At 70.7% G+C, this 53,113-nt stretch carries 59 protein-coding genes, 3 tRNA genes and 3 pseudogenes (1 of these 65 cut by a window edge); 32 read left to right on the top strand and 33 right to left on the bottom strand.

Annotated features, from left to right (window positions below):
* Both ACP95_RS13815 and ACP95_RS13820 read left to right on the top strand, forming a co-directional pair.
* A partial coding sequence (locus ACP95_RS13815; RefSeq protein WP_049981761.1) for a trimeric intracellular cation channel family protein occupies positions 1 to 547 on the top strand: 547 nt, incomplete at its 5' end.
* A gap of 45 nt (positions 548 to 592) precedes the next feature.
* Positions 593 to 1,048 (top strand): nucleoside deaminase, encoded by a 456-nt coding sequence (locus ACP95_RS13820; protein ID WP_049981762.1) that lies wholly within the window; start codon positions 593 to 595, stop codon positions 1,046 to 1,048.
* A gap of 10 nt (positions 1,049 to 1,058) precedes the next feature.
* Here ACP95_RS13820 and ACP95_RS13825 read toward each other — a convergent pair whose 3' ends face one another.
* The 3 genes from ACP95_RS13825 to hemL form a co-directional block, all read right to left on the bottom strand.
* Positions 1,059 to 1,793 carry a uroporphyrinogen-III synthase gene (locus tag ACP95_RS13825; RefSeq protein WP_049981763.1) on the bottom strand — a complete coding sequence of 245 codons (735 nt, stop codon included), beginning with the start codon at positions 1,791 to 1,793 and terminating at the stop codon, positions 1,059 to 1,061.
* Complete coding sequence (hemC, locus tag ACP95_RS13830; RefSeq protein WP_049981764.1) at positions 1,793 to 2,941, bottom strand: hydroxymethylbilane synthase; 1,149 nt, start codon at positions 2,939 to 2,941, stop codon at positions 1,793 to 1,795. Before hemC ends, ACP95_RS13825 begins: the two co-directional genes overlap by 1 nt.
* A 110-nt stretch (positions 2,942 to 3,051) precedes the next feature.
* Complete coding sequence (hemL, locus tag ACP95_RS13835) at positions 3,052 to 4,392, bottom strand: glutamate-1-semialdehyde 2,1-aminomutase (protein WP_049981765.1); 1,341 nt, start codon at positions 4,390 to 4,392, stop codon at positions 3,052 to 3,054.
* A gap of 208 nt (positions 4,393 to 4,600) precedes the next feature.
* Here hemL and arcS point away from each other — a divergent pair, with 208 nt between their 5' ends.
* From arcS to ACP95_RS13865, 6 genes are all read left to right on the top strand, one after another.
* The gene (gene arcS, locus ACP95_RS13840; RefSeq protein ID WP_049981766.1) at positions 4,601 to 6,358 is read left to right on the top strand and encodes an archaeosine synthase subunit alpha; all 1,758 of its coding nucleotides are present in this window, start codon (positions 4,601 to 4,603) and stop codon (positions 6,356 to 6,358) included.
* Between the two features lie 314 nt (positions 6,359 to 6,672).
* Positions 6,673 to 7,374 carry a DICT sensory domain-containing protein gene (locus tag ACP95_RS13845; RefSeq protein WP_049981767.1) on the top strand — a complete coding sequence of 234 codons (702 nt, stop codon included), beginning with the start codon at positions 6,673 to 6,675 and terminating at the stop codon, positions 7,372 to 7,374.
* 148 nt (positions 7,375 to 7,522) lie between these two features.
* Positions 7,523 to 8,488: a beta-ribofuranosylaminobenzene 5'-phosphate synthase family protein gene (locus ACP95_RS13850; RefSeq protein WP_049981768.1), complete on the top strand. Its 966-nt coding sequence runs from the start codon at positions 7,523 to 7,525 to the stop codon at positions 8,486 to 8,488.
* 51 nt (positions 8,489 to 8,539) lie between these two features.
* Positions 8,540 to 9,376: an RAD55 family ATPase gene (locus tag ACP95_RS13855; RefSeq protein ID WP_049981769.1), complete on the top strand. Its 837-nt coding sequence runs from the start codon at positions 8,540 to 8,542 to the stop codon at positions 9,374 to 9,376.
* 48 nt (positions 9,377 to 9,424) lie between these two features.
* A complete protein-coding gene (locus ACP95_RS13860; RefSeq protein WP_237560452.1) occupies positions 9,425 to 9,841 on the top strand; it encodes a DUF6069 family protein in 417 nt (138 codons plus the stop codon).
* Positions 9,838 to 10,701, top strand: a complete 864-nt coding sequence (locus ACP95_RS13865) for an SDR family oxidoreductase (RefSeq protein ID WP_049981770.1) — start codon at positions 9,838 to 9,840, stop codon at positions 10,699 to 10,701. The genes ACP95_RS13860 and ACP95_RS13865 overlap by 4 nt, the downstream gene beginning before the upstream one ends.
* Here ACP95_RS13865 and trmY read toward each other — a convergent pair.
* Together trmY and ggt are read right to left on the bottom strand one after the other, a co-directional pair.
* Positions 10,695 to 11,291, bottom strand: a complete 597-nt coding sequence (trmY, locus tag ACP95_RS13870; RefSeq protein WP_049981771.1) for a tRNA (pseudouridine(54)-N(1))-methyltransferase TrmY — start codon at positions 11,289 to 11,291, stop codon at positions 10,695 to 10,697. The two genes, ACP95_RS13865 and trmY, sit on opposite strands and share 7 nt — an antisense overlap.
* Positions 11,292 to 11,333: 42 nt before the next feature.
* On the bottom strand, positions 11,334 to 12,983 hold the full coding sequence (ggt, locus tag ACP95_RS13875) for a gamma-glutamyltransferase (protein ID WP_049981772.1): 1,650 nt from the start codon (positions 12,981 to 12,983) through the stop codon (positions 11,334 to 11,336).
* A 101-nt stretch (positions 12,984 to 13,084) separates the two neighbouring features.
* On the opposite strand from ggt, the gene ACP95_RS16490 reads away from it, so the two are divergent.
* Positions 13,085 to 13,210 (top strand): hypothetical protein, encoded by a 126-nt coding sequence (locus ACP95_RS16490; RefSeq protein WP_272913174.1) that lies wholly within the window; start codon positions 13,085 to 13,087, stop codon positions 13,208 to 13,210.
* A gap of 5 nt (positions 13,211 to 13,215) precedes the next feature.
* On the opposite strand, the gene ACP95_RS13880 is transcribed toward ACP95_RS16490, so the two are convergent.
* The 4 genes from ACP95_RS13880 to ACP95_RS13895 form a co-directional block, all read right to left on the bottom strand.
* The gene (locus ACP95_RS13880; RefSeq protein ID WP_049981773.1) at positions 13,216 to 13,650 is read right to left on the bottom strand and encodes a universal stress protein; all 435 of its coding nucleotides are present in this window, start codon (positions 13,648 to 13,650) and stop codon (positions 13,216 to 13,218) included.
* Positions 13,651 to 13,969: 319 nt separating this feature from the next.
* Complete coding sequence (locus ACP95_RS13885) at positions 13,970 to 15,343, bottom strand: M28 family peptidase (protein WP_049981774.1); 1,374 nt, start codon at positions 15,341 to 15,343, stop codon at positions 13,970 to 13,972.
* Positions 15,344 to 15,494: 151 nt separating this feature from the next.
* On the bottom strand, positions 15,495 to 16,088 hold the full coding sequence (locus ACP95_RS13890; protein WP_049981775.1) for a DJ-1/PfpI family protein: 594 nt from the start codon (positions 16,086 to 16,088) through the stop codon (positions 15,495 to 15,497).
* Positions 16,089 to 16,192: 104 nt separating this feature from the next.
* Entirely contained in the window at positions 16,193 to 16,810 is a 618-nt protein-coding gene (locus ACP95_RS13895; protein WP_049981776.1) for a pyroglutamyl-peptidase I family protein, read from the bottom strand.
* Between the two features lie 99 nt (positions 16,811 to 16,909).
* On the opposite strand from ACP95_RS13895, the gene ACP95_RS13900 reads away from it, so the two are divergent.
* From ACP95_RS13900 to ACP95_RS13910, 3 genes are all read left to right on the top strand, one after another.
* Complete coding sequence (locus ACP95_RS13900) at positions 16,910 to 17,731, top strand: class I fructose-bisphosphate aldolase (protein ID WP_049981777.1); 822 nt, start codon at positions 16,910 to 16,912, stop codon at positions 17,729 to 17,731.
* Positions 17,731 to 18,591 carry a class 1 fructose-bisphosphatase gene (locus tag ACP95_RS13905; protein ID WP_049981778.1) on the top strand — a complete coding sequence of 287 codons (861 nt, stop codon included), beginning with the start codon at positions 17,731 to 17,733 and terminating at the stop codon, positions 18,589 to 18,591. Before ACP95_RS13900 ends, ACP95_RS13905 begins: the two co-directional genes overlap by 1 nt.
* Positions 18,592 to 18,643: 52 nt before the next feature.
* Positions 18,644 to 18,728: transfer RNA gene (locus tag ACP95_RS13910), tRNA-Leu, on the top strand.
* Positions 18,729 to 18,862: 134 nt separating this feature from the next.
* Here ACP95_RS13910 and ACP95_RS13915 read toward each other — a convergent pair.
* Positions 18,863 to 20,028: pseudogene (locus ACP95_RS13915) on the bottom strand (AI-2E family transporter).
* A 125-nt stretch (positions 20,029 to 20,153) separates the two neighbouring features.
* On the opposite strand from ACP95_RS13915, the gene dacZ reads away from it, so the two are divergent.
* Together dacZ and ACP95_RS13925 are read left to right on the top strand one after the other, a co-directional pair.
* Complete coding sequence (dacZ, locus tag ACP95_RS13920) at positions 20,154 to 20,963, top strand: diadenylate cyclase DacZ (RefSeq protein WP_049981779.1); 810 nt, start codon at positions 20,154 to 20,156, stop codon at positions 20,961 to 20,963.
* Positions 20,963 to 21,769 (top strand): mechanosensitive ion channel domain-containing protein, encoded by an 807-nt coding sequence (locus tag ACP95_RS13925; protein ID WP_049981780.1) that lies wholly within the window; start codon positions 20,963 to 20,965, stop codon positions 21,767 to 21,769. Before dacZ ends, ACP95_RS13925 begins: the two co-directional genes overlap by 1 nt.
* 19 nt (positions 21,770 to 21,788) lie before the next feature.
* Here the strand turns inward: ACP95_RS13925 and ACP95_RS13930 are convergent, their stop codons facing one another.
* Entirely contained in the window at positions 21,789 to 22,292 is a 504-nt protein-coding gene (locus tag ACP95_RS13930) for an acyltransferase (protein WP_049981781.1), read from the bottom strand.
* Positions 22,293 to 22,401: 109 nt separating this feature from the next.
* The gene (locus ACP95_RS13935; RefSeq protein ID WP_049981782.1) at positions 22,402 to 22,596 is read right to left on the bottom strand and encodes a cold-shock protein; all 195 of its coding nucleotides are present in this window, start codon (positions 22,594 to 22,596) and stop codon (positions 22,402 to 22,404) included.
* Between the two features lie 127 nt (positions 22,597 to 22,723).
* Between ACP95_RS13935 and ACP95_RS13940 the strand changes: the two genes are divergently transcribed.
* Complete coding sequence (locus ACP95_RS13940) at positions 22,724 to 23,110, top strand: ribbon-helix-helix protein, CopG family (RefSeq protein WP_049981783.1); 387 nt, start codon at positions 22,724 to 22,726, stop codon at positions 23,108 to 23,110.
* Here the strand turns inward: ACP95_RS13940 and ACP95_RS13945 are convergent, their stop codons facing one another.
* Positions 23,111 to 23,566, bottom strand: coding sequence for a DUF5814 domain-containing protein (locus ACP95_RS13945; RefSeq protein WP_049981784.1), 456 nt, complete (start codon positions 23,564 to 23,566; stop codon positions 23,111 to 23,113). It abuts the gene before it with no gap.
* A gap of 114 nt (positions 23,567 to 23,680) precedes the next feature.
* Between ACP95_RS13945 and ACP95_RS13950 the strand changes: the two genes are divergently transcribed.
* Positions 23,681 to 23,751 (top strand) — tRNA-His (locus ACP95_RS13950).
* Between the two features lie 441 nt (positions 23,752 to 24,192).
* Here the strand turns inward: ACP95_RS13950 and ACP95_RS13955 are convergent.
* Positions 24,193 to 25,377 carry a CBS domain-containing protein gene (locus ACP95_RS13955; RefSeq protein ID WP_049981785.1) on the bottom strand — a complete coding sequence of 395 codons (1,185 nt, stop codon included), beginning with the start codon at positions 25,375 to 25,377 and terminating at the stop codon, positions 24,193 to 24,195.
* An 80-nt stretch (positions 25,378 to 25,457) separates the two neighbouring features.
* Between ACP95_RS13955 and ACP95_RS13960 the strand changes: the two genes are divergently transcribed.
* Positions 25,458 to 25,832, top strand: a complete 375-nt coding sequence (locus ACP95_RS13960; RefSeq protein ID WP_049981786.1) for a cupin domain-containing protein — start codon at positions 25,458 to 25,460, stop codon at positions 25,830 to 25,832.
* 108 nt (positions 25,833 to 25,940) lie between these two features.
* On the opposite strand, the gene ACP95_RS13965 is transcribed toward ACP95_RS13960, so the two are convergent.
* Positions 25,941 to 26,144 carry a hypothetical protein gene (locus ACP95_RS13965; protein WP_049981787.1) on the bottom strand — a complete coding sequence of 68 codons (204 nt, stop codon included), beginning with the start codon at positions 26,142 to 26,144 and terminating at the stop codon, positions 25,941 to 25,943.
* Between the two features lie 132 nt (positions 26,145 to 26,276).
* Between ACP95_RS13965 and ACP95_RS13970 the strand changes: the two are divergent.
* The 3 genes and pseudogenes from ACP95_RS13970 (at position 26,277) to ACP95_RS13980 (ending at position 30,383) form a co-directional block, all read left to right on the top strand.
* A pseudogene (locus tag ACP95_RS13970) lies at positions 26,277 to 28,330 on the top strand (DEAD/DEAH box helicase).
* Positions 28,331 to 28,390: 60 nt separating this feature from the next.
* Positions 28,391 to 30,268: an SLC13 family permease gene (locus tag ACP95_RS13975; protein WP_049981788.1), complete on the top strand. Its 1,878-nt coding sequence runs from the start codon at positions 28,391 to 28,393 to the stop codon at positions 30,266 to 30,268.
* Positions 30,269 to 30,310: 42 nt separating this feature from the next.
* Positions 30,311 to 30,383 (top strand) — tRNA-Pro (locus tag ACP95_RS13980).
* Between the two features lie 83 nt (positions 30,384 to 30,466).
* Here the strand turns inward: ACP95_RS13980 and ACP95_RS13985 are convergent.
* From ACP95_RS13985 to ACP95_RS13995, 3 genes are all read right to left on the bottom strand, one after another.
* Positions 30,467 to 30,682 (bottom strand): hypothetical protein, encoded by a 216-nt coding sequence (locus ACP95_RS13985; protein ID WP_049981789.1) that lies wholly within the window; start codon positions 30,680 to 30,682, stop codon positions 30,467 to 30,469.
* Positions 30,683 to 30,927: 245 nt separating this feature from the next.
* Positions 30,928 to 31,122 (bottom strand): cold-shock protein, encoded by a 195-nt coding sequence (locus ACP95_RS13990; RefSeq protein ID WP_049981790.1) that lies wholly within the window; start codon positions 31,120 to 31,122, stop codon positions 30,928 to 30,930.
* Between the two features lie 59 nt (positions 31,123 to 31,181).
* On the bottom strand, positions 31,182 to 31,865 hold the full coding sequence (locus tag ACP95_RS13995) for a hypothetical protein (RefSeq protein ID WP_049981791.1): 684 nt from the start codon (positions 31,863 to 31,865) through the stop codon (positions 31,182 to 31,184).
* A gap of 230 nt (positions 31,866 to 32,095) precedes the next feature.
* Between ACP95_RS13995 and ACP95_RS14000 the strand changes: the two are divergent.
* The 3 genes and pseudogenes from ACP95_RS14000 (at position 32,096) to ACP95_RS14010 (ending at position 36,122) form a co-directional block, all read left to right on the top strand.
* Positions 32,096 to 33,519, top strand: a pseudogene (locus ACP95_RS14000) (single-stranded DNA binding protein).
* Between the two features lie 60 nt (positions 33,520 to 33,579).
* On the top strand, positions 33,580 to 35,490 hold the full coding sequence (locus ACP95_RS14005; protein ID WP_049981792.1) for a flippase activity-associated protein Agl23: 1,911 nt from the start codon (positions 33,580 to 33,582) through the stop codon (positions 35,488 to 35,490).
* Positions 35,487 to 36,122: a hypothetical protein gene (locus tag ACP95_RS14010; RefSeq protein ID WP_049981793.1), complete on the top strand. Its 636-nt coding sequence runs from the start codon at positions 35,487 to 35,489 to the stop codon at positions 36,120 to 36,122. The genes ACP95_RS14005 and ACP95_RS14010 overlap by 4 nt, the downstream gene beginning before the upstream one ends.
* Before the next feature lie 25 nt (positions 36,123 to 36,147).
* On the opposite strand, the gene ACP95_RS14015 is transcribed toward ACP95_RS14010, so the two are convergent.
* Positions 36,148 to 36,948 carry an MOSC domain-containing protein gene (locus tag ACP95_RS14015; RefSeq protein WP_049981794.1) on the bottom strand — a complete coding sequence of 267 codons (801 nt, stop codon included), beginning with the start codon at positions 36,946 to 36,948 and terminating at the stop codon, positions 36,148 to 36,150.
* A gap of 89 nt (positions 36,949 to 37,037) precedes the next feature.
* Between ACP95_RS14015 and ACP95_RS14020 the strand changes: the two genes are divergently transcribed.
* Positions 37,038 to 37,511, top strand: a complete 474-nt coding sequence (locus ACP95_RS14020) for a redoxin domain-containing protein (RefSeq protein ID WP_049981795.1) — start codon at positions 37,038 to 37,040, stop codon at positions 37,509 to 37,511.
* On the opposite strand, the gene azf is transcribed toward ACP95_RS14020, so the two are convergent.
* Positions 37,512 to 38,306 (bottom strand): NAD-dependent glucose-6-phosphate dehydrogenase Azf, encoded by a 795-nt coding sequence (gene azf / locus ACP95_RS14025; protein WP_049981796.1) that lies wholly within the window; start codon positions 38,304 to 38,306, stop codon positions 37,512 to 37,514.
* Positions 38,307 to 38,360: 54 nt separating this feature from the next.
* Positions 38,361 to 38,537, bottom strand: coding sequence for a hypothetical protein (locus ACP95_RS15840; RefSeq protein WP_154018552.1), 177 nt, complete (start codon positions 38,535 to 38,537; stop codon positions 38,361 to 38,363).
* A 71-nt stretch (positions 38,538 to 38,608) separates the two neighbouring features.
* Here ACP95_RS15840 and ACP95_RS14030 point away from each other — a divergent pair, with 71 nt between their 5' ends.
* Both ACP95_RS14030 and ACP95_RS14035 read left to right on the top strand, forming a co-directional pair.
* A complete protein-coding gene (locus ACP95_RS14030) occupies positions 38,609 to 38,959 on the top strand; it encodes a dihydroneopterin aldolase family protein (RefSeq protein ID WP_049981797.1) in 351 nt (116 codons plus the stop codon).
* A gap of 122 nt (positions 38,960 to 39,081) precedes the next feature.
* Positions 39,082 to 39,492 carry a DUF5790 family protein gene (locus ACP95_RS14035; RefSeq protein ID WP_049981798.1) on the top strand — a complete coding sequence of 137 codons (411 nt, stop codon included), beginning with the start codon at positions 39,082 to 39,084 and terminating at the stop codon, positions 39,490 to 39,492.
* On the opposite strand, the gene ACP95_RS14040 is transcribed toward ACP95_RS14035, so the two are convergent.
* The 10 genes from ACP95_RS14040 to pth2 form a co-directional block, all read right to left on the bottom strand.
* Positions 39,493 to 40,227: a creatininase family protein gene (locus ACP95_RS14040; RefSeq protein ID WP_049981799.1), complete on the bottom strand. Its 735-nt coding sequence runs from the start codon at positions 40,225 to 40,227 to the stop codon at positions 39,493 to 39,495. It abuts the gene before it with no gap.
* Between the two features lie 209 nt (positions 40,228 to 40,436).
* On the bottom strand, positions 40,437 to 40,964 hold the full coding sequence (locus tag ACP95_RS14045) for a YqaA family protein (RefSeq protein ID WP_049981820.1): 528 nt from the start codon (positions 40,962 to 40,964) through the stop codon (positions 40,437 to 40,439).
* An 81-nt stretch (positions 40,965 to 41,045) separates the two neighbouring features.
* Complete coding sequence (locus ACP95_RS14050; protein WP_049981800.1) at positions 41,046 to 41,723, bottom strand: DUF502 domain-containing protein; 678 nt, start codon at positions 41,721 to 41,723, stop codon at positions 41,046 to 41,048.
* Between the two features lie 98 nt (positions 41,724 to 41,821).
* On the bottom strand, positions 41,822 to 42,661 hold the full coding sequence (locus ACP95_RS14055) for a proline dehydrogenase family protein (protein ID WP_049981801.1): 840 nt from the start codon (positions 42,659 to 42,661) through the stop codon (positions 41,822 to 41,824).
* A gap of 25 nt (positions 42,662 to 42,686) precedes the next feature.
* Complete coding sequence (locus tag ACP95_RS14060) at positions 42,687 to 42,944, bottom strand: KEOPS complex subunit Pcc1 (protein ID WP_049981802.1); 258 nt, start codon at positions 42,942 to 42,944, stop codon at positions 42,687 to 42,689.
* Positions 42,941 to 43,075: a DNA-directed RNA polymerase subunit P gene (locus tag ACP95_RS14065; RefSeq protein ID WP_049981803.1), complete on the bottom strand. Its 135-nt coding sequence runs from the start codon at positions 43,073 to 43,075 to the stop codon at positions 42,941 to 42,943. The genes ACP95_RS14060 and ACP95_RS14065 overlap by 4 nt, the downstream gene beginning before the upstream one ends.
* A gap of 3 nt (positions 43,076 to 43,078) precedes the next feature.
* Entirely contained in the window at positions 43,079 to 43,348 is a 270-nt protein-coding gene (locus ACP95_RS14070) for a 50S ribosomal protein L37 (RefSeq protein ID WP_049981804.1), read from the bottom strand.
* A gap of 51 nt (positions 43,349 to 43,399) precedes the next feature.
* Positions 43,400 to 44,152 carry a DUF2103 domain-containing protein gene (locus ACP95_RS14075; RefSeq protein ID WP_049981805.1) on the bottom strand — a complete coding sequence of 251 codons (753 nt, stop codon included), beginning with the start codon at positions 44,150 to 44,152 and terminating at the stop codon, positions 43,400 to 43,402.
* Positions 44,153 to 44,218: 66 nt separating this feature from the next.
* Entirely contained in the window at positions 44,219 to 45,610 is a 1,392-nt protein-coding gene (gene truD, locus ACP95_RS14080; protein ID WP_049981806.1) for a tRNA pseudouridine(13) synthase TruD, read from the bottom strand.
* Between the two features lie 78 nt (positions 45,611 to 45,688).
* Positions 45,689 to 46,027, bottom strand: a complete 339-nt coding sequence (gene pth2 / locus ACP95_RS14085; protein ID WP_049981807.1) for a peptidyl-tRNA hydrolase Pth2 — start codon at positions 46,025 to 46,027, stop codon at positions 45,689 to 45,691.
* Here pth2 and ACP95_RS14090 point away from each other — a divergent pair.
* The 3 genes from ACP95_RS14090 to ACP95_RS14100 all read left to right on the top strand — a co-directional run bounded on the left by ACP95_RS14090 (position 45,958) and on the right by ACP95_RS14100 (position 48,512).
* Positions 45,958 to 46,842 carry a Yip1 family protein gene (locus ACP95_RS14090; RefSeq protein WP_082224696.1) on the top strand — a complete coding sequence of 295 codons (885 nt, stop codon included), beginning with the start codon at positions 45,958 to 45,960 and terminating at the stop codon, positions 46,840 to 46,842. The two genes, pth2 and ACP95_RS14090, sit on opposite strands and share 70 nt — an antisense overlap.
* Before the next feature lie 171 nt (positions 46,843 to 47,013).
* Positions 47,014 to 47,604 (top strand): dCTP deaminase, encoded by a 591-nt coding sequence (gene dcd / locus ACP95_RS14095; RefSeq protein WP_049981809.1) that lies wholly within the window; start codon positions 47,014 to 47,016, stop codon positions 47,602 to 47,604.
* The gene (locus tag ACP95_RS14100) at positions 47,601 to 48,512 is read left to right on the top strand and encodes a thiamine-phosphate synthase family protein (RefSeq protein ID WP_049981810.1); all 912 of its coding nucleotides are present in this window, start codon (positions 47,601 to 47,603) and stop codon (positions 48,510 to 48,512) included. Before dcd ends, ACP95_RS14100 begins: the two co-directional genes overlap by 4 nt.
* 17 nt (positions 48,513 to 48,529) lie before the next feature.
* Here the strand turns inward: ACP95_RS14100 and ACP95_RS14105 are convergent, their stop codons facing one another.
* Complete coding sequence (locus ACP95_RS14105) at positions 48,530 to 49,645, bottom strand: hypothetical protein (protein ID WP_049981811.1); 1,116 nt, start codon at positions 49,643 to 49,645, stop codon at positions 48,530 to 48,532.
* 109 nt (positions 49,646 to 49,754) lie between these two features.
* Between ACP95_RS14105 and ACP95_RS14110 the strand changes: the two genes are divergently transcribed.
* Both ACP95_RS14110 and ACP95_RS14115 read left to right on the top strand, forming a co-directional pair.
* Positions 49,755 to 50,750, top strand: a complete 996-nt coding sequence (locus ACP95_RS14110; RefSeq protein WP_049981812.1) for a glutathione S-transferase family protein — start codon at positions 49,755 to 49,757, stop codon at positions 50,748 to 50,750.
* A gap of 58 nt (positions 50,751 to 50,808) precedes the next feature.
* Positions 50,809 to 51,963, top strand: coding sequence for a pyridoxal phosphate-dependent aminotransferase (locus ACP95_RS14115; protein WP_049981813.1), 1,155 nt, complete (start codon positions 50,809 to 50,811; stop codon positions 51,961 to 51,963).
* Here ACP95_RS14115 and ACP95_RS14120 read toward each other — a convergent pair whose 3' ends face one another.
* Positions 51,964 to 52,692, bottom strand: a complete 729-nt coding sequence (locus ACP95_RS14120; RefSeq protein ID WP_049981821.1) for an SDR family NAD(P)-dependent oxidoreductase — start codon at positions 52,690 to 52,692, stop codon at positions 51,964 to 51,966. It lies immediately after the preceding gene.
* Positions 52,693 to 52,784: 92 nt separating this feature from the next.
* On the opposite strand from ACP95_RS14120, the gene ACP95_RS14125 reads away from it, so the two are divergent.
* Positions 52,785 to 53,113, top strand: partial view of a molybdopterin-dependent oxidoreductase gene (locus ACP95_RS14125; protein ID WP_049981814.1) — the 5' portion only. Its footprint extends 775 nt past the window's final position; 329 of the gene's 1,104 nt are visible here — the first part of the coding sequence; it begins with the start codon at positions 52,785 to 52,787; its stop codon lies off the right edge, out of view.

A 53,113-nucleotide genomic window follows, 5' to 3' on the forward strand; every position in this document is an offset into this window, starting at 1 on the left:
CCTCAAGGGGAGCGACGCCGACCTCGACCTGTTCGGCGTCGCCGTCCTCGGCTTCCTCACCGCGCTCGGCGGCGGCACCACCCGCGACCTGCTGGTCGGCCGCGTCCCCACCTCGCTGCAGTCGAACACGGAGGTACTGATCGCGGCGGCCGGGATCGCGCTCGCGGTCGTCCTCGCGGGGCGCGTCAGCGGCGACCTGATGGAGAGCCCGGCCGTCCTCCTGCCCGACGCGATCGGGCTCGCGGCGTTCGCCGCCACCGGCGCCGCCGTCGGGATCGAGGCCGGGCTCTCACCGTTCGGCGTCGTCGTCACCGCGACGCTGACCGGCGTCGGCGGCGGCAGCCTCTCGGACCTGCTGCTCGCCCGGATCCCGGCGGTGCTCCGCGAGGACTTCTACGCGACCCCGGCCGTCGTCGGCGGCGCCGTCGCCCCGCCCGCCGTCGCGCTCGGGCTCCCGCTCGGGCTGACGACGCTGCTCTCCGCCGGCGTCGTGCTGGCGCTACGTCTCGGCGCGCTGCGGTACGGCTGGCGACTCCCCACGGTGTGAGCGGGCCGGCCGAACGCCTATCCCTCCTCGCCGCCAGCCGCCGGTATGGATCTCGACGCGTTCGACCACGAGTCACACATGCGCGAGGCGCTCGACGCCGCCCGGGAGGCCGCCGCCCGCGGCGACGAGCCGTTCGGCTCGGTGCTCGTGAAGGACGACGAGGTGGTGATGCGCGCCGGCAACCGGATCGTCTCCGAGAACGACCTGCGGGCCCACCCGGAGCTCACGCTCGCGAAGCGGGCCGCGGCGGAGCGGGACGACGCCGACGAGCTGGTGATGTACACGTCGACGGAGCCCTGCCCGATGTGTGCCGGCGGCATCGACATCGCCGGCCTCCGGGCGGTGGTGTACAGCGTCTCGGGCGAGCGCGCCGCGGCGCTGCACGGATCGGACGCGCTGCTCTCCTCGACGGCGGTGTTCGAGGCGGGCCGGGGCGACGTGCGGGTGATCCCGGACGTGCTGAGAGCCGAGGGCGAGAAGCTCCACGAGGCCCACCGGTAGCGCCCCGGCGCTACTCCCGCCGCGTCGCCCGCTCGACGACCCCGCGGGCCAGCGCCTCGAAGTCGGCCTCCTCGGGCACCAGGTCGACCTCGATCCCCGCCTCTCGAGCCGTCTCGGCGGGGCTCTCGGCGATGGCGCCGACGACGGCGTCGTTCAGCCCGGCGACCGCGTCGTCGCGGCGCCCGCGCTCCTCGGCCGCCGTCAGGAACCCCTCGACGGTCGCCGAGGAGGTGAACGCCGCGCCGTCGAGTTCGCCCGCGGCGGCCAGTTCGGCCGACTCGCCGGCGTCCGCGGGGCGACGCAGTCGGTAGAGCGTCGTCTCGCTCACCTCGGCGCCCGCCGCGCGCAGCCCCTCGGGCATCGTGGCGCTCGCCCGGTCCGAGCGCGCGAGCGCGACGGTTTTCCCGGCGACGTCGCCCTCGAGTGCCGCGACCATCCCCGCGGAGTCGTACTGCTCGGGCACGCAGTCGACGGTCCAGCCCGCTGCGGCCGCGGCGTCGGCCGTCGACGGCCCGATACAGCACAGCGTCGCGTCGCCCGGCGCCCAGCCCGCGTCGGCGAGCACGTCGACGCCCGTCGACGACGTGAGCACGACGAAGTCGGCCTCGGGCGGCGTCTCGCCGGTCGGCTCGATCGTCAGCATCGGGTCCGGCACCGGCTCGGCGCCGAGGGAGTCGAGGAGGGCGGCGGCGTCGTCGATGCGTTCGTCGTCCGGCCGGAAGACGGCGATCCGCGCGCGGGCCATCAGTCCTCGGCGGCGGCCGCGATCAGGTCGGCCGCGCCCCGGTCGGCGAGGTCGGCGGCGAACTCGGCCGCGGCCTCTGCGTGGCGCTCGATCGGCAGGTCGCGGCTCTCCGCGACGACCTCGGTGCCGTCGGTCGAGAGCACCTGCGCGCGGACGGTGACGGTGTCGCCCTGGACGGTCGCGTGGACGCCCAGCGGCGCGACACAGCCGCCGCCGAGCTCGGCGAGGATCGTGCGCTCGACGGTGACGGCAACCCGGGTCGGCGCGTGGTCGAGCTTCTTCCGCAGTCGCGAGACGACCTCCTCGTCGCTCGCCGTCACGGCGATGGCGCCCTGGGCGGGCGAGGGGACGAACTCGTCCATCGGGAGGCGGCTCGTGCCGATCTTGTGGCGCAGGCCGCTGCGCTCCAGCCCGGCCTCGGCGAGCACGATCGCGTCGAACCCGTGGTCGTACTCCTGGCCCAGCGCGCCGCGTTCGAGTTCGGAGAGCCCGTCGAACCACTCCTCGACTGTCTGGTCGAACTCGTCGTCGTCCTCCTCGAGCTCCGCCAGATCCTCGTTCTCGTCGTCGAGGACGCCCTCGGGGTCGACGTTGTACTCGCGCATCTCCTTGCTGGCGTCCTCCCCCTCGGTGTCCATCCGGCGCTCGTGTTCGCGCTGGAGCTCGGGCGCGAGCAGCTTCTCGACCCGGGTGTCGACGTTCCCCCGCAGCGGCCGCACGTCGAGGTCGGGGCGGGCGTGCAGCAGCTGGGCGGTCCGCCGGAGCGACGAGGTGCCGACGACGGCGCCCTCGTGGAGGTCGTCGAGCTCCTTCCCGTCCCTGGTGACCAGCAGGTCGCCGGCGGCCGCACGCTCGGGCACGGCGGCGACGACCATCCCCTCGGCGAACTCCGTGGGCATGTCCTTCATCGAGTGGACCGCGGCGTCGCAGTCGCCGTCGACGACCTCCTGGTCCAGCGCGTGGACGAACGCGCCGATCCGGCCCAGGTCGGCGATGAGCTCGTCCCGAATCCGGTCGCCCTCGGTCTCGATCTCGACCAGCTCCACCGGGCGGCGCCTGGTGCCCACCCGTTCCTGCACGAACGCGGCCTGTCGCATGGCGAGGTCGGACCCGCGCGTGGCGAGGCGGAGGGTCCTGTCGGTGCTCATGGCCGAGAGTGGGTGGTGGTGGGGGAAAAGGGGTGCGTTCGCGCCTCGGTCGCCGTCGACGGCGGCGTCGCGGGCCCGCACGTCGACGCTGGCCGAACTGCGGCGCCCGGCTACAGCGCCTCGCGGTACGCGTCCAGCGTCTCCTCGACGTCCTCCTCCGTGTGGCCGTAGGAGACGAACTGCGACTCGAACTGGTTCTGGGAGAGGAACACGCCCTGCTCCTTCATCGCCGGCCAGAAGCGCCGCCGCCAGCGGTCGGTCTCCGCGGCCGCAACGTCGGCGCCGGTCTTCGGACAGTAGTCGAAGCGCGCGCAGCTCTCGTCCTGTCGGCAGCCGCCCCCGCAGGTGTCAGAAACGTCCGTCGGCCCCTCGCGGGTGAAGATCAGCTTGAACATCGAGTCCGTGCCCGCGACGGTGTACTCCGGCGCCTGCTCGCGGACGATCTCGGTGAGCCCCTCGCGGAGCTGCTCCCCGAGCCCGTTGACGTGCTCGTACACGTCGTTCTCGGCGGCGAAGCGCAGCGTCTCCAGTCCGGCGGCCATCGTCACGGGGTGGCCCGAGAACGTGCCGGCCTGGAACACGTCGCCGGAGGGCGTGAACTGGCTGATGATCTCGCTCTTCCCGCCGATGGCGCCGACGGGGAAGCCGCCGCCGATGATCTTCCCGAACGTGGTCACGTCGGGGTCGACGTCGAACTTCGACTGCGCGCAGCCGAGGCCGCCGACGCGGAAGCCGGTGATCACCTCGTCCCAGATCAGCAGGGAGCCGTAGTCGTCACAGAGATCCCGGAGCGTCTCGTGGTAGCCGTCGACGGGGTGGACGATCCCCTTGTTCGCGAGGATCGGTTCGACCATCACCGCGGCGATGTCGTCGCCGTGTTTCTCGAACGCCTCCGTCGCGGCCTCGGGGTCGTTGAACGGCACCGGGATCGTGTGCTCGGCGAACTCCGTCGGGATCCCCTGCGTGGAGGGGCCTCGCTCCTCGAGGTCGCCCTCGACCAGCGTGGAGTCGTTGGCGCCGTGGTAGGAGCCCTGCATCACGACGATCTTGTTCCGGCCGGTGTAGCCGCGGGCGAGCCGCGTCGCCGACACCGTCGCCTCCGTGCCGGAGTTGACGAACCGCAGCATCTCCACGCTCGGGACGTGGCGGGCGACGAACTCGGCGTGCTCGACCTCGATCTCGGTCGGCATCCCGTACATCGGCCCCGCGCTGGCGTGGCGCTGGATCTCCGACTGCACCTGCTCGGGGAGGTCGTGGCCCAGCAGCAGCGGGCCAAGCCCCATCACCCAGTCGACGTAGCGGTTGCCGTCGGCGTCGATCAGGTGGCCGCCCTCGCCGTGGTCCGCGAACGGGGGGTACGGCTCGATCGCCGCCCGCACCGAGGAGTTGACGCCGCCGGGCAGCACCGACAGCGCGCGGTCGTAGAGCTCGCCTGAGCGCTCGTGGTTCATAGACGGGAGGTCGGTCCGGCCGGCGAAAGAAGCTAACGGGTTCGGCAGGCCGGGCCGGGTTCGGGGGCGGGGACCGCCTCGGCGGTTCAGGCCGGCGGGAGTCGCAGCGTGACGACGCCGCCGCCCTCCTCGGGGGCGCCGAAGTCGAGGCGGCCGTCGGCGGCGTCACAACGAACGGGATAAGGCCCTCCCCGCGCCAGTTCCGGCCATGACCGAGTACTTCGAGGTGCACGGGCGCGACGGCGCCGCCCGCCTCGGCGAACTCCGCCTCGCCGACCCCGTCACGACGCCGGCCACCGTCGACGACGTCGTCGACGACGCCGGCTCGCTCTGGGCCCAGGAGCGCGAGCTCCCCGAGGGCGCCGACGACCGCCTCACCGTCCTCCCACATCGCGCGTTCCCGCCGGGCACCCGCGAGCCCGTCCGGGAGTCGTTCCGCGTGGACCACCCCGATATCGACGCCCCGAGCGCCGCGGTGATCTCCAGCGAGGAGGCGCGCGATCTCGGGGCCGACGCCTACCTGCTCTCGGACGCAAACGGGTTCGTCGGCCACGCGTCGGCGTTCCGTGACGCGATCGTCCGGACCCGGGCGGCGATCCCCGCCGACACCGCGCTCTACCTCTCCGGGGTCGCGACGCCCCGGAACGTCGCCACGCTCGTCTACGCCGGCGTCGACCTCGTCGACGCGAAGAAGGCGAAAGTCCGCGGCGCGGAGGGGTTCTACCTCACCAGCGAGGGGGAGCGCTTCCTCGAGGACCTGCGGGAGCTCCCCTGCTCCTGCTCGGCCTGCCAGCAACCGATCGAAGAGTTCGGCCCCCGGGACTGCGCCGAGCACAACGTCAACGCGCTCCGGACCGAACTCCGGGTCGTCCGCGAGCGCATCCGGGAGGGGCGCCTGCGCGACTACGTCGAGGGACAGGCCCGCCACGAGCAGTGGCTCACCGCCGCGTTCCGGGAGTTCGACCAGCAGTACGAGTACGTCGAGGAGCGAGCCCCCGTGGTCCGGGAGGGCGAACTCGCCGCGGCCAGCGGCGACAGCATCCGCCGGCCGGAGATCCAGCGCTTCGCCGAGCGCGTGACCGAGCGCTACCGGAGCGAGTTCGACGGGCCGCTCGTGCTCGTCCCCTGCTCGGCGACGAAGCCGTACAGCGAGTCCCAGAGCCACCGCCAGTTCCACGACGCGATCCAGTGGCGCGGCCACCTGGCGTCGATGACCTCGCCCATCGGCGTCGTCCCGCAGGAGCTGGAGCTCACCTACCCCGCCCAGCAGTACGACACCGTCGTCACCGGCCGCTGGAGCGCCGACGAGAGGGAGTTCGTCGCCGAGGTGCTGCGGCGCTACCTCGAACGGAACGAGTACGACCGCGTGATCGCCCACGTCCCGCCGGGGGGGTACACCGACATCTGCGAGACGGTCGAGCCCGCGGTGGACGCCGAGTTCGAGTACACCGTCGCCGACCACCCGACGACCGACGAGTCACTCGCCGCCCTCTCCGAGGCGCTCGAGGGCCAGGAAGCGTACCGGAAGCGCACCCGCGAGCACCGGATCATCCGGGCGATGGCGGAGTACCAGTTCGGCGAGGGCGCGGGCGCGGAACTGTTCCCGAGCGACGAGATTCAGACCACGAGTCGCTACCCCAAGATCCAGGTCCGCGACGACGACGGCGAGCAGCTGGCGACGATGGTGCCGAACTACGGCGTGCTCTCCTTCACCACCGCCGGCGCGCGGAAGTGGGCCGAGAGCGACGCGCCGAGCAAGGTCGTCGAGATCGACGAGTTCGTCCCGCACGGCAGCGTGCTCGCGCCGGGCGTCGTCGACGCCGACGAGTCGATCCGGACCGGCGACGAGGTGATCGTCTCCGGGCCGAAGGCGTTCGGCGTCGGCCGGGCGTCGATGTTCGGCTCGGAGATGCAGGAGTCGACGCGCGGGATCGCCGTCGAGACGCGGCACGTGGACGAGCTGTAGCGGCGCCGTCGCGGTAGCTGGTTGAATCCAGTGGGTGCGAGGTTGGAAATTTAAGAAACGTTGACTACTCCCTTCGAGTATTGTGTAGTCATGTTTAACGCCAGTTCACCCGGAAGTGAACCAGCGGTGAGAGACCGGCTGGCCGACGACGAGTTCTCTCGCGTTCCCGCGCTCCACGCCCGACGGGCACCGGTGGCTTCCCTCCTCGACGACGAGACGAGTTCGGGACCGCGTCCGGACCGCGATCGAGGCCGAAACCCGACGAGTCCCACCACACGAGTCGCGGCCGGCCTCACCGGGGGGCGCCGGTAACGATGCTCGAGAAGTTCATCGAGGAGGTCGAACGTCGTCAGAAGCGGTTCGTCGTCTACAGCGACGACGCGGTCGACGTCGCCGACCAACTGGCCACGCGGAACGTGACGGTCGAACGCCGGGAGCTCCCGGCGACGGATCCGGAGCCGTTCGTGGAGATCTACGACGGCGACCGGTTCCTCGGGGGGATCGACCTCGACGATCTGCAGGTGTTGTTGGAACCGCCGATCGTCCGTCCCGACGACCCCGAAGACGTCGGCGACGCCTACCGTGCGTTACTGGAAGTGCTCGACGGGACCGTGTTCGCGACGCTCGACCGGCAACAGCTCCAGGCGACCAGCCGGGAGTTCGAGCGCCGGGCCTGGCAGGTCGGTCGGGGGACGCTCCGAGTCGGGTTCCAGTCGCTGTCGGCGTTCGAGCCCCAGACCGAGACGTATCGCCGCCTCGGGGAGGAGACCGACCTCGACATCCACGTGTACGGGCAACCGGACTGGTCGCCGCCGACGATCCCGAACGTGACCTACCACCGCGACACTGAGGGGACGCTCACGCCGTACTGGTTCATGGCTTTCGACGGCGGGGACGAGGAGAGCCAGCGGTGTGCGTTGGTCGCACGGGAGGACGGGGACGGCTACCGAGGGTTCTGGACGTACGACCCGTCGTTGGTCGGCGATATCCTGGCGACGCTCGAGACGGGGACGTAGCCGCGGGTGCGGCGACGCGGGACCGCTACCGACCAGTGGCGGCGTTCAGCCCGCCGTTTCCGACGAATCGCGGGTGGGAACCGTCCGGACGGCCACAAATCGAGCAGGTGTCGAAACGGCGAAGGTCACGGAGCGAGAGTTCCGGACGATGGCACGCGTCGAGACGAGCGGGCGACTCCACTTCGGCTTCGGCAACCTCTCGCTGGCGCACGACCGCCTCTACGGCGCGCTTGGCGTCGCGATCGACCGGCCGCGGCTGGTCGTCGACGCCACGACCGCCGAGACGGTGCGCTGTGCCGACGCGGACGCCGCTGGGTACGCCGAGCGCGCCTGCGACCTGCTCGGCGTGCCGGGCGCCGAACTGACAGTCGAGAGCGATCTCCCCCGCCACGCCGGCCTCGGGAGCGGGACGCAGCTAGCGCTCGCGGTGCTGACGGCGATCGCGCGCGCCTACGGTCGTGCGCCGGCCGCCCGCGAGCGCGCCCCCGAACTCGGTCGCGGCGGGCGCTCGGGCGTCGGCGTCGCCGCCTTCGAGCAGGGTGGGTTCGTGCTGGACGGCGGCCACCCCTCGGCGCTGTTCACGTCCGACGCGCCCGCCGTGGGGGAGTGGGAGGTCCCGCCGGTCGCTTCCAGACACCCGATCCCGGAGAGCTGGCGCTTCCTCGTCGTCGTCCCCGACGCGCCCGCGGGCCGGAGCGGCGACGAGGAGGACGCCGCGATGCGCCGGGCGGTGACCGACGCCGACCCGGAGCTCGCCGACCGCGTCGCCGGCGTCGTCGTCCGCGGGGTGCTGCCCGCGATCGCCGACGGCGACGTCGCCCGCTTCGGCGACGCGGTGAGCGAGGTGGGCCGACTCAACGGCGCGTGGTACGCCGACGAGCAGGGCGGCACGTACCGCCCGCCGGTCGGGAGCCTCGTCGACTCCCTGTCGGGGGCGGCGCCGATCTACGGCGCCGGCCAGTCGTCGTGGGGGCCGGCGGTGTACGGCGTCACCGACGCAGACCACGCGGACGCGGCCCGGGCGGCCGGCCGGGAGGCGCTGGCGGCCGCGGGCGTCGACGGCGACGTGTTCGTCGCCGAGGGTCACAACCGCGGCGCGTCGATCGACCCGTAGCGGGGCGCGACACGGGAACCCTTTATACGGCCGGCGGGCTCTCGAACGTGCATGGAGCGGCTACCGCTCGGCGTCGCGCGCATCGACAGCATCCTCCGGGGCGGGGCGCCGCCGGGGAGCACCCTGCTGGCCGCGGGGGAGTCCGGGGCCGGGGGACGCGAGTTCGCCCACACCGCGGCGGCGATGAACGCGCTGTACGACGCCGACCCGGACCTGTTCGACCTCTACTACGGGGAGCTGCCAGACGAGTCCGCGGTCCCGCCGGAGGTCCACTACGTCTCCTTCACCGCGGACAGCGACGAGATCGCCCGCGAGATGGAGTACACGATGGACGACGACATCGTCGCGGCGGCGGCCGAGGAGATCCAGTTCCGCGACCTCTCGCCGGAGTACTTCCAGCTCTCGCCGATCCCGCGGGAGTGGTACGTCGGCGAGGCCCGGACGATCGAGGACCTCGGGAAGGCCGAGTCGACCGACGACGTGCTCGGCGCGCTGGGGGACTACCTCAACGAGCACGCGCCCGGCAACCTGGTCGTGATCGACTCGGTGTCGGACCTGATCGGCGCGATGGGCGACGACGTGGAGTGGAACGACATCACGACGGTGATGCGCGGGCTGACGAAAGCCTCCCACACGTGGGACGGCCTGATCATCCTGCTCGTCAACAGCGACACGCTGGCGCCGACGGAGATGGGCCACCTGATGGACGCCGTGGAAGGCACCTTCGAGTTCACGTGGGAGTCCGGCGGCTCCCAGCGCGCCCGGACGATGGTGGTCCGGCAGTTCCGCGGCGTGCTCTCCCAGCTCGAGGCGGAGAACATCGTCCGGTTCGAGACCGAGATCCACGACGGCGGCTTCGACGTGAGCGACGTGCGGAAGATCCGGTAGGCGTCGACCGAGGCCGGCTATATCCCCTCGGCGCCCGTACAGTTCGGCATGGCAGAACTATCAGCCGCGGAACCGTCGAACCGTCCGTCGCTCCTCCTCCGTGGCGGCGTCGCCGCCGCGGCCGCCGTGCTCCTGAACGCGGCGGTGGTCGTCGCCGTGGGAGCCGCCGGCGTCGCGCCGGGGTTCCAACCGCTCACGATCCCCCCGGTCGCCTTCCTCTCCGCGGTCGGTGCCGCGGGGGCGACCGGCGTGTACTGGCTCCTGCACGGGCGGGTCGACGACGTGGACCGCACGTTCACCCGCGTCGCGGCGGCGGTGCTCGTCCTCTCCTTTCTCCCGGACGTCGGGCTCCTGTTCGCCGACCCGGCGGCGACGGTGGCCGGCGTCGTCGTCCTGATGCTCATGCACGTCGTCGTCGCCGCCGTCTCGCTCGGCGCGCTCGTCTACTGGGGCGGTGATCGATGAGTTCGACGCTGCTCGTCACCGGGGCGACCGGCACGGTCGGCCGCCACGTCGCGACCGAACTCGCCGAGCGGGACTGCTCGCTCCGGGTCGGCCTCCGTGACCCCGACGACGTGCCCAACCACCTCCCGACCGACGCCGAGGTCGCCGCGTTCGACTTCGCCCGCCCCGAGACGTGGGGCGCTGCCCTCGACGGCGTCGACGGGCTGTTCCTGATGCGGCCGCCCGCCGTCGACGCCGACAGCGTCTCGGGGTTCGCCGAGGCCGCCGCGCGCGTCGGCGTGGCGCGGATCGCCTACCTCTCCACCGTCGGCGCGGAGAAGAACCCCCTCGTCCCACACCACCGGATCGAGAAGCGCGTCGCCGCGACCGACGCCGCCCACACGCTGCTGCGGGCGTCGTTCTTCATGCAGAACCTCGCGGAAGTCCACCGCGAGGATATCGTCGCGCACGACGAGATATTCGTCCCCGCCGGCGACGGGGAGACGAGCTTCGTCGACGCCCGCGACGTCGGCGCCGTCGCGGCGACGGTGCTCACCGAGCCGGGCCACGAGAACCGCGCCTACGACCTCACCGGTGCGGAGGCCGTGAACTACCACGAGGTCGCCGAGATCTTCAGCGAGGTGCTCGACCGACGGATCACCTACGCCGAGCCGTCGCTGTTCGAGTTCGTTCGCCGGTACAACGGCCGGGGGTATCCGCTCCCTTTCCTCGCGGTGATGTGCGCCATCTACACCACGGCGCGGCTCGGCCTCGCCGCCCGGGTCACCGGCGACACCGAGGAGATTCTGGGCCGCGAGCCCCGCGATATGGAGACGTTCGTCGAGGACTACGCCGAGGAGTTCCAGCCGGAGACTCAGTAGCGCTCGTAGCCGTCCGTGTCGAGGTAGTTGTGCGCCACCGTGATCGTGTGGTCGGCGTGGAGGCGCTTGGGCCCCACCCGTACGCGGCGGTCCGCTTCCTCGTCCAGTAGCGCTTCCTCGCTGTCGGCGAAGTCGTGGTGGTCCGAGAGCACGAACAGCGGGTCCTCCGGCGGCTCGGCGTCGACGAGCGGGTCGCCGTCCTCGTGGAGTTGGACGACCGTCGCGTCGCGGGCGACGCGCTCGAACGTGTCCCCAAAGCCCATCCGGTACAGGGAGACGCCGGGGCTCGTCTCCACTGGCTGGTGGCCGATGGCTTCCTGCTTCTCCGCGAGCGCGCCGCGGATCAGCGCGGCCGTCGAGCGCTCGTCGGGGTTGAGTCGGCGGAGGGCGGCGCCGTCGAAGGAGACGGTGTACTCGTCGCCGAGCACGAGGTGGACCCGTACGTCCTCGCGCAGGTCGTGCGAGAGGAAGAAGGCGGAGTTGACACAGCGACAGAGCACGTCGAGCCTGCCGGCGCCGCCGGCGATGTCGTCGAGCGAGAAGTCGGCGTCCGTCGGCGCGTCGTGGCCGACGACGAGGAACTGGCGCATACCTCACCTATCGACGCTTCCGGATGGAAGCAGTTGCGCTTCTCAGTACCCCTGCGCGTTGCCGTCCTTCCGGGGCTCGGTCGCCCCGGAGAGGGTGCCGTCCTCGTTGCGGACGATCTGGGCGCCGCCGAACAGGCCGGGGTAGAGCACCTGCACGTCGTGGCCCTTCCGGGTGAGCTTCGTCAGCATCGTGTCGTCGGCGTCCATCCGCTCCTCGACGGCGAGCGTGCCGTCCTCGCGGTAGCGCCAGCGCGGCAGGTCCAGCGCGGCCTGCAGCGGCAGGTCGTAGTCGACGATGTTCGAGATCACCTGCAGGTGGCCCTGGGGCTGCATGAACCCGCCCATCACGCCGAACGCCGCCCAGTCCTCCGTCTCGGGGTCGTCGGCCGCGAAGTCGGCGATCGCGGGGACCAGCGTGTGGAACGGGCGCTTGCCGGGCTCGATGCGGTTCGGGTGTTCCTCGTCGAGCGAGAACGAGGCGCCGCGGTTCTGCAGCGCGATCCCCGTGTCGCCCGCCACGAGGCCGGCGCCGAAGCCGGCGAAGCGGGAGTTGATGAAGGAGACGACGTTCCCCTCGTCGTCGGCGACACACAGGAGGACGGTGTCGGCGTCCTCGGCGTTGCTCCCCTCGACGCCGAAGCTCACGTCGTGGTTCGCCTCCTCGCCGATCAGTTCGGCGCGTTCGGCGGCCCAGTCCTTCGCGCCCAGCGGCGGGTGGTCCTCGTACTCGGGGTCGGTGATGTAGTGGTGGCCGTCCGCGAAGGCGACCTTCATCGCCTCCGCGAAGTAGTGGACGCGCTCGGGGCTGTCGAGGTCGTACTCGCCGGCGCCGATCTCCTCGGCGACGTTGAGCGCCTCCAGCGCGATCAGCCCCTGGTTGTTCGGCGGGAGCTCGTACACCTCGGCGCCGTTGTACGTCGTCGACACCGGGTCGAGGAGCTCCGGCTCGAACTCGGCCAGGTCCTCGGTCGTCATGAACCCGCCCTTCTCCTGCACTTCGGCGGCGATCTGCTCGGCGATCTCGCCCTCGTAGAACGCGTCGGCGCCCTCCTCGGCGATCGTTTCGAGGGAGGCGCCGAGTTTGGGGAGCGTGACCTCCTGGCCGGTGCTCGGCGCCTCGCCGTCGAACAGGTACGCCTCGCGGGCGTGCTCGTCGTCGAACAGCTCCTCGGCGTGCTGCCACTGCGCGGAGACGACCTCAGAGACCGGGTACCCCTCGGTCGCGTAGCGGATCGCCGGCTGGAGCAGCTCGCCGAGCTCCTTCCGGCCGAACTCCTCGGCGGTGAGCTCCCAGCCCCGGGCGGTGCCGGGGACGGTGACGGCCTGCGCGCCGGTCTGGGGCATCTCCGCCTCCTCGGGGTCGATATCGTCGTCGGCCTCCGCGGCGACCTGCTCGCGGACGTTCTCCAGCGTCGCGTCAGCGGGTGCGCCCCCGCAGGATCGCATCGCGCCAACGTCGCCGTCGGCGGTTTTGTACAGCGCGAACACGTCGCCGCCCAGCCCCGTGGAGGTGGGTTCGACGACGTTCAGCGCGGCGGCGGTCGCGACGGCGGCGTCGAAGGCGTTGCCGCCGTCCTCGAGGACGGAGATCCCCGCTTGCGAGGCGAGCGGCTGGCTGGTCGCGACGACGCCCTCGGCGCCGTAGACGGTCGAGCGGCGCGAGGTGAATCGGTCGAGATCCGGCTCGGACATACGTGGGCTTGGGGGAGAGTACGCAAAAAGGGACAGGACCTGGCGGGCTCTGCCGGGGATCCGCCACAACTCGTTTCCTCCTGGGGGCCGAACCGAACGGTATGCGAGCTTCAACCGTGGTTCTCGCCCTCGGCGCGGTGCTGTTCGCGATCCCGATCCCCGGGACGTTCGTCACCGGCGCGCTCGTGCTGCTCGCGGGCGGGCTCTCGCGCTGGCTCGGGGAGTAGCCGGGCTACCGGACGACCGTCACCGGGCAGGGCGAGCGGCGGACGACCTTCTCGGCGACGCTGCCGAGCAGCACGCGCGTCACGCCGGTCCGGCCGTGGCTGCCGATCACGATGTGGTCGATCGCCTCCTCCTCGGCGTAGTCGACGATGGCCCGCGCCGGGCGGTCGTTCACGCGCACGGTGTCGATCTCCCGGTCCTGATCGGCGGCGGTCTCGACGGCCTCGTCGAGGATCCAGTCCGCGCGCTCGTTCGCCTGCTCGACCCACTCGCCGGGGTAGCCGCCGCCGTCCGGGCCGGGCGCGGACGCGTACCCCGCGGCGACGGGGTCGATCGCCGTCAGGGCGACGATCTCCGCGTCGGGGAACTCCGACAGCGCGTGCTCGAGCGCGGCGTCTGCCTGTGGCGATCCGTCGACGGGGACAAGAACGGTTCTCGACATGGATCGAACGTCGGCGCCCGGCGTCGAAAAGCTACCGGGCAGTCTCACGGGCCGGGAACGGCTCGCGGTACAGAAGTTGGGGGCGGGCTGGATGGCGTGTTGCAGTCGACAGAGCCACGGCGTCGAGTTCCGTGCTCGCGGCACGGAGGCCGCGAGCGGTCACGCGCCGTGTGACAGTTGATAGAGCCACGGCGTCGAGTTCCGTGACCGCGCGACGGAGCGCGCGCTCGGTCACGCGCCGTTTGTGACCGTTGATAGAGCCACGGCATCGAGTTCCGTGCTCGCGGCACGGAGGCCGCGAGCGGTCACGCGCCGTGGCTCAATTACTCTCCCCGTACGGCCACCGCCCACCCATCTTCAGCTCCTGCACGTACCCCTCGTCGATGGCGTCGCGGGTCTCCTCTCGCCCCCGAGCTTCGACCTCGAACTCGTCGCGTGCGGCGCGGTACACCGCCTCCGTCACCAGCGTCGCCACGTCCCGGAGGTCCCGGGAGTCGAGCTTGTCCAGCGTGTCGGCGTGGGTGTGGCCCCAGCCGCGACCGGACTGGTTCGAGGTCGTGCCGGTCATCGTCGCCGGCACGCCCTCCTGCACGAACGCCCACTGGTCGCCGTGGGGCGAGATCGTGTCGCCCGTCGAGACCGGGGCGTCGAACTCGTCGGCGACCGACCGGAACAGCTCGCCCAGCTCCTCGAACCCGTTGGTGCCGACCCGGAGGTTCCGGGAGCTACAGGCGCCGTCGAGGTTGATCACGCACTTCACGTTCTCGAGGTCCGTGGTCTCGGCGCAGTGGTACGCGCCGCGCAGGCCGATCTCCTCGGAGCCGAACGTCACCAGGCGAACCCGGCTGTCGAGCTCGTCGGCGACCTGCGAGAGCAGGCGCCCCACTTCGGCGACGAGCACCGAGCCCGCGCCGTTGTCGTTGGCGCCGTCGGCGATGTCGTGGCCGTCGACGTGGGCGGTGACGAGCACCTCGTCCGCCTCGCCGCCCTCGTCCGGGCCCTCGGGGCCCACGTAAGCCTCGACGTTCCGCGACGTGGCCGGCTCGTTCCGGCAGTCCACGTCGACGGTGACCTCGCAGTCGCCCGCCTCTGCGTAGCGTTCCAGGCGAGCGCCGACCTCCTTCGAGACGCCGACCGCCGGGATCGGCCCCGGGCGGTTGTTGTACCCCACCTCCCCCGTCGGCGGTAGCGCGCCCTCGATGTGGTTGCGGAACACGAACGCGACCGCGCCGTGGTCGGCGGCGTTGACGTACTTCTCCATCCGGTGGAGCCAGCGGTCGGCGTGCTCGGGCGTGTCGCTGGAGGCCATCGCGATCGCGCCGTCGAGTTCGGCGCTCTTGGCCTCGAACTCCTCGTAGCTGCCGTCGCCCACGTCGACGATCGGCGCCGTCGCCTCGCCCGCGGGGGTCCCCGGGAGCGCGACGACCTGGTGGCTCCCCGTGTGGGTTCGCTCGTGGGGCGACTCGACGGTCAGCGACGAGTCGCCGCGCCACCAGCCCGGGATCTCGAACTCCTCGATCCGGGGGTTCCGGAGCCCGGCGTCCGCGAACGCCTCGCGGATCACCTCGGCGCCCTCGGCTTCGCCCTGCTGGCCGGCCATGCGGTTGCCGACGTCGACGAGCTCCTCGAGCCGGTTCCACGCGAACAGGCTCGTCTGTGCGTCGCCGACGACGGCGTCGGGTAGATGGACCATGCCCCGACCTGTTACGGCGGCGGGATAAAGGGATGCGGAAGGCGGAAATCGCGAGGAAGGGAAACGCGAACGAGCGGAGCGAGTGAGCGGGAAACTTCCTCGGAAAAGCGAGCGGGGAGCACAGCGACCCGCGAGCAACTCGCCGACGCGGTCAGTCGTCGGCGGCCACGGGGTCGGCGTGGTCGATCTCGGTGCCCAGCACGTCGAGGAACTCGGCCAGCCACTCGGGGTGGTCGGGCCAGGCCTGCCCGGTGACGAGGTTGCCGTCGCGGACGGTCCCGTCGACCCACGCACAGCCGGCGCCCTCGACCTCGGCGCGGACCGCGGGGTAAGAGGTGGCCTCACGACCCTCCAGCACGCCCGCGGCGGCGAGGATCTGCGGGCCGTGACAGAGCGCCGCGACGGGTTTGTCTTCCTCGAAGAAGTGCTGGACCGTCTCGATCACCGAGTCGTACGTCCGCAGGTACTCCGGGGCGCGCCCGCCGGGGACGACCAGCGCGTCGTAGTCGGCCGGATCGACCTCCTCGAGCGCCACGTCGACGCCGAAGTCGTGGCCGCGCGTCTCCAGATACGTCTGGTCGCCGCGGAAGTCGTGGACCGCAGTCTTCACCACGTCGCCCTCCGCCTTCTCGGGACAGGCGGCGTGGACCTCGTGACCGACCATCTCGAGCGCCTGGTACGGCACCATCACCTCGTAGTCCTCGACGAAGTCGCCGACGATCTCGAGTATCTTCTTGTTTGACATGATTACGTCCGTTAGTTGGTTCGCTGCGCTATTAGCTATTGTGTCGATTTCGCGGAGTAATCGCGGTTTACGCGTCGAAAGGTCGGGCTTCATCGTCGACCGAACTACGCGACGGTCGTCTCGAACACCGTCCGGACGCCCTCGACCTGCAGCGAGAGCGGCATCGACGCCTGCACGCCGCCGCCGCGCTCGGGCGCCTCGGCCTCGGCGACGGCGCCGTCGGGGGTCAGCGGCAGGTGGACGAACCCCGCGGGCAGGTCGTGGTTCTCCAGCAGGCTGTAGAGCGCGTGGTTACAGCAGTGCGTCCCCGCGGAGTTGGAGACGCGGGCCGGGACCCCGGCGTCGAGCATCGCCTCGACGCTCTCGACGACCGGGATCGTGGCGAGGTGGGCGTCGGCGCCGCCCGGGACGATCCGCGCGTCGTGGGGCGAGTCGTCGGCGTTGTCCGGCACCGTCACGGCGTCGTCGACGTTGATCCCGACGCGCTCGACGCTGACGGTCGTCCGGCCGGCGGCGAGCCCGGTGGCGACGACGGCGGCGGGGTCGTGCTCGTCGATCAGCGCCGCGAGCTCGTCGGCGACGCGGTCGAACTCGACCGGGAGCACGGCGCCGACGACCTCGTGGCCGGCGACGGTCTCGCCGTCGAGCTCCCGGGCGAGCTGCCGGCTGGGGTTGGTCTCGTGGTCGCCGAACGGCTCGTAGCCCGTACAGAGCAGGGTCATACGCCCCCGAGCGTGGCCCGGCGGCTTCGGGGTTTCGGTCGGGGCGATCCGGGCCGACTGTTGGATAACTTTTTGTGTCGACTCGTCCCACTCTCGGGTATGCTCCCCGGCGCAACCGACCCCATCTCCCGAGACGGCAAGCTACTGATCCTCGCGTACGACCACGGGCTCGAACACGGCCCCGTCGACTTCGAGGCGGTGCCGGAGTCGATGGACCCCGAGCACGTGTTCGACGTGGCGACCCACGACGCCGTCACCGCACTCGCGGTCGGCAAGGGCGTCGCCGAGGCGCACTACCCCGACTACGAGGACGAGGTCAACCTGCTGGCGAAGCTCAACGGCACCTCGAACCTCTGGATGGGCGAGCACGACTCGGCGGTGAACTGGTCGGTCGAGTACGCCGACGAGCTCGGCGCCGACGCGATCGGCTTCACGCTGTACGGCGGCTCGAACCACGAGGTCGAGATGGCCGAGGAGTTCCGCGACGCGCAGGAGGCCGCCCGCGACAAGGACATGGGCGTCGTGATGTGGTCCTACCCGCGCGGGCAGGGGGTGAAGAACGACACCAAGCCCGGCACGATCTCCTACGCGGCCCGACTCGGCCTCGAACTCGGCGCCGACGTGGCGAAGATCAAGTACCCCGGCGACCCCGAGGCGATGGCCCACGCCTGCGACGCCGCGGCGTCGACGGACGTGGTGATGTCCGGCGGCTCGAAGGCCTCCGACGAGGCGTTCCTCTCCACCGTGAAGGAGGCGATGGACGCCGGCGCGAAGGGGCTCGCGGTCGGTCGGAACGTGTTCCAGCGCGAGAACCCCGAGGCGCTGCTCGACGGGCTCGAGAAGGTCATCTTCGAGGAGAGCTCCGTCGAGGAGGCGCTCGCCGCCGTCGAGAGCCACGGCGAGCAGGCGACGCTGGACTGATGGTCGTCGACGACGTGCTCGAGACGGTCGCCGCGGTCGCGCCCGACGTGCGCGGCGGGCTCCCGGGCTGCCGGCTCACCGAAGCCGGCGTCGAGAACCCCTCCGGCGAGACCGTCACGGCCGCCGACGTGCACGCCGACGAGCTGTTCTTCGAGGCGCTGGGCGCCATCGACGGCGTCGTCGAGTACGCCAGCGAGGAGCGCGAAGCGGTCGCGGACACCGGCGACGGCGAGCCCGGCGACGGGAACGTCGCGATCGCGATCGACCCGCTCGACGGCTCCTCGAACCTCGCCTCGAACAACGCGATGGGGACTATCGTCGGCGTCGCCGACGACTCCCTGCCCGCGGCGGGGACCGAGCTCGTCGCCGCGGCGTACGTGCTCTACGGCCCGATCACGACGATGACCGTCGCTCGGGAGGGGACGGCCACGACGTACGTCGTCGACGGCGGCGAGATGCGGGCGGTCGAGGCGGACGTACAGCTCCCCGACGAGCCGGTCGTCTACGGGTTCGGCGGCCGCGTGCCGGACTGGCCGGACGCGTTCCGCGACTATGCCCGCGAGGTCGAGACCGAGCTCAAACTCCGCTACGGCGGCGCGATGGTCGGCGACGTGAACCAGGTGCTGAGCTACGGCGGGATCTTCGCCTACCCCGCGCTCGAGTCGGCGCCGAACGGGAAGCTCCGCCTGCAGTTCGAGGGCGCGCCGATCGCGAAGATCATCGAGGCCGCTGGTGGAGCGTCGTCGGACGGCGAGCGCTCGCTGTTGGCTGTCGAGCCGACCGAGCTCCACCAGCGCGTGCCGGTGCACGTGGGTAATCAGGAGTACGTCGACCGACTCGAGGCGGCGCTTTCGGACTGACGGCGGGCCCGAACGACAGTTTCTTACCGCGATTGGGGCGTAATGAGGATGCGCGCGGGTTGCCGAGCCAGGCCAAAGGCGTAGCGCTTAGGACGCTATCCCGTAGGGGTCCGCCGGTTCGAATCCGGTCCCGCGCACTGACTGAGTTTTCGAGCGCAGCGAGAAACCGAAGGAGTGAGCAGGAGCGGCTTCGAAGCAGGGAGGTCGCGCGCAGCGCAAGCGAGCACGTCCGACCGCGGTTCGAATCCGGTCCCGCGCTGTTTCTGCCTGCTCACTCCCGCCGGAACGGCTTCGCCGCCGTCGCCCGAACCCGGTCGCGAACGCTTCTGTCGGTCGAGGCGCCGAAGTCACTCAGCCGCATCTGGTCCGACGAGATCCCGTCGTCCTCGTCGGCGCCAGCAGCCGCGGCAGCGCGGTCTGGGCGAACGTCAGCCCGATCACCAGCGCGATCGGCGCGAAGAAGAGCCCGTAGAACCCCAGCACCACCGGGCCGAGCGTGTACGCGAGCATCAGCAGCCCCACGTGGGTGTTCTCGCCGCTGAGGATCGGCCGCAGCAGGATGTCCGGGATCGTGTCGACGACGACGACGGCGACGGCGAGGAACACGACGATGTAGGCGAGGTGGGCGCTGTCGCCGCCCAGCACGATCGGCAGCGCTGCCACGCCCGTCAGCGGGAGGTAGACGATCTTCATCCCGACGACCGGGATCAGGCTCGCGATCCCGGTCAGCGTGCCCGCGAGGGCGGGGTAGGGGACCTCGGCGGGGGTGGGAGCGACCGCGTTGTAGGCGGTGAAGGCGGCGATGGCGATCAGCGAGATGGCGATCACGTTGAGCAGGTTGCCGAACAGCACCGACTCCAGCTCCCGGTCGGCGGCCTCGAGGTACTCGCGGATGATGGCGTCGTCGTCGAACCGGAGCAGCCAGTCCCGGATCCGCCGGCCGTCGATGAGCAGGTAGTAGGTGACGATGACGACGACGAAGAAGTTGAGGAAGAAGCCCGAGACCAGCGAGGTCAAAAGCTCCGCGTGGTCGCTCGCGAAGTTGATGAACGGCGAGAGGTCGCCCGACTGGTACGCCTGATACAGCCCCTCGGCGGTGAACGCCGGGATGTCGTCGACGTCGCCGAGCCAGTCGACGTTGGTCGCGGCCACCTCGAGCAGCGAGTACTCCGTGACGAACGTCCGCGCCTCGATCACCAGCAGCACCGTCGCGTAGCTGACGAGCAGGAGCAGCGGCACCGCCAGCGACGCCAGCACGGTCACGGCTCGCACTCGCGCCGGCAGCCGGAGCCGCCGGAGGAACTTGAAGTACCGCCGCGTCGAGTAGTAGAGGAATATCGACACGGTCAGCGGCGCGACGAACTGGTACGCGAGGAAGCCGATCACGGCTGTGACGGCGACGCCGAAGGCGGCGATGACCAGCCGTTTCTCGTCCATAGGGGGAGCCAACACCGCGGTCGCTTGTAAAGTGTACTGGAGCGGACCGGTTCGGCGGCTCCTGTCAGCCGTTCGTCTGACAAACCCCAAAACCCTTTCATCCACGGGCGGGATTATTCCTGATAATGTCGACCCCTGCCGATCTCCTCGACGATCTGACGGCCGATCTGGACGCGGTGTTCGTGTTCTCGCCCAGTAGCGGGTTCTACGACCGGTTCGAGGAGTTGGAGGGGGAGGTGGTCGTTATCGCCCCCGAGAACGCCGTCGACGCCGAGCAGTTCGTCGAACTCCCGCTGGCGTTCGAGAACATCCGCGATCGGATCCGGTTCGGCGTCGAGGGCGCGATGGACCGCAACCTCGTCGACGACGGCGACGAGGTGGGCTGTGTGGTGAGCGTGTTCGACGGCGACCACGACGCGCTCGTCCGCGTGCGCGCCGACGAGTCGATGCACTCCGGCGTCTACGATTTGTTCGCCAACTCGCGGGCCGACCCGGGGGTGATCCGCGACGTGTTCGAAGTCGTGATCGAGCTGGGGAAGAAAGGCCAGAAGGGCAAGCCCGTCGGCGCGCTGTTCGTCGTCGGCGACGCCGGGAAGGTGATGAACAAGTCCCGGCCGCTCAGCTACAACCCCTTCGAGAAGTCACACGTCCACGTCGGCGACCCAATCGTGAACGTGATGCTGAAGGAGTTCTCGCGGCTCGACGGCGCGTTCGTGATCAGCGACTCCGGGAAGATCGTCTCCGCCTACCGCTACCTCGAGCCCGGTGCCGAGGGCGTCGACATCCCGAAGGGGCTCGGCACCCGCCACATGGCCGGGGCTGCGGTCACGCGGGCGACCAACGCGACCGCGATCGTGCTCTCTGAATCCGACGGGATGGTCCGGGCGTTCAAAGGTGGTGAGCTGATCCTGGAGATCGACCCGGAGGACTACTGATGTCGGCCGCGCCACCGATCCAGGTCGGGTTCGAGATCGGCGGGCCGCTGGGCGTGATCCCGGAGCGGGTCTGGCTCGCGTTCGCGGTGTTCGTGCTCGCGGCGCTGCTCGCGTGGCTGGTCGTCCGTGTGAACGCCGGGCTGCTCCGGCGTGCCGGCCTCCCCGAATCGATCGAGGGGACGGCATTCGAGCGCACGGTCCGCGGGATCGGCACGTCGACCGTCGCCATCATCTCCCAGCTCTCGGGCTGGTTCATCCTGCTGCTCGGCGCCATCGTCGCGCTCTCGATCGCGGAGCCGACGTACGCCGAGCAGTTCTGGTCGCGGGCGACTGGCTTCTTCCCCAGCCTGTTCGTCGCGGTGCTGATCCTGATCGTCGGCGTCGTCGTCGGCGACAAGATCGAGCTCCTGCTCTCCGAGCGGCTCCGCAGCGTGAAGCTCCCGCAGGTCGGGATCGTCCCGACGGTCGCGAAGTACAGCGTGTTCTACGTCGCGTTCGTGCTCGCGCTCGACCAGATCGGGGTCGCGACGTTCGCGCTCGTCGTGCTGCTGGCGCTATACGCGCTCGCGCTGGTGGTGTTCGCCGTCGTCGCGGGCAAGCAGCTGCTCACCTCCGCGGCCGCGGGGCTGTACCTGTTCCTGAACGAGCCCTACGGCATCGGCGACACGGTCCGCATCGGCGAGGAACGCGGCGTCGTCCAGGAGATCGACGTGTTCGTCACCCACATCGAGTCCGACGGCGAGGAGTACGTCGTCCCCAACGATCGCGTGTTCGACGAGGGCATCGTGATCGTCCACGACGACTGAGTACCGGCGGCCTGCGCGCTCACTCCGAGCGATCCAGCGGCTCCGCGGGCACGCCGGCGACCGTTTCTCCCGCCGGCACGTCGTCGACGACCAGCGAGTTCGCCGCCACCTGCGCGTCGTCGCCGATCTCGACGCCCGGGAGCACGATCGCGCCGGCGCCGATCATCGCCCGCTCGCCGATCTCCACGTCGCCGAGTCGGTACTCATCCTGGAGGAACTCGTGACAGAGCAGCGTCGCGTCGTAGCCGACGATGGCGTCGTCGCCCAGCGTGATGCGCTCGGGCCAGAACACGTCCGGGGTGGCCTCCAGTCCCCACGAGACGCCCTCGCCCACGTCGGCCCCGAGGCGGCGGAGCAGCCAGTTCTTGAGCCGGAGGCTGGGCGAGATCCGGATCAGCCAGACCGCGACGTAGTTCAGCGCCACGGTGACGGGGGATTTGGCGTCGGGCCAGTGCCACAGGGAGTTCCGCGGGCCGGGCGTGGCGTGGCGCTCCAGTCGGTCGAAGCGCGAGTCGTCGCTCATGGGTGGCGTTGGTCGCGGGGTGACAAAACGGCAGGGGGCCGGCGGTCGTCGCGCCGGCGCCGCCGCTACTCGGTGTGATAAACGCAGAAGTCCGCTGCGAAGAACCGACTTACAGACGGGTCAGGTTCGTCGCGCGGGGGCCCTTGTCGGCCTGTTCAATGTCAAACTCAACTTCTTGGCCTTCCTCGAGGTCAGGGCCGCCCACGTCTTCCATGTGGAAGAAGACGTCTTCGTCCGCGTCCTCAGTCTCGATGAAACCGTAACCGCCCGTGTCGTTGAAGAAATCAACCGTTCCAGTCGCCATTGCAACCGAAGCAACGCCGGCCGCCGGGATAACCTTTTCGAGAGCGTGACCACAGGAGCGATTCGTCGACCGCGGAACCCGTAGTCTGACAAACGCTTAAGTCCGGTCGCTCGCAAGCGTCACCAAGATGGGTACGAAGAGCAAGACGATCTCGTTCCGCGTCGACGAGGACGCCTTCGAGACGCTGAGGGAGATCGCCGAGGAGCGCGAGCTCTCGCTGTCGGCGGTGTTCCGCGACTACGTCGACACCCTCGTCGCCCACGACGGACAGGTCGATCTCGTCCCCGCCGACGAGGGGCTCGAGGAGGGCGATGGGTTCCCGCCGACGGTGGAGGTGCCGAAGAGCTTCATCCGCGAGCACGAGCGACTGGAGCTCGAGGCCGACCACCTGCGGGAGCAGCTGGAGGAGCACAAACAGTACATCGACTACCTGCGCGAGCAGACCGACGAGGAGGAGGAGGTCGTCAAGCTCGAGGAGCTCGACGGCGACGAGAACACGTACCAGATCGGGTAGCTACCCGGAGAGCTGCTGCTTCGCTTCGCGGGCGCGCCGCGCCGCTTCCTGATCGCCTTCCACTTCCGCTAGCGACTCGACGGCCTCCAGCCGCCGGATCGCGCTGTCGAGGAAGGAGAGCACGTCCCCTGAGTACGCGTACAGCATGTACTCCGCGGACATCGTGTCGACGATGGCGTCGGGGCCGAGCCCCTGCGCGCGGAGTTCGAGCAGGTACTGGATGAACTTCTCCTCGGGGTGGCCGCAGTAGGGGTTGTTGTCGCAGTCGCAGTCGAGGAAGTCCTCCGCGAAGTCGAGCACCTTCTCGCGGGTCGCCTCGTCGAGCTTCTCCATGCCGTCACCGGTGAACAGCAGGTCCAGCGTCGCGCCCTTGAACGCGCCCTTGGGGATCGAGCGCTCCAGCTGGGAGGCGATCTGCCGGTGGTTCTTGACGTAGATCTTGTCGGTGATGGCCACTACCGGCGGCTACGTCGTTCGTCGGCAAAAGCCCCCCGCTCCTCTGCGTCGACGTAGCACGGACCCGGTGATGTCGTAACGTATTTCCCTGAAACCGTGGTAGGAATCGGTGTGTCCGGGCTGGGGTAGTGGTATCCTTCAGCCTTGTGGGGGCTGAGACGCGGGTTCAATTCCCGCGCCCGGACCTTCTGGCTGCGAACGAACGTGAGCAGCCGAAGGTCCGTCGAAGGGAATTGAATCAGGGAGTGGAGCGAACGGAGTGAGCGGAACGACCGTGGTTCAATTCCCGCGCCCCTGCGCTCGATTCTCGGCTGCGGTCAAACGCGAGTAGTCGATGGCCCCTCTTGGGTCGGCGCTAACAGCGAACGGAGTGACCGTGGTTCAATTCCCGCCCTGCACGTTCTCGCTCAGGAAACTGCCGCAGAGGGTACAGCCCCCGACAGCATCTCGTTCGTAGCACACTTGTGACCGCCATGCGCCGGACCTCGTGTCCGGCGCGGCGCCGAGTCCCCACCCCTCCCCCCGCGATCGGCGACCATCGCCGATCGCGAGGCGTCCACCGATGTCGCCGCCGCCAGCCGTGGGAGGAACAGCGCGCCCGAACTCCAGGGTCGATACGTCGCCGATTACCGCCCGAACGGCGACAGGTTCGGCCCCATCGACTCGCCGGAGGCGGCGCCGCTCTGCTGGATGATGTCGAACGCGGTCATCAGGTCCGTCCGGGAGACGATCCCGCAGAGCTCGCCGTCGGCGTTGACGACCGGAAGCCGCCCGACGTTCTGCTGCTGCATCGTCTGGAACGCGTCCATCGCGTCGGTCTCCGGCGTCGCGGTGTACACGTCGGTCGCCATCACGTCGTCGACGCGCATCGCGTCGCGCTCGACCTCGTCGACCGACTGGGCGTCGCCGAGCGTCACCATCCCCACCAGCGTGCCCCGGTCGACGACCGGGTAGCCCGTGTGGCGCTCGCGGAACATCCGCCGGATCAGGTCGGCGACGCTGTCGTCCGGCGAGACGGTGTGGAGCTCCTCGCCCGGCGTCATCACGTCGGCGACCGTGACGCCGCGGAACGCCGCCTTCAGGACGGTCTGCTGGGCCTCCCCCGCCGCGCCCATGTAGATGAAGAACGCCAGCGCGAGCAGGTAGAGGTTCAGCCCGGTAAAGAGCGCGAACAGCGCCAGCAGCAGCGCGAACCCTTTCCCGACCTCGGCGGCGATCTGGGTCGCGCGGGCGTGGGTTCGAGTCCGGGCCAGCAGCGCGCGCAGCACGCGCCCGCCGTCCATCGGGAACCCCGGCAGCATGTTGAACGCCGCGAGCACGACGTTCGCGAGCATCAGGTAGCCGAGGACGAACACCAGAACCGGCTGCCCCCCGCCGGCCAGGAGCGTGAAGCCGGCGTAGGCGAGCACCCCCAGCGCGACGCTGACGATCGGGCCGGCGATGGCGACCTGCAGTTCGATCTTCCAGTCCTCCGGCATCTCGGTGAACTGGGCGACGCCGCCGAGCAGCCAGAGCGTGATCGAGTCGATCTCGTAGCCGTAGTACATCGCGACCACCGAGTGGCCGAGCTCGTGGAGGAGCACGCAGGTGAACAGGCCGACGGCGGCGACGGTGCCCAACACGAACGGGGTGGAGCCGCCGGTCAGCGCGGCCGCGTCGATCCCGGCGCCGAAGGCGGGGTTCAGCACCTGGTCGACGAGGGTCCCCACGTCCGTTCCGATCAGGTACGCCAGCAGCGGCAGGATCAGCAGGAACGTGACGTTGAGTTTGATCGGGATCCCGAAGATGCTCCCCAACCGGATTCCTCGCATACTCCCCGGTTCGGGGTACGGAGTGAAAAAGGCGCGGCGCCGTCGGTACGGTTTATGCCGTCGGCGCCGAACGTCGACGTATGCGCGACACCGACCCCGTCGTGAAACGCAGTGGGGAGATCGAGTACGAACCGGTCGACGCCGCCGAGGGGCTGCGGAAGGGCGTCCTCATCGACGACTCCGACGGCGCGCCCAACTTCGCGATCCGGCGGTTCGAGCTGGACGCCGGCGCCGAGGTGCCCGAGCACACCAACGAGGTCGAACACGAGCAGTACGTGCTCGCCGGCGAGTACACCGTCGGCATCGGCGACGAGGAGCACACCGTCTCCGCGGGCGACTCGCTGCTGATCCCCGCGGGCGTCGTCCACTGGTACCGCAACGAGGGCGACCAGCCGGGGGCGTTCCTCTGTGCGGTGCCCAACGGCGACGACACGATCGAACTGGTGGAGGAGTAGCGCGCCGCGACGCCGGGTGACAGTTCCCGGCGTGATCAGTCGCCCACGCCGGGTGACAGCGTCCCGGCGCGATCAGTCGCCCACACCGGGTGACCGTTCCCGGCGTGATCAGTCGCCCGCCACGACGGCGTCGACGCCGCGCCCGCGCAGGGGCCGGCGGGTGATCGTCGTCCCGCAGTCCGGACAGGCGAGCGTGAGCCGCCCGCCCAGCTCCGTCGCCGTCTCGGACTCGTCCCAGTCGCCGTCGGGCGGGCTCTCGTGGCCACACACCGAACAGAACAGCGTCGTCTTCGAACGCGTGGAGGAGTTCATTACCGGAGCCTACCCGCTCCGGGGCCCTAAAGCCTCTGTGAGGCTGTGTTGCACCCGCACGCCACCGGTTGACGCGGGAACGGGCCGGGCCGCACCGCATGGCTGAAGTACCCGTTTCGCCTACGACCACTCGTGTCTCAGCAGGTCGCCCGCGTCGACACCCTGTTCCTCCACGAGGCCGGCGACGACTACACCGTCGTCGTCCAGCGTGACGGCTCCCGGGTGTTCCGCGGCACGCTGGAGCTGAAGGAGACCGACGCCGGGCCCCGCCCGCGGCGGTTCCTCCAGTCCGACGACGACGGCGGCGAGCCGATGCGTCCCGAGGAGTTCGTCGAGCTCGCCCGCCGCGCCGAGCGCATCCGCATCTCCGAGCAGACCTCCCCCGAGGGGCGCGAGCGCCTGCAGGCGATGCTCGACGGCTACCAGCTCGACGCGCTGGTCGTCCGCACCTGTCGCTACTGCGCCAACGCCGGCCGCTACTCGCCGATCACCGAGGAGACGGCCATCTCGGCCGATCGGGACTACATCTGTCAGGACTGCGCCGTCGAGGAGCTCGAACGGGAGCTCGCCTACAAGGGCCAGTTCACCGGCGCGGCCCAGGAGCGCCTGGAGGAGCTCCTCCTCGACGTGGGCGACCTCGACCGCATCACCGACCTCCTGCAGGGCGAGCTCGACCCCGACCTCACGAAGTTCGACACGATCTCGGCGACGACCGACGAGGTCGACCCGTACCCCACCAGCGACCTCGACCTCCACCCCGAGCTCCAGTCGATGATCGAAGAGCGGTTCGACAGTCTGCTCCCAGTCCAGAGCCTCGCCGTCGAGAACGGCCTGTTCGACGGAGAGGACCAGCTCGTCGTCTCGGCGACGGCGACGGGGAAGACCCTCGTCGGCGAGCTCGCCGGCGTCGACCGCGCGCTGAAGGGCGAGGGGAAGCTGCTGTTCCTCGTCCCGCTGGTCGCGCTCGCGAACCAGAAACACGAGGACTTCGAGGAGCGCTACGGCGACGTCCTCGACGTGACCCTCCGCGTCGGCGGCTCCCGCGTGACGGATTCGGGGGCGCAGTTCGACCCCGACGCGACGTGATCGTCGGCACCTACGAGGGGATCGACCACGGGCTCCGGACGGGCAAGGACATGGGCGACATCGGGACGGTCGTCATCGACGAGGTCCACAGCCTGAAGGAGGGCGAGCGCGGCCACCGCCTCGACGGGATGATCTCCCGGCTCAAACACTACTGCGAGCAGCGCGCGAAGGAGCGCTCGGGCTACGACGGCGCCCAGTACGTCTACCTCTCCGCGACGGTCGGCAACCCCGAGTGGCTGGCCGAACAGCTCCGGGCGACCCTGATCGAGTTCGAGGAGCGCCCCGTCCCCATCGAGCGCCACGTCACGTTCGCCGACGGCCGCGAGAAGCTCCGGATCGAGGACCGACTCGTCAGGCGGGAGTTCGACAGCAAGTCCTCGAAAGGGTACCGCGGGCAGACGATCGTCTTCACCAACTCCCGGCGGCGCTGCCACGAGATCTCCCGGAAGCTGGAGTACGACTCCGCACCCTACCACGCCGGGCTGGACTACGGGAAGCGAAAGCAGGTCGAGCGCCAGTTCGGGAACCAGGATCTCGCGGCGGTCGTCACCACCGCCGCACTCGCGGCCGGCGTCGACTTCCCGGCGTCGCAGGTGGTGTTCGACTCGCTCGCGATGGGGATCGAGTGGCTCTCCGTCCAGGAGTTCTCCCAGATGCTCGGCCGCGCGGGCCGGCCGGACTACCACGACCAGGGGAAGGTGTACCTGCTCGTCGAGCCGGACTGCAGCTACCACGGCTCGATGGAGGCGACCGAGGACGAGATCGCGTTCAAGCTGCTGAAAGGCGAGATGGAGGACGTGGCGACGGTGTACGACGAGTCCGCCGCCGCCGAGGAGACGCTGGCGAACGTCGCCGTCGCCGGCAAGCTCGCCAAGCGGCTCAACGACCGCATGATCGGCGACGTGCCGACGAAACACGCGATCGGGAAGCTGCTCGAGTGGGAGTTCATCGACGGGTTCGAAGCGACGCCGCTGGGGCGGGCCGTGACGAGCCACTTCCTCTCGCCCGACGACGCGTTCCTGATCCTCGAGGGGATCCGCAACGGGAAGAGCCCCTACGAGCAGGTCGCGGCGCTCGAACTCGCCGACCAGGAGCTGTAGCGAGCGCGGCCGGCCCGCTGAACCCGCACCCTTTTGCCGACGCCCGGAGACCGGGGTTCCGTGGCAGCGATCACGCCCGGAGTCGTCGTCGTCACCCTGATCGTGCTGGCGGCGCTGGTGCTGTTCGCGACCGAGCCGGTGCCCGTCGACATCACCGCGCTGGGGGTGATGGTGACGCTGATGCTCGTCGAGCCGCTCAGCGGCCTGCTCGCCGACGCCGGCTACCTCGCCGCCCCGGTGACGATGATCACGCCCGAGCAGGGGCTCTCCGGCTTCGCGAGCTCGGCGACGATCACCGTGCTGGCGATGTTCATCCTCAGCGAGGGGGTCCGGATGACCGGGATCGTCCAGACGCTCGGGGAGTACATCGGCCGGGTGACCGGCGACAGCGAGACCAAGCAGCTGAGCGCCGTCGTCGGCATCGTCTCGCCGGTGTCGGGGTTCATCAACAACACCGCCGCGGTCGCGATCCTGCTCCCGATGGTGACCGACGTGGCCAACCGCGGCGACACCTCGCCCTCGAAGCTCCTGCTCCCGCTGTCGTACGCGTCGATGTTCGGCGGGACGCTCACGCTGATCGGCACCTCCACGAACGTGCTCGCCAGCGACGTGGCCGCCCGGCTGGCGACGGACCCGGCGTACGCCGACACCGACCTCCACGCCCTCGGCATGTTCGAGTTCACGGGGCTGGGGGTGGTCGTGATGCTCGTCGGGATCGCCTACCTGCTGACGGTCGGCCGTTGGCTCACGCCGGCGCGCATCCCGCCGACGGACGACCTCACCGAGGAGTTCGGCGTCGGCGACTACCTCACCGAAGTGACCGTCAGGGACGACTCGCCGCTGGTCGGCAGGAAGGTGCGGGACGCGCTGGTCGAGGGCGACCTCGACGTCGACCTGCTCCAGCTGATCCGGGGCGAGGAGGTGTTCCTTGAGCCGCTGGGCCCGAAACAGATCCGGGCGGGCGACACGTTCACGCTCCGGACCGACCGCGACACGCTGCTCTCGCTGCTCGACGTGGAGGGACTGGACCTGACCGACGTGCCCGTCGACGAGGCCGAACTCGAGCAGGCCGAGGCGGGCCAGAACCTCGTCGAGGTCGTCGTCGCCCCCGGCTCGCCGCTGGTCGGCGAGTCGCTGACCTCCGTCTCCTTCCGCCAGCGCTACAACGCGACCGTGCTCGCGCTCCGGCGCGGGCGCGAGGTCGTCCGCCGGCGGATGGACCAGGTGCCGCTGAAAGTCGGCGACACGCTGCTGGTACAGGCGCCGACCGAGACCGTCGAGCGCATCGACGCCGGCAGGGAGTTCATCTTGATCGGCGAGATCGACCACCACGACTACCGCCGGGAGAAAACCGGGATCGCCATCGGCATCGTCGCCGCCGTCGTCGCGCTGGCGGGGCTGGGCGTGCTCCCGATCGTCGTCGCGGCGCTTTTGGGCTCGCTCGCGATGGTCGTCACGGGCTGTCTCGACCCCGGGGAGATCTACGAGGCGGTGCAGTGGGACGTGATCATCCTGCTCGCGGGCGTGATCCCGCTGGGGATCGCGCTCGAACGCACCGGCGCGGCGTCGCTGCTCGCGGAGGGCGTCGTCGCCTCGTCGTCGATGCTGCCGGCGATCGGCGTGCTCGCGGTGTTCTACCTGCTCACCGCGCTGCTGACCAACGTGATCAGCAACAACGCCAGCGTCGTGCTGATGATCCCCGTCGCCGTCGAGACCGCCCAGGCCGTCGGCGTCAGCGCGACCGCGTTCCTGTTCGCGGTGATGTTCGCGGCCAGCACCGCGTTCATGACGCCGGTGGGCTACCAGACGAACCTGTTCGTCTACGGGCCCGGTGGGTATCGGTTCACGGACTACGTCCGGGTCGGCGGGCCGCTCCAGCTGCTCCTGATGGGCGTGACGACCGTCGGGATCGCGGTGATGTTCGGCATCCCCGTCTGACCCCGAAACGCTTTACCGCGAGAGCCGCGGAGTTGGTGGTGCGGGACCGTGGGTTAGCCTGGTATACTTCGGGCCTTGGGTGCCCGTGACCCCGGTTCGAATCCGGGCGGTCCCATCATCTTCGATGTGGGAGCACGAGAACCGGCTTAGCCGGTTCTCGGCAGTCCCACTCTTTTCGGCTGACGAACACCGAGCAGCTCACTCCTCCGGGAGCTGCTTGATCGGCGTCTTCGACTCGCCGTTGAGGATGAGCTTCCGGTACTCGTCGGCGATGTACTTCCGCAGGATCCGCTCGGCGTGGTCGTCGGCGTCGATCGCCTGGTCGTGCTGCTGCTCCAGCGCGTTCAGGATGCGGTCGTAGGCGTGTGCCGCCTCGCTGTCGAGCGAGACGGTGATCTCACGAGCGTCGTTCATCGTCCTCCCGTGTGGTGGCCGGTTCGGTTCTCCCCACCAGCGTCGACGGCCACGCCCTCGCCCGGTCGTCTCTGGGTACGTCGGTACCTCATCGACCGGATGTTCTTCCTGTCAACGAAAAAACTTTCCCTACCGCTATCCCGACTGATAACTCGACCCACGGTAGTACCGGGCGCCGTCGCTCCTCGGTAGTTGGGTTGTGATAAGGTGCTGTGTTCAGTCGCGGTCAGGCGACAGAAGACAGATTAGTTGCGGACGAGGTTCGTCGCGCGGGGGCCCTTGTCGGCCTGTTCGATGTCGAACTCCACTTCCTGTCCCTCCTCGAGGTCGGCGCCGCCAACGTCTTCCATGTGGAAGAACACGTCGTCGTCCGCGTCCTCAGTCGAGATGAAACCGTAACCGCCCGTGTCGTTGAAGAAGTCAACTGAACCGTTTGCCATTGCAAACAAACGTACAGCCGTTCCGGGGATAACCCTTGCGAGGGTCGTGGTACCACGATCTACCGCTCGGCCAGCGCGCGCACCACCATCTGCAGCACGTGGACGAACACCCCGGCGACCGCGACGTACAGCCCCACGGACTGCATCGCCGGGCGGCCGCGGCTCTCCCGGACCTGCCACATCTCGTACCCCAGTCGGAGCAGGAAGCCGAGGAAGATGAGCGCGAACGCGGCGACGCCGACGACGGGGACGAACGTCGCGACGAGGAGCGCGCCCAGCCCGCCGAGGAACGCGTACGTCGCCCAGCGGCCGTAGTGGTCGAACTGCGTGCCCGAGCGCAGGTAGACGTACGTCCCGATCAGCGCCGTCATGGCGACGACGACGGCGCCGGTGATCGCCAGCGCGGGGACGCGGGCTCCCTCGGAGAGGAAGGCGAGCACGCCGCCGCCGAACGCGCCGAAGGCGAGTTCGAGCACGACCACGCCGGCCATCGCCAGCCCCATCGAGTCGTTCTCGAACCCGCGTTCGGCCACCATCTGCCCGCCGGTGATCAGCGCGCCGTACACCAGCGCGCCGACGATCGGGATCGAGAACACGATCTGGTTCACCCGCGCCAGCGGCGTCGCCGCCGCGAGGTACATCACGAACACGTTCAGCAGCATCAGCCCCGTCGCGCCGCCGACGACGCCCCACTCCCGGGTCGAGAGCAGGAACCCTCGCTCGGTCGTGGTCTCGTAGCTCATAGCAATCGATACCGCCAGCGCACCGAAAAGCGTTGTCGCCGTTCCGGCGACGCGGCGCCACCTCTGGATCTCTGCCTCCGACCTCTGAATTCCCGCCCCCGAACTCTTGTAGGAGGGCGCGCCAGGCCGCGTATGGCGACGAAATCGCGCGGTCGAAAACCGTGGCACAGCGGCGCGTTCACACCCCAACGGCAACGCTTAACCGTCGGCTGTGCTACCTGCCGCTACGAATGAGTGCCATCGAGGACGTCCACGAGGAGTTGGACGCCGACGTCTCCGCCGAGGAGTTCGAGGAGATGGTGGCGGAGAAGGTCGAGGAGATGGGTGGCCTCGCGGACGACGAGACGGCGGCGATGCTCGTCGCCCACGAGCTCGAGGACGAGGGCGGCGAGGTCGAGAGCGTCGCCGACGTCGAACCGGGCATGGACGACGTGAAGTTCGTCGCCAAGCTCGTCTCGATCGGCGAGAAACGCACGTTCGAGCGCGACGGCGACCAGCCCGACGGCCAGGTCGTCAACACCGAGGTCGCCGACGAGTCCGGCCGGATCCGGCTCTCGCTGTGGGACGAGATGGCCGAGTCCGCCCTCGAAGAACTGGAAGAGGGCGACGTGCTCCGGATCGCGGGCCGGCCGAAGGAGGGGTACAACGGCGTCGAAGTCTCCGCGGACAAGGCCGAGATCGACCCCGACGTGGAGATCGACGTGTCGCTGTCCGACAGCTACACCGTCGAGGAGCTCTCGATGGGACTCTCGGACGTGACCCTCGTCGGGAAGCTGCTCGACGTGGACGACGACTACCGCACGTTCGACCGCGACGACGGCACCGAGGGCCGGGTCGGCAACGTCGCGATCGGCGACGAGACCGGCCGCATCCGCGTGACGCTCTGGGACGAGGGACCGACCTCCTCGAGGAGCTCGACGCGGGCGCCGTGGTCGAGGTCGTCGACGGCTACGTCCGCGAGCGCGAGGGCGACCTCGAACTCCACGTCGGCTCCCGCGGCACGATCGAGGAAGTCGACGAGGACGTGGAGTACGTCCCCGAGACGACCGACATCGACGAGGTGGAGATGGGCGACACCGTCGACATCGCCGGCGCGGTGATCGAGACCGACGAGAAGCGCACGTTCGACCGCGACGACGGCTCGCAGGGGCAGGTCCGGAACGTCCGCGTGCGGGACGACACCGGCGACATCCGGGTCGCGCTCTGGGGCGAGAAGGCCGACCGGAGCATCGACCTCGCCGACCGCGTCGCGTTCACCGACGTGGAGATCCAGGACGGCTGGCAGGACGAGCTCGAGGCCTCCGCCGGCTGGCAGTCGACCGTCTCGATCCTCGACGGCGAGGCCGACGTCGAGACGCCCGACGCCGGCGGCGAGAAGACGCCGCCGGCCGCCGACCAGGGCGGGCTCTCGGCGTTCGGCGAGGACGGCGACGGGGCCGACGAGCTCCGCGATGACGACGGATCCGGCGGCGACAGCGACGGCCAAGAGGTCGAGTTCACCGGCACGGTCGTCCAGTCGGGCAGCCCCGTCGTCGTCGACAACGGCGAGGAGACCCGAAGCGTCGAGACCGGCGAGAGCGTCCAGCTCGGCGAGGAAGTGACGGTCCGCGGCGTCGAGCGCGACGGCCGGATCGACGCCGACGAACTGCTCTGAGCCGGCCGCGTTCGGGCCGGAGGGACACACTTAGGTTTCGCCCGTTACACTCGCAGACCGATGGATCGTTCCTCGCTCCCCGATGCCCTCCGCCGAACCGACGACACGGTCAGGGCGGTCGTCGCCGTCGTCGCGGCGGGGCTGGTCGCACGCCTGCTGTTTCTCGGCCAGCGCGTCGCTCACTTCGACGAGGGACGCGTCGCCTACTGGGCGCTGCACTACCTCGAGACCGGCGAGATCAGCTACCGCTACATCGTCCACGGGCCGCTGGCGCAGTACGCGAACGCCTGGGTGTTCAGCGCCCTCGGCCCGACCGACTTCTCGATGCGCCTGTTCGTCGCCGTCGTCGGCGCGCTCCTCCCGCTGTCGGCGCTGCTGTTCCGCGGCCGCCTGAGCGACCTCGAGACGGTGCTGGTGGCCGTGTTGCTCTCGTTCAACCCGATCCTGCTGTACTACTCCCGGTTCTACCGGAGCTCGCTGCTGGTCGCGGCGTTCATGTTCGTCGCGTTCGGCTTCGGCCTCCGCGCGCTCGACGACGCCCGGCCGCGCCTGCTCTACCCCGCCTTCGCGTTCGGCGCGCTGGGCTTCGCGGCCAAGGAGAACGCGCTGGTGTACCTGATGTGCTGGGTCGGCGCCGGCGCGCTCCTGCTCGACTTCTCGCTGATGAACCCCCGGAACTACGACTCGGGGCTCGACGCCGTCGCCGCCCGTGTCGACCCGTACGTCGACGCGCTCTCGGGCCCCGAGCGATCGACCGACGTGCTCCTCTGGGCGGCGGTGTCGGCGCTGACGCTGCTCGTGCTGGGCTACGCGGCCCTCTCGGGGTGGCCGCTGACCGCCAGCGTCGCCGCGCTGGTGCTGCTCGTCGCGGTGACGATGCTGGTCGACCTCGTCCACCCGGAGGGCGCGGCGATCCGCTGGGGCGGCGCGCTGCTGGGGAGCGTGGGGCTGTTCGTCCTGGTCTCGCTGTTCTTCTACGCGCCCCGGACCGTCGGCGCCGGCGTCGGCCTCTGGGACGCCGTGTTCGACCCCACCCGGCTCCCCGCCCTGCTCGACGCGACCTGGGGCGACATCCGGCCGGGGCTGGAGTACTGGTTCGGCGGCAGCGTCGAACCCAAATGCGGCAAGGAGACGGTGATCGGCGGCTACGTCTGCTTCCTCGAGCACACGTTCGGCGTGCTGGCGAACTACGCGCTCGTCGTCGTCCCGTTCGCCGCGGTTGGGTTCCTCGTCGCCCGCTACGGCGGCGACCGACCGCGCCCGCTGGTGATGTTCGCGGGCTACTGGGGGTTCGTCAGCATCCTCGGCTACCCGCTGGCGACGGACATCCGCGCCGGCTGGATCATGGTGAACGCGATCGTGCCGCTGGCGATCCCCGCCGCCGTCGCGCTGGCGCTGGTGGTCCGCACCGGCTGGCAGTCGCTGGCCGCCGAGGACCGCGTCGGCACGGTTGCGAGCGCGGCGCTGGTGGTGCTCGTCGTCGGCGCCATGCTCGTGCCGGCCGCGTCGGCCGCCTACGTCAGCCCCGCCGCCGACGACAACGAGCTCGTGCAGTACGCCCAGCCCCAGCAGGAGTTCCGAGCGACGTTCGACGACGTCGGCGCGATCGCGCCGACCCACGAGGGGACCGACCTCCTGATCTACGGTAGCGAGCTCGTCGTCGAACCCGGCACCGGCGGCGGGATGGCGCCGGAGTGTCTCAACCTCGGGCACGCGCTCCCCCTCCACTGGTACGTCGCCGCCGACGACGTGACCACCGAGTGCGCGTACAACGAAACCGAGCTCGAAAACCGGATCGAGGAGGACCGCCCCGCGGTCGTCATCGCCCACGTGAACCGCGACGGCGCGGTGACCGCCGCGCTGGAGGGCGAGGGCGACTACGAGCGCCGGCGTCACCACCTCCGAACGATCGGGCGGGAGGTGGTCGTGTTCGTCGACGAGGACGCCCTCGCCGCGGCCGAGAGCCGATGACCACCGTCCTCGCCGGCGCGGCCGCGCACAACGCCGGCGAGTACGCCGTCGCCAGGGTGATCTGGGCGGGCGAGGCACCCGTGGATCCGGGCGCCGATCCCGACGACGCCAAGACAGCCGACGAGCCCAGCGACGACCTGCGCGACGGCCTCGCCGCCTTCGCGACCGCGGTGACCGCGAGCCGCCGCGGCGACTGGAGCTCGGCGCTCGACGCGGCGACGGACGCGGAGCTGGCGCTCGATTCGCTCACGGAGGGTCGCGAGGTCGACCTCGGCCCGATCCGGCGCTGGCTGGCGGCGTTCGGCGCCGACCCCGAAGTCGCCGAGCGCTCGCCGCCGCCGACGGTCGCCGTCGACGGCGACCGGCCGACCCCGGGTGAACTCCCGCTGTCGGCGGCGGCGGTCGTCGCCGGCGCCGTCGCGGCGGCCCGGGGCGACGACCCGGCTGTGGTCGCCGACGCGCTCCGGTTCGCCCGCGACGACGAGCGCCCCGAGAGCACGCGCTACGCGACGTTCCTCCGGGACTACGCCGGCGCCGAGCCGAGCGGGCGGGCGATCGTGTTCGAGCGCCTCGCGGGCGTCGTCGCCCGGCAGCGACGGAAGGAGGACGACGTGGAGGGGCTGTTCGAGTGAGCGCGTCGACGGGCGCCGACCGCGCTCAGTCGACGAGTTCGACGGGGTCGCCGACGCGGAGCGTCCGGCCGCGGTCACGGTCGGGCACCCGGGCGATCAGCATCAGCGTGTAGAAGTGGTCGAACGCGTCGGCGTCGGCCCACTCGGGGAACGTCTCCTCGCGCCGCGTGACGAACCGCTCCCGGAACTCGGGGGTCGGCTCGCCGGTCTCGGGGTCGCGCTCGGGCACCACGCAGCGGGCGCACGGCGTCGCGCCCTCGAGCCGCAACCCGCCGACCTCGAACGCGGGGGCGTCGTCGCCGACGAAGCGGTCCTCCCAGAACGCCGGCACGCCCGATATCTCGAGGTTCGCCCGCAGGCGTCGCCGGGCGCTTTCGACCGTCATCCCGTCGAACCACGAGGCGACCGCCTCGAGCGTGGCGGTGCTGACGACCGAGGGGCCCATCCCCCGGCGGTCGACGAAGCCGAGCGAGCCGTTCCGCCGGAGGGTGAGCTCGTGGTCGAACAGATCCGAGAACCACGTCGACGCGGCCTCGCGCTCGCTGTCGAGGTCGAACGTCCGGTGGTCGCTCCCGATCTCGAGGGTCAGCTCCGCGCTCTCGGGGTCGTACTCGGCGTCGAGCTCGTGGAAGCGGTCACTGTGTTTGGCGTTGAACACGCCGTTCTCGTGGGGGCTGCCGTCGACGTCGTCGTCCGCGTCGGCGTCGAACAGCGCGTACTCCCGGTCGCCGGCGAGCGTGCCGCCGTCGAGCAGCTCGGCGGCGTCGACCTCGACGGCGTCGAGCCCCTTGACTGGGTAGATCCGGACGCGTTCGAGTGTGGCCATGGGCGGAACAGGGCGGCCGGGGCCATAGGCGTTCGTCCCGACCACGTTCGCGTCCGCGCTTAAGTGTCACTGGCCCGTACTGTCGGTCGATGGTTTCCACCGGCGATCCCGCACCAGTGTTCACGGCGACGAGAGGGACGAGCGACCACGAGGCGTTCGACCTCGACGACCAGCTCGGCGACGGGCCGGTCGTGCTCGCCTTCTTCCCGGGGGCGTTCACGCCGCCCTGCACCAACGAGATGGTCGCGCTCCAGGCGCGGATCGACGCGTTCGAGTCGGCCGGCGCGACGGTGTTCGGCGTCAGCGCCGACTCGCCGTTCGCCCAGGGGGCCTTCCGGGACGAGCACGGCATCGAGTTCGACCTCGTGAGCGACACGGCCGGCGAGGCGATCCGTGCGTACGGGCTGGAGATGGACATCCCGGATCTCGGCCTCTACGGCATCGCGAACCGCGCGGTGTTCGTGATCGACGACGAGGGGGCGGTGACGTACTCGTGGGTCGCCGACGACCCGACGAACGAACCGCCGTACGACGACGTGATCGCGGCGGCAGAAGGGGCGTAGCTACTCGCCGTCGACTCCCTCTTTCGGCTCGCCCTCGAACGTGTACTCCGCGGAGTTGTCCACGGGCTCGTAGCCGAGCACTTCCTTCGCGCGCTCGATGGAGTAGTACTTGCGGTCGTTGTCGGAGATGCCGTAGACGATCTCGTAGCCGTAGTCGGCTCGCAGACAGCGGTCGAACAGGTGGGCGCAGTCGCGGTGGGAGAGCCACATCGCCTGCCCGCGCTCGTACTCCCGCGGGGGGTGGCCCTCGGTGAGGTTGCCGATCCGGACACAGACCACGTCGAGGTCGGCGTGGTCGTGGTAGTAGCGCCCGAGCGTCTCGCCGCTGGCCTTCGAGACGCCGTAGAGGTTCGACGGCCGGGGGAGCTCGCTGCCGTCGAGCCGGTAGTCGTCGTCGGTGCGGTACATCGCCGGCGTGCGCTCGTCGGTCTCGTAGGCGCCGACGGCGTGGTTCGAGGAGGCGAAGGCGACCTTCTCGACGCCCGTCTCGACCGCCGCCGAGAACACGGTCTGCGTGCCGTCGATGTTGTTCGCGAGCACCGAGTCCCACGGCGCGTCGGGCCGGGGGTCGCCCGCGAGGTGGATCACGGCGTTGCAGTCGGCCATCGCGTTCGCGACGGCCGCGTCGTCGGTCACGTCGGCGACGACCGTCGCGGACTCGGGGACGCCGTGGCGGCGGTCCTCGGGGATCGGCTCCCGGTCGAGCAGTCGCCAGTCGTACTCGTCGGCGAGCCGGGAGAGGATCGCCTGCCCCACGCGGCCGCCGGCACCCGTCAGCAGGACCGGGTCGTCCATTCGGTTGCGTATGCGGTTAGCGGGGGTAAATACGGTGCGGTCCGGCCGCCACAGTCAGCGGCCGTCGTCGCTCGCCTCGAGCGCGTCGACGCGGCGTTCGAGCCGGTCCAGTCGCTCGGCCTGTTCGGCCGTCGCCGCCTCGATCTCGGCGCTGATCGCGTGTCGCAGCCACACGTAGCCGAACGCGACGGCGAAGAAGCCGACGACGGGGAGGATCCAGAGTTCGACCATACCCCGGCATCTCGCCGCCGGCACAAAGCGCTCCCGACACCGCTTTCCCGCGTCGCTGCCGACCCGCAGGCATGACCGACGCGCCCACCGACGCCCAGCAGGCCTGCTTCGAGGCCGGCATCAAGTTCGGCTCGCTGTACCACCAGTTCGCCGGCACCCCCGTCTCGCCGGCCAGCACCGACAGCCTCGAGACGGCGATCGAGGAGGCGATCGAGAACCAGCCGTACTGCGAGTCCGTCGCCGTCGACGTGCTCGAGGACCGCGTCGCCGACGCGATCGACCACGACGAGGGGTACGCAGAGCTCACTGGCAGCCTCATGGAGGTCGAGATGCGCATCGACTACGAGGGGACCGAGGTACGGACCCGGATGGCGATGGAGGACGGCTACCCGCGGATGCGGCTCGTCGCGATCGAGGACTGACCGGGCGGGGTGAAACTGATCGGCGCTTCCCGGCTGATCTCCGGGCTGAACCGGTTTCGGCCGCCGTTTTCAGTTCCACTCTGTGGCGACCTTTTTACCACACGGCCGTGCAATCTGTGGCCATGAGTCAGACCACGTTCGACGAGGACGACCTGTTCGGCGAGGCCGCCGCGGAGATGCGGGGGGAGGTCGAGAGCCACCTCGCGGACGCCCGCGAGTCGCTGCCGGCCGCCGACGCCGTCTGGGAGATCGAGTCCGACAACGCGCTCGGCGCGCTCAACTCCCTCAAGTCCGCGCTCGACACCGGCGACGCCGCCGACCACCTCCGGGCGGCGAAGAAGCAGTACGTGATGGGCGAGCGCGCCGACGCCTTCGAGGACGCCGACGATCTGGAAGCGGAGATCGACGACTTGGAGGCGCTCATCGAGGAGATCCAGGAGGCCCACGAGGACGTGAGCGACCTCGCGGGCACGCTGCCGGAGATCCGCTCCGAGCTGCAGGACGCCGCGGGCGGCGACGAGGACGACGAGTAGCTACGCGGTCCGCTCCCGGAGCGCCGCCAGCAGGTCGACCAGCGCGTCGGTCGCCAGTTCCTTCAGCTCTCTTCCCCGCGCAGCGTCGCCCTCGCTCGGGTCGCCGACGACGCCGTTCTCGGTGAACTCGTCGCTGTCGACGGCGAGGTTGACGCCCGCGACCCAGTCGCCCCAGCGCTCGCTCCCGTGCTCGCGGGCCTCGTCGACGCGGTTCTCCCGGACGAGGTCGGGCTGTTCGTGTCGCAGGAACGCTGTCTCCAGTGGGCCGGCGTGGCCCATGTCGCCGCTGTGCTCGCCGACGGCGTCGAACCAGGTGAACGGCGCGACCCGGGCCACCCCGTCGCGGGTCAGGCGGGCGGCGACCTCCCGGAGCGCGTCGACGTTGCCGCCGTGGCCGTTGGCCAGCACGACCGCGTCCGGCCCGTCGCCGCCGGCGAGGCTCTCGACGGTCTCCCGGACGTACGCGCGGAACGTGTCCGGCGTCACCCAGAGCGTGCCGTCGAACGCGCGGTGTTCCTCGCTGATCCCGACCGGAATCGTCGGCGCGACCAGCACGGACTCGCCCGTCTCGGCCTCGTAGGCGTCGGCGCCGGCGTCGGCGACGGCCTCGGCGGTGAACGCGTCGGTCCCCAGCGGCGCGTGCGGACCGTGGCCCTCGGTCGAACCGACCGGGAGCACCGCGAGGTCGGCGTCGGCGTCGCGAACGTCGGTCCAGGTGGCGTCGGCGAGGCGCATACCCGGCGGTGGGAGTGGCTGACGCTTGTAGGCTGTGGGTCCGGTGTCGCAGTGCAGAGGGGGATGGATTCACACAACTACGGCAGACGCTCCGAGGTTCCAGCACGAAGGCTGGAACCGGTCGCGAGCCGTAGTTGACTCCGCACAGCCACGGCAGACGCTCCGATCGAGCGGCCGACGCCGCTCGCTGTTCGCGAGCCGTGGCTGGCTTAGAAGAACGTCACGACCTCGATCAGCCCCAGCGTCACCAGCAGGCGCCCGACGCTGCCGACGAACGTCGCCACCGCGAACCGGTAGTAGTCCTCCTCGAGCACCGAGAAGGCGTAGATCGACAGCGTGTCGGGGAACGTCGGGACACAGAGCGCGAGCGCGAGGCCCCCGTAGCCGTACTTCTTCGCGAGCTGGACCACCTTCTTCTCGGACCACTCGACCACGTCGAACCGCGACCGACGCAGCGCGCGGGTCACGGGGCCGGACTCCTTGGCCTCCTGGCCGATGTGGAACGCGAACACGGAGCCGGCGGCCTTGCCGACGCCGGAGACGAGGATGATCACCGCGAGCCGCATCGTCTGGCTCAGCCCCAGATCCAGCGGCGCCGCCAGCACGATCTCGCTCACGCCCGGGAGGGCGAACGCGATCAGGAACGAGTAGATGAAGATCGCCACCAGGCCGACCGGGCCGGTGGCGGTCTCGACGAGCTGGGAGAGCGGGCCGCCGGAAGCGGTGTGCTGGAGCAGGACCGTGAGAGGGGCGGCGAGCGGGTCGAAGCCGGGGACCGTCAGCACGCCTAGCCATCCGCCCTGCGCCGACCTAAGTCTTCAGGTTCGGGACCGCTCCGCGCCGTCGTCGCCGTCGCCCGAGAGCGCGTCGGTGACCGGGATCTCTGTCGCGTCCGACGCCTCGGACTCGCCGAACCCCGCCGAGAGCACGCGCGTCAGCGCCTGCTCGACGCTCTCGTCGGTCTCCTCGTACTCGTCGGGGTCGACCTCGACGACGAACCCCGTGGTGATGTTCGGCGCGGTCGGGAGGAACAGCACGTCCCGGCCGTCCGAGGTGCGCTGGCCGGTTTTGAACGCGGTCATCCGCATCCCGTTCCAGGGTTCGAGCTTCACCGGCTGCTGGAGGTCGCTCGCGCCCGAGACCGCGGTCTCGACCGCCAGCTTCGAGGCGTTGTACAGCACCCGGATCCCCGGGACGCGGTTCACCACGTCGTCGAACAGCCCCTCGGCGATCCGGCCCATCTGGGTGCGCATCAGGTAGCCCGCCGCGAGCGTGACCGTCACGAACAGCCCCAGCGTCAGCCCGAGCTCCAGCGCCATCGCCGCCGCCTCGAGCGTGATCGGCGCCGGCACGAGCCCCGGCGGGATCTGGTCCGGCGGCACGTTCAGCGGCAGGCCGAGCAGGTGGCCGATCAGCCAGCGCAGCACCAGCAGCAACACCAGCACCGGGAGGACGACGATCAGGCCGCTGGCGAAATCTCGCTTCCACCGAGTCATTCGTCTACACCTGTCGCCCCGAGAAGTAAAGCGGTACCGCTCCGGTGCTGCCTGCTGACGGCCTACTGCGGTTACTCGCTCACGATTGCGTCACGCGGCTAGCCGCTCACGATTGCCCGCAGCGCGAACAGCGCGTTCTCCTTGCGCTCGCGTAGGCGGCGGTAGAAGTAGGAGAGCCACTTGTCGCCGTAGGGCGCGTACTGCCACACCTCCTCACCGTCGGCGGCGAGCTCGCGCTGTGCGTCCTCGCGGACCCCCATCAGCATCTGGATCTCGAACTCCCGGCCGTACTCCTCGCGCAGGTCGCGGGCGTAGTCGATCATCTGCGGGTCGTGGCTGCCGACGGCGACCTCGCCCTCGTACTCCGCGAACAGCGTCTCCAGGTCCTCGCGGTAGCGCTCGTTCACCTGGGACTTCTCGGTGTAGGCGATCGCCTCACCCTCGTCGTAGGCGCCCTTCACCAGGCGAATCTTCCCCGGCACGTCCGCGAGCCGTTCGAGGTCGTCGCTCGTGCGGCGGAGGTTCGACTGGACACACTGGCCGACGCCGCCGTCGAACTCGCGGGCGAACTGCTCGAAGGCGTCGAGGGTCACGTCGGTAGTGTCGGCGTCCTCCATGTCACACCAGACGAACACGCCGGCGTCCTGTGCGGCCTCGACGATCGAGCGGTAGTTCGAGGTGAACACCTCGTCGCTGATGTCGATGCCGAGCTGGGACGGTTTGACGGAGACGCAGGCGTCAACGTCGCTGTCGGCGATGTCCCGGATCAGCGCGCGGTACGCCTTCGTGTCGGCGGCGGCGTCTCGCGGGTCGTCGTAGTGTTCCCCGAGGAGGTTCAGGATCACGTTCACGCCGTCGTCGTTCGCGCGCGCGGCGTGATCGAGCGCGGCCGCCGGACTCTCACCTGCGACGAAGTTGCTGGCGATGGGGGGTATCACACCGGAACAGTTCGCCGGGGGGTGCCTAAAACCGTTGGGCTCCGGCCCCAGTCACCGCTTCGGCGACGGTGAGCAGCCGGCTCCAACTGGTCGTGCCGGCCCGCAGCGCGGTCAGGTCGGTCGCCTCGACGGTCACCGAGACGGTGTCGCCGTCGCGGGAGACCCCCGCCGTCGCTCGGTCGTCGTCGACGCCGCCGACCTCGGGGTCGAGGCTCGCGAAGACGCGTCTGGCGCGGTCGGGAGAGTCGAACGAGATAGAGAGAGTGGCGGTGTGTGCCGTCACTTCACGTCGACTTCCTTCACGTCGCCGCCGCGCTCCTTCAGCAGGACGCGGTGGCCACAGTAGGGACAGCGGACGCCGCCGTACTCGTCGAGTTCGACGTCGCGCTTACAGCGGGAGCACTTGTAGCTCATTCGTTACTCGTTGTCTTCGGACAGCGCCGCGCGGATGGAGCGCTGGACCGAGCGCCCGCCGGGCGTCTCGGGGCGGTAGGCGCCGCCGGTGAACGTCTCGCCCGTCTCCTCGTTCTTCCAGATGCCGGTGCCGATGCGCTTGACGGAGTCGCCGTCGACGGTGGCGTTCTCCATCGCGTCCTCGATCTCCGAGACGCGTCGCCGGGAGACCCGCCCGTAGCGAGCGCCGAATCGGCCGGCGCTGCCGACGGACCGTGCCTTGTTCTCAGCCATAGTGGAGAGAGGTAGCCCCAGCGCGCACAAAAACCCTGCGAGTCGCCCCGACTACTCCGCCTGAAAGCCGGCCTCGACCAGCGCCTCGTTGAGCGCGTCCCGAACCCGCTCGCCGGTCTCCCGGTCCATCGCCGTCGTCACCACGCGGTTCTCCTGCACGCTGGAGCCGTCGCGGATCAGCAGGCGGACGTTGCCGCTCTGTCCGGCCCGGGTCGCCTTCGCCCGCACGCCGCCGCGGCTCCCGCCCCCGCCGGCCTCGATCGGCCCCGGGATCAGCTTCTTCACGTTGGGGTGGGCGGCGACGGTGTTCACCACGTCCCGGCCGTCCCGGCCGCCGATGAGCGTGGAGTGGGAGCCGCCGAGCTTCTCCTCCGGCGCCGTCTGGACGACCTCCAGCGACCGCTCGCCGCGCTGGCTCCGCACCCGTTCGACGGGGTCGTCGTCCGGGACGCGGTAGAACCGGTGGTGGAGCTGGGCGCGACACTCCCGCAGCGGCTCGCGGGCGCCGGCGGCGTACACCTCCTCGGGGCGCTTGCGCCGTATCTCGTCGGCGACTTTCCCCGCGAAGTTGCGGAGTTCGACGACCCGTGCCTCGGGGTCCTCCTCGGGGACGGTGGTGATCGTCGTCTCGCCGACGATCTCGGGCTGCTCGTCGTCGGCGTGCTCCGGCGGGTCGCGCAGGAAGGTGAGCGTCGCGCGCTCGCGCTCGAACGCGACGACGACGGCGTCGCAGTTGGCGGTGTCGCAGGCCAGACAGTAGTCGCCCGGCCGGTCGAGCTCGGTGCCACACCGCCGACAGTCCATGGTGGACGGTGGCGGCTGACCGGGAAAAGCGGCGCGCTTGCGGTCGTCGTCCGCAGGCGGTTTCGGCTACAGCGCCGTCGGATCGGTTTTCAGGTACTCCCGCAGCACCGTCGTGGCGTAGCTCCCGGAGGGGAGCGCGAACGCGAACGTCAGCGGATCGTGCTCGACGGTCAGCTCCGTGTCGACCAGTATCGCCCGCCGCGTGCCCGTGGACTCGAAGTTCCCCGGGAGGTCGAACAGTTCGGGTTCCAGCCCCAGGTCCTCGAACACCGCCCGTTCGATCTCGCCCGGCTCGCCGTCGGCGAACTCCGTCTCGGTGCCGATCAGGGGTGCGGTGACGAACGCCCGCCCGCGCCGACAGTGCCGGCTGAGCACGTCGACGCGGTCCTCGGTCGCGCGCTGGAGTCGGTCGGGGTCGGGCTTCCGGACGGCGTCGACCCCCGTGTCCGCGAAGCAGCAGACGTCGCCCGCGACGGGTTCGTGGAACGGGAGCCCACGCTCCAGCCGCTCGCTCAGGATGCGGTTGAACGCGTACGACTGCGCGGCGTTGACGAACAGGCGCTGGAGGTTCGACGGCACGGCCTCGATCGCGTGCCGCCAGGGGTTCTCGGGCTCGTCGTCGCCCGCGTCGACCTCGCTGTCGGCGCCCGTGTCGGCGTCGCCGGCGCCGCGCTCCTGCAGCCGGTGGAGCATCGATCGCTCGTAGCCCAGTTTTCGGGGCATGGCGTCGAGACAGGCGCCCCAGTCGGGGTCGTCGCTCGCGGCCTGTTCGTCGACGACCGCGCGCGCCTCGCGGGTGTCGTCGGGCTCGGCCTCGTACGGGTTACCGACGTACGCCAGCACCGCGTCGCGCCACTCCCGGCGGACGATCGCGAGCCCGACCTCGTGGGTGACGGGCCGCCGGCTGCCGAAGCGCTGGTGGCCGAACACGTTGGGGACGCCGATCCGGTCGCCGTCCTCGTCACCGGCGAACGCTCGAAGCTGGTCGGTGATCCCGTCGGCGTTCTCCGGGGTCTCGGGCTCGCGAACCGCGATCTCGAAGGCGTTGCCCGCGAGGTCGCCGTAGGAGAGGTGCCGCCCGGCGCGGCCGACGACCTCGATCTCGGCGTCGCGGATCTCGGGCAGTTGCTCGGGCTCGGCGTCGTACACCGAGAACAGCTGGGTCGTCACCGCGTACTTGTCCTTCGTGCCCGCCCAGTCGACGCGTTCGCGGGAGATCCCCATCGCGTCGGAGAGCCGGCCAGCGAAGTCGTTGGTGTCCCAGCCCGCGAGCGTCGCCCGCAGCACGAGGTAGGGGTAGTCGTCGGCGCCGGCGTCGACGGGGTTGACGTCGAACGCCTCCAGCTCCCGGACGCGGAAGTCGGCCGGGCTGTCCCGCAGGCGGCCGCCGACGCCGTCGGCGTCGCTGACGTACCACTCGACGCCGACCGTGCGCTCGCGGGGGTGGGCCTCACGCATCGCTCCGGAGTACCTCGGCTCGGGAGTTAACGCTGTCCGTCCCGCCGCGCCCCGTCGATCGGCGGCGCCGTATCGGTTTCAGTACAGCGAGAGGTCGCCGGTCACGCGGTCGACGATCTCGTCGTCGCCGGGGCCGATCGCGACCGTCGTCGCGGTCCCCGGGTCGAGCTGGGTGTGGCCGGCGTCGCGGACGACCGCGTTCGGGAGCCCCTCCCGCTCGGCGCGGTCGGCCAGTTCGAACAGCTGGTCCTCGCCGCTGCCCTTCAGCACGACTTTCTTCTGCCCCTCGCCTTTCCACGCCCGACGCGTGCGCTCGTCGGCGTCCTCGTACGCCGAGAGCGAGGCGTGTGCCACCTGCGCGGCCAGCTTGCCGGTCCCCATCCCGAGGTCGGTCCGGGCGACGATCGCCTGCTTCATACCCCTCACTCCCCGGGGAGGCGGGAAAGCGCTTCGGGACCGGCGGCGCCGCTGGCCGTTGGGGCAGGCTATTTGTCGCCCGGCGAACAGCGTGGCACCATGCTGGTCCCCGAACGCCCCTCCTCCGACCGGGCAGGTACTTCGGCGCACAGGACGGCTCACCCCCGATCGCCCACGCCGCGGCCGTCGTCGCCGTCGTGACGATCGCCGTCGCGGCCGGGATGGCCGTGTTCCTCGATCAGTTCGCGGCCGCGCTCGACACGACGGTCACCGTCGACAACCCGGCGTACCCCGGCGACACGTTCTGTGAGGACTCGTCGTTCGAGGAGACGCCGTCGGGCTGTGACGAGCCCGAGACCGTCGAGCGCAACCTCGGCGCCATGGTCGCCGAGGAGCTCTCCTGGCTCCCGCCGGCGTCGATCGTGCTCGTCCCGCTGTGGTGGTTCTGGCACACGGTCGTCCTCTACGGCGCCGGGCGGGCGGTCGGTGGGTCCGGAAACTTCGTCGATACCGCGGTCGTCGCCGGCTGGGGGATGGCGCCGAGCCTCCTCCGACTCGTCGCCGTACTCGGGTTCGCGGTGGCACAGCTCCGCTCGGTCTCGGTCCCCGCCGACCCGGAGAGCGCGATCGCGGTGCTCCAGTCGGCGATCGCGGGCGTCGAGCTGGTGGGGCTGGCCGCGGTGCTGGTCGTCGGCGTCTGGGCCGGTGCGATCCGGGCGTACGGGCTCGCGGAGACCCAGGGGATCCCGGCGTCGACGGCGGGGGCGGCGGTCGCGGCGCTGACGCTGGTGGGGTTCGTGTTCGAACTCGGGTGACGCGGCCGATCGCCGGCGAACGGACGGGCTCGGGCCCCCGAAGCGGTGTGCCGTGCTCCCGCTCGCCGCTCCGGGGCGGCTCTCGGCGCATGGGCTGTCTGGCTGCGCCATCCCTTTTCAACTCTCGGCGGACCGGGGCGTTTAGGCACCCCCGGCCCATCCCTCTCGGGTATGATCCTCTCGGACCGCGACATCCTGCGCCGGATGGAGGAGGGCGACCTCGTCGTCGACCCCATCGACGATCTCGACACCCAGCTCCAGCCGGCGAGCCTCGACCTCCGACTCGGCGAGGAGTTCCTCGAGTTCCAGCGCACCAACATCTCCTGTATCCACCCCAACCGCGAGCAGGAGGTCGGCGACTACGTCCGCGAGACCACCGTCCCGGAGGGCGAGGAGTTCATCCTCCACCCCGGCGACTTCGTCCTCGGGACGACGAAGGAGCGCGTCGACATCCCCGACGACCTGATCGCGACCGTCCAGGGGCGCTCCTCGCTGGGCCGCCTCGCGGTCGTGATCCACGCCACGGCGGGCATCGTCGACCCCGGCTACAAGGGCCAGATCACGCTCGAGCTCTCGAACCTCGGGACGGCGCCGGTCGCGCTCTCGCCGGGGATGCGGGTCTCCCAGCTCATCTTCACCGAACTCTCCTCGGCGGCCGACCGGCCCTACGGCGTCGACCGCGACTCGAAGTACCAGAACCAGGAAGGGCCGCAGGCGTCCCGGATCGGCGTCGATCCGGAGTTCTCGGGGGAGGGGGAATGAAGTTCGTCGAGGAGGTCGTCGTCGACGCCTTCCTCCCGACGTACCGGGCGATGCTGGCCGAACGCCTCCGGGAGCGCGGGCTCACCCAGGCCGAGGTCGCCGACCTGCTGGGCGTGAGCCAGTCGGCCGTCTCGAAGTACGCCCACGGCGAGGTCGACGTCCACCCCGACGTGGCGGGCGACGAGCGTGTCCAAGCGCTCGCGGACCGCGTCGCGGAGGGGCTGGCCGACGGGACGCTCAGCCGCGTCGGCGCGCTGGTCGAGGCGGAGGTGCTGATCCGCGAGCTCGAGGACGGCGACCTGCTCGCCCGGCTCCACGAGTCGGCCGTCCCCGAGCTCGCCGACGCGGACGCGACGTTCGCGGTCCACGACGCCGACTCGGCGCTGCGCACGAGCGAGCAGGTGCTCGCCTCCGTCCGCCGCGGGCTCCGAGTGCTCACCAACGCCTCCGGCTTCGCGGGGCTGATCCCCAACGTCGGCACGAACCTCGTCGAGACGCTCCCCGAGCCGACGGGGATCGAGGACGTGGCCGCGGTGCCGGGCCGGATCGTCGACGTGAAAGGCGCCGCGACCGTGCCGGGCGACCCGGAGTTCGGCGTCAGCGAGCACGTCGCCGGGATCCTGCTCGCGGCCCGCGCCGGCGGCGCCGACGCGGCCGCCGCGGTGAACGTCGCCTACGACGCGGCGATGCTGGCGGCGTTCGAGGACGCGGGCTACCGGACCGTCGAGTTCGACCCCGGCGCGGGCGAGGACGCCGCCGAGCGCGCCGTCGCGGCGGCCGCCCTCGACGCCGACGAGCCGTTCGTGCTCTACCAGACCGGCGCCCACGGCGTCGAGGCGATCACGTACGTCCTCGGCCCCGACGCGCCGACGGTCGCGCGGGCGGTCGTCGAGACGCAGCTGCGGTAGCGTCGGCGCTTCCTGTTTCAGACCACGCCCAGAAGCGGCGCCGCCAGCGCGGCGAGCCACGCGACGACACCCACGCCGACCAGCCGGCGATCGGCCCGCGCGGTGCCGAACGCGACGACGCCCAGCGCGGCCGCGAGCGCGAGCCGGTGGCGGACGATCTGGGGCGGGATCGGGTCGACGCCGACGAGCGCGAGGTCGACCCCGGCCGCGACGGCCAGCCCCGCGAACGCGAGCAGCGCGGCCAGAACCGGCGGCCGCTCCCGGGCGAGCACGCCCACCAGCGCGGCCGGGCCGACCGCGAGCACGGGGTAGCCGACGGCGACGTACAGCTTCGGGTTCACGCCGGGCGCGACCGCCTCGGCGGCCAGCCCCCACGCGCGGACGCCGAGGACGACGCCGACGACCGCGACCGGGATCGCGACGTCGCGACGCGAGAGCCGGCGACGGGTCAGCGGCACCGCGGCGCCCAGCAGCGTCGCCGCCGCGAACTCGACGGCGATCCAGGCGCCGTCGCTGCCGCCGCCGAGGCGGCCGTGGGTGCGGTGCTCGACCCGCTCGACGAACGGCTCGTCCGCCAGGTCGCGCTCGACGAACGCGGCGCCGGGCTCGACGCCGGTGACGGTGTGGCGGAGCCGGAACCAGTCCCAGTACTCCGTGTGGGCCTGCAGCGCCGTCCAGTTGCCCGACGCGCTGGGGTAGGCGCGGACGTGGGTTCGCTCCCCGAAGTACGTCCCGACCGCCAGTTGGTACGCGGGCGCGACCCAGCCGCCGTTCCCCGCGGCGTCGGGGCTGACGTAGGAGTACCGGACCGAGCCGTGGGCCGGCCGCCACGGCGACACGTCGACGGTCGCGTTCGCCCCCACGGTCGTCCAGTTCGCGTCGGAGCGATCGACGAACGCCCGCCGCACGCGGTCGGGGTCGCCGTGGACGACGACGTTGAGCGCGAGCGTCCGGCCCGCGGTCGCCCGCCGCCGGCTGGTGTACGGCCAGACGTAGCTCTCGGTCCCGTCCGGCGAGACGAGCTGGTCGGCCGGCGGCGCCGACGCCTCGGCCGTCGGCGACCCGGCCGCCGTCGTCCCGGCCAGCGCGGCGGCGACGAGCACGGCCGCGAGCAGCGCGCGACGTGAGCGCACAGCAGTCAGTTGCGGCGCCAGCGACAATACTGTTCGCGTGAGTCGGCCGGCGGTCGAGCGCTCCGCCGGCGACGCTCGCCTTATCCGGCTCGCAGCCCTCGATCCGGCCATGAACATGCTCGTCGACGGCGAGTGGCGGACCGACGCCCGCGAGTACACGGACGCGTCCGGCGAGTTCGACCGCCAGGAGAGCCGCTTCCGGGACTGGCTCGACGGGGGCGTCGCCGCCGCGGGCGAGCCGCCGGAGTCGAGCGAGTTCGCCCCCGAGTCGGGGCGGTACCACCTCTACATCTGCCGGGCGTGCCCGTGGGCCCACCGCGCGGCGATGGTTCGACGGCTCCGGGGCCTCCAGGACGAGATCTCGATCTCGCTGGTCCAGCCCGAGCGCTACGACCAGGGCTGGGAGTTCTCCGACGACCACCCCGACCCGCTGTACGGCTACGACTACCTCCGCGAGGTGTACGTCGACGCCGACCCCGAGTACACCGGCCGGGTCACCGTCCCCGTCCTCTGGGACGAGCAGGAGGAGACGATCGTCAACAACGAGTCGAGCGAGATCATGCGGATGCTGGATACGGCGTTCGACGGCAACGGGGTCTCCCTGTACCCCGAGGCGCTGCGCGGGGAGATCGACGAGATCGTCGACGCGATCTACGAGCCGATCAACAACGGCGTCTACCGCGCCGGCTTCGCGGGCACGCAGGCGGCGTACGAGGCCGCCGTCGACGACCTGTTCGACGCGCTCGACCACTGGGAGGGGGTGCTGGCCGACCAGCGCTACCTGGCGGGCGACGGCGACCGCCTCACGCTCGCGGACGTGGCGATGTTCGCGACGCTGGTCCGGTTCGACCACGTCTACCACACCCACTTCAAGTGCAATCGCCGGGCGATCCACGAGTACCCGAACCTCTGGGGGTACACGAAGGACCTGTATCAGACGCCAGGGATCGCCGAGACCGTAAACATGGACCAGATCACCCGGCACTACTACGGCAGCCACGCCGACATCAACCCCAAGCGGATCGTCGCCGTCGGGCCGGAGATCGACTTCACCGAGCCCCACGGCCGGGACGAGCTGGCTGGGGAGCCGCCGCTGCCGCAGTAGTTCCGGCCGCGACGACCGCCGAGCGAACGCTTTTGCTCGCCCGCCCGCACGCTCGAGTATGCACACGCCCACGGAGCGCGTTCGCGCCTGCGAGCGTTCACGGATCCGCGTGATGTTCGACCTCGCGGAGGCCGCCGACCGCGACCTCGTCCGACTGGAGGTCGGCGAACCGGACTTCGACACGCCCGAGCACATCGTCGAGGCGGCCGCCGACGCCGCCCGCGCGGGCGAGACCCACTACACCAGTAACGCCGGCCTGCCCGAACTCCGCGAGGCGATCGCGGAGACGCTCGACCGCGACTACGACGTGTCGTACGACCCCGAGCAGTACGTCGTCACCAACGGCGGGATGGAGGCGCTCCACCTCGCGGTGCTCTCGACGGTCGGCGGGGGCGAGGAGCTGCTCATCCCCTCGCCGTCGTGGCCCAACTACTGGACGCAGGCCCGCCTCGCCGACGCCACACCGGTCGAGATCCCGATGCCCGAGGAGACGGGGTACGCCCTCGACGCCGAGCGCGTGATCGAGCGGATGGGCGACGACACCGGCGCGGTGGTGCTCTGCTCGCCCGCCAACCCCACCGGCCAGCTGTTCGACCCCGACGAGATCCGCGCGGTCGTCGACGCCGCGGCCGAGCACGACGCCTACGTGCTCGCCGACGAGGTGTACCTCGGGCTGACGTACGACCGCGACCCGTCGGGGATCGCCGCCCTGACGGGCCACCCCGACCACGTGCTCACGATCGGCTCCTGCTCGAAGACGTACGCGATGACGGGCTGGCGGGTCGGCTGGCTCGGCGGCCCCGGCGAGGTGATCGACGAGGTGACGAAGATCCACGAGAGCACGACCGCCTGCGCGGGCTCGGTCGCCCAGCACGCCGCGATCGCCGCCCTCACCGGCCCCCAGGAGCCCGTCGAGGCGATGTACGACGCCTTCGCCGAGCGCCGGGACTACGTCGCCGAGCGCGTCGACGCGATGGCGGGCGTCTCGGCGCCGACGCCCGACGGCGCGTTCTACGCGTTGCTCGACGTGGACCTGCCCGGCAGCAGCCTCGACATCGCGAAGCGACTGCTCCGGGAGCGGGACGTGGTGCTCGCCCCCGGCGACGGGTTCGGCGAGGCGGGCGAGGGGAAGCTCCGGCTCTCCTTCGCGAACTCGCTCGACCAGCTGGAGGAGGGGCTCGACGGGATCGAGGCGGCGGTTCGGGAGAACTAGCTACCGCATCAGCTCGCCGCCGTTGACGTTCAGCGTCTCGCCCGTCACGAACCCCGCGTCGCGCAGGTACGCACAGCCGTCGGCGATGTCCTCAACCTGACCGATCCGTCCGACGGGGATCTGGGCGATCTCCTCGGCCATCTCCTCCTCGGTCCGGTCGCTCACCATGTCGGTCTCGATGTGGCCCGGCGCGACCGCGTTCACCCGGATCTCGGGGGCGAAATCCTTCGCGTGGCTCTTGGTCAGCGAGAGCAGCGCGCCCTTCGAGGAGGCGTAGTGGACCTCGATCGGCGCGCCCTCGAACGCGAGGATCGAGGAGACGTTGACGATCGAGGGGCCGTCCCCGGACTCCCGCAGGTGGGGGAGCGCCGCCTTCGTGACGTTGAACGCGCTGTTGACGTTCACGTCCATCACGCGGTCGAAGTCCTCCGGGGAGAGCTCGTCGGTGTACACGTGCTGGTCGATCCCGGCGTTGTTGACGACGTGGTCGACGCCGTCGAACGCGTCGACCGTCTCCTCGACCAGTCGTTCCGCCTCGTCGGGGTCGGACACGTCGGCGCCGACGACGATCGCCTCCTGGCCGGCCGCCCGGACGCGGTCGGCGGTCTCCTCGGCTTTCGCCTCGTTGGTGTGGTAGTTCACCGCAATGTCGTAGCCGTCGGCGGCGTAGCGCTCCGCGATCCCGCGGCCGATACCCCGCGACGAGCCGGTGACGATAGCTGCTGGCACGTTCGTCCATCGTCGCTCCGGCACTTGGCTCTCGGGGTGGCGGCGACGGCGGCCGCGACGCACTCTTGCCCGCGCGGGCCCATCCACCCGATATGGGCCGCTTCAGCCGGCGGCTGCGCCGCCTCGCGCCGCCGCCCCGGGTCGTCGACTGGGCGATCCTCGCCGTCGTCGCGAGCGCCGTCGCCACGGGGCTGCTCGCCTGGACCGGCTGGCTCCCGCCGGCGCTGCTGGTCGACCTCCACGGGATCGTCGGCGTCACGCTCGCCGGGCTGCTCCTCTTCAAGTTCGCCCGCGTCGCCCGGCGCGTGCTCGACCGCGGGGGGTGGGACCGCGCGACGCCGGTCTCGGTGCTGCTGGGCGTCGTCGCCGTGGCCGCGCTCGTCTCGGGCGCGTTCTGGGGGCTGGGCGGGAACGTCCCGCT

Source organism: Halolamina rubra, from assembly GCF_000739555.1.
In the GTDB taxonomy this organism is placed as follows: domain Archaea; phylum Halobacteriota; class Halobacteria; order Halobacteriales; family Haloferacaceae; genus Halolamina; species Halolamina rubra.

Excerpts from the sequence above, each read along its gene's own strand:
- ACP95_RS13820 (WP_049981762.1), top strand. The coding sequence starts at position 593 with ATGGATCTCGACGCGTTCGACCACGAGTCACACATGCGCGAGGCGCTC.
- ACP95_RS13825 (WP_049981763.1), bottom strand. The coding sequence starts at position 1,793 with ATGGCCCGCGCGCGGATCGCCGTCTTCCGGCCGGACGACGAACGCATC.
- hemC (WP_049981764.1), bottom strand. The coding sequence starts at position 2,941 with ATGAGCACCGACAGGACCCTCCGCCTCGCCACGCGCGGGTCCGACCTC.
- hemL (WP_049981765.1), bottom strand. The coding sequence starts at position 4,392 with ATGAACCACGAGCGCTCAGGCGAGCTCTACGACCGCGCGCTGTCGGTG.
- arcS (WP_049981766.1), top strand. The coding sequence starts at position 4,601 with ATGACCGAGTACTTCGAGGTGCACGGGCGCGACGGCGCCGCCCGCCTC.
- ACP95_RS13845 (WP_049981767.1), top strand. The coding sequence starts at position 6,673 with ATGCTCGAGAAGTTCATCGAGGAGGTCGAACGTCGTCAGAAGCGGTTC.
- ACP95_RS13850 (WP_049981768.1), top strand. The coding sequence starts at position 7,523 with ATGGCACGCGTCGAGACGAGCGGGCGACTCCACTTCGGCTTCGGCAAC.
- ACP95_RS13855 (WP_049981769.1), top strand. The coding sequence starts at position 8,540 with ATGGAGCGGCTACCGCTCGGCGTCGCGCGCATCGACAGCATCCTCCGG.
- ACP95_RS13860 (WP_237560452.1), top strand. The coding sequence starts at position 9,425 with ATGGCAGAACTATCAGCCGCGGAACCGTCGAACCGTCCGTCGCTCCTC.
- ACP95_RS13865 (WP_049981770.1), top strand. The coding sequence starts at position 9,838 with ATGAGTTCGACGCTGCTCGTCACCGGGGCGACCGGCACGGTCGGCCGC.
- trmY (WP_049981771.1), bottom strand. The coding sequence starts at position 11,291 with ATGCGCCAGTTCCTCGTCGTCGGCCACGACGCGCCGACGGACGCCGAC.
- ggt (WP_049981772.1), bottom strand. The coding sequence starts at position 12,983 with ATGTCCGAGCCGGATCTCGACCGATTCACCTCGCGCCGCTCGACCGTC.
- ACP95_RS16490 (WP_272913174.1), top strand. The coding sequence starts at position 13,085 with ATGCGAGCTTCAACCGTGGTTCTCGCCCTCGGCGCGGTGCTGTTCGCG.
- ACP95_RS13880 (WP_049981773.1), bottom strand. The coding sequence starts at position 13,650 with ATGTCGAGAACCGTTCTTGTCCCCGTCGACGGATCGCCACAGGCAGAC.
- ACP95_RS13885 (WP_049981774.1), bottom strand. The coding sequence starts at position 15,343 with ATGGTCCATCTACCCGACGCCGTCGTCGGCGACGCACAGACGAGCCTG.
- ACP95_RS13890 (WP_049981775.1), bottom strand. The coding sequence starts at position 16,088 with ATGTCAAACAAGAAGATACTCGAGATCGTCGGCGACTTCGTCGAGGAC.
- ACP95_RS13895 (WP_049981776.1), bottom strand. The coding sequence starts at position 16,810 with ATGACCCTGCTCTGTACGGGCTACGAGCCGTTCGGCGACCACGAGACC.
- ACP95_RS13900 (WP_049981777.1), top strand. The coding sequence starts at position 16,910 with ATGCTCCCCGGCGCAACCGACCCCATCTCCCGAGACGGCAAGCTACTG.
- ACP95_RS13905 (WP_049981778.1), top strand. The coding sequence starts at position 17,731 with ATGGTCGTCGACGACGTGCTCGAGACGGTCGCCGCGGTCGCGCCCGAC.
- dacZ (WP_049981779.1), top strand. The coding sequence starts at position 20,154 with ATGTCGACCCCTGCCGATCTCCTCGACGATCTGACGGCCGATCTGGAC.
- ACP95_RS13925 (WP_049981780.1), top strand. The coding sequence starts at position 20,963 with ATGTCGGCCGCGCCACCGATCCAGGTCGGGTTCGAGATCGGCGGGCCG.
- ACP95_RS13930 (WP_049981781.1), bottom strand. The coding sequence starts at position 22,292 with ATGAGCGACGACTCGCGCTTCGACCGACTGGAGCGCCACGCCACGCCC.
- ACP95_RS13935 (WP_049981782.1), bottom strand. The coding sequence starts at position 22,596 with ATGGCGACTGGAACGGTTGATTTCTTCAACGACACGGGCGGTTACGGT.
- ACP95_RS13940 (WP_049981783.1), top strand. The coding sequence starts at position 22,724 with ATGGGTACGAAGAGCAAGACGATCTCGTTCCGCGTCGACGAGGACGCC.
- ACP95_RS13955 (WP_049981785.1), bottom strand. The coding sequence starts at position 25,377 with ATGCGAGGAATCCGGTTGGGGAGCATCTTCGGGATCCCGATCAAACTC.
- ACP95_RS13960 (WP_049981786.1), top strand. The coding sequence starts at position 25,458 with ATGCGCGACACCGACCCCGTCGTGAAACGCAGTGGGGAGATCGAGTAC.
- ACP95_RS13965 (WP_049981787.1), bottom strand. The coding sequence starts at position 26,144 with ATGAACTCCTCCACGCGTTCGAAGACGACGCTGTTCTGTTCGGTGTGT.
- ACP95_RS13985 (WP_049981789.1), bottom strand. The coding sequence starts at position 30,682 with ATGAACGACGCTCGTGAGATCACCGTCTCGCTCGACAGCGAGGCGGCA.
- ACP95_RS13990 (WP_049981790.1), bottom strand. The coding sequence starts at position 31,122 with ATGGCAAACGGTTCAGTTGACTTCTTCAACGACACGGGCGGTTACGGT.
- ACP95_RS13995 (WP_049981791.1), bottom strand. The coding sequence starts at position 31,865 with ATGAGCTACGAGACCACGACCGAGCGAGGGTTCCTGCTCTCGACCCGG.
- ACP95_RS14005 (WP_049981792.1), top strand. The coding sequence starts at position 33,580 with ATGGATCGTTCCTCGCTCCCCGATGCCCTCCGCCGAACCGACGACACG.
- ACP95_RS14010 (WP_049981793.1), top strand. The coding sequence starts at position 35,487 with ATGACCACCGTCCTCGCCGGCGCGGCCGCGCACAACGCCGGCGAGTAC.
- ACP95_RS14015 (WP_049981794.1), bottom strand. The coding sequence starts at position 36,948 with ATGGCCACACTCGAACGCGTCCGGATCTACCCAGTCAAGGGGCTCGAC.
- ACP95_RS14020 (WP_049981795.1), top strand. The coding sequence starts at position 37,038 with ATGGTTTCCACCGGCGATCCCGCACCAGTGTTCACGGCGACGAGAGGG.
- azf (WP_049981796.1), bottom strand. The coding sequence starts at position 38,306 with ATGGACGACCCGGTCCTGCTGACGGGTGCCGGCGGCCGCGTGGGGCAG.
- ACP95_RS15840 (WP_154018552.1), bottom strand. The coding sequence starts at position 38,537 with ATGGTCGAACTCTGGATCCTCCCCGTCGTCGGCTTCTTCGCCGTCGCG.
- ACP95_RS14030 (WP_049981797.1), top strand. The coding sequence starts at position 38,609 with ATGACCGACGCGCCCACCGACGCCCAGCAGGCCTGCTTCGAGGCCGGC.
- ACP95_RS14035 (WP_049981798.1), top strand. The coding sequence starts at position 39,082 with ATGAGTCAGACCACGTTCGACGAGGACGACCTGTTCGGCGAGGCCGCC.
- ACP95_RS14040 (WP_049981799.1), bottom strand. The coding sequence starts at position 40,227 with ATGCGCCTCGCCGACGCCACCTGGACCGACGTTCGCGACGCCGACGCC.
- ACP95_RS14050 (WP_049981800.1), bottom strand. The coding sequence starts at position 41,723 with ATGACTCGGTGGAAGCGAGATTTCGCCAGCGGCCTGATCGTCGTCCTC.
- ACP95_RS14065 (WP_049981803.1), bottom strand. The coding sequence starts at position 43,075 with ATGAGCTACAAGTGCTCCCGCTGTAAGCGCGACGTCGAACTCGACGAG.
- ACP95_RS14070 (WP_049981804.1), bottom strand. The coding sequence starts at position 43,348 with ATGGCTGAGAACAAGGCACGGTCCGTCGGCAGCGCCGGCCGATTCGGC.
- ACP95_RS14075 (WP_049981805.1), bottom strand. The coding sequence starts at position 44,152 with ATGGACTGTCGGCGGTGTGGCACCGAGCTCGACCGGCCGGGCGACTAC.
- truD (WP_049981806.1), bottom strand. The coding sequence starts at position 45,610 with ATGCGTGAGGCCCACCCCCGCGAGCGCACGGTCGGCGTCGAGTGGTAC.
- pth2 (WP_049981807.1), bottom strand. The coding sequence starts at position 46,027 with ATGAAGCAGGCGATCGTCGCCCGGACCGACCTCGGGATGGGGACCGGC.
- dcd (WP_049981809.1), top strand. The coding sequence starts at position 47,014 with ATGATCCTCTCGGACCGCGACATCCTGCGCCGGATGGAGGAGGGCGAC.
- ACP95_RS14100 (WP_049981810.1), top strand. The coding sequence starts at position 47,601 with ATGAAGTTCGTCGAGGAGGTCGTCGTCGACGCCTTCCTCCCGACGTAC.
- ACP95_RS14110 (WP_049981812.1), top strand. The coding sequence starts at position 49,755 with ATGAACATGCTCGTCGACGGCGAGTGGCGGACCGACGCCCGCGAGTAC.
- ACP95_RS14115 (WP_049981813.1), top strand. The coding sequence starts at position 50,809 with ATGCACACGCCCACGGAGCGCGTTCGCGCCTGCGAGCGTTCACGGATC.